The organism is Komagataeibacter nataicola (assembly GCF_003207795.1).
In the GTDB taxonomy this organism is placed as follows: Bacteria; Pseudomonadota; Alphaproteobacteria; order Acetobacterales; family Acetobacteraceae; genus Komagataeibacter; species Komagataeibacter nataicola.
Window position 1 is genome coordinate 57672 of record NZ_NIRT01000004.1, and the last position, 57671, is coordinate 115342.

Here is a 57671-nt window from a genome sequence, read left to right on the forward strand (position 1 = left end):
GGGTGCCATGTCCGGTACTGCCTCAGTCAAAGTAACCCCCGCTGACCTGCAGCGCCTCCTTGCGCGCCAGCGTGAAGCGTTTGAGCATGACGGGCCGCCAGGCCTCCGGCAGCGTCGGGCCGACCTGCGCCGCCTGAAAGCCGAAATCCTGAAGCGGCGGAGCGAGATCCTGCGCGCCCTGAATGCGGATTTTGGCCAGCGTTCGGAACGCGAAAGCGCCATTGTGGAACTGATCCCGCTCGTGCAGTCGATCAATTACATGATCGCGCATCTGGGGCAGTGGATGAAACCTGAACGTCGCCATGTATCGGCCTATTTCCAGTGCGGTCGTGCGTGGGTGATGCGCCAGCCGGTGGGTGTGGTGGGCATTATCGCGCCGTGGAACTATCCGCTCTCCCTTGCCCTCGTGCCGCTGGCCACAGCCATTGCCGCTGGCAACCGCGCCATGGTTAAACCATCGGAACTTACGCCCGCCACCGCGACGGTGATCGGGCGGATCGTGCAATCCGTCTTTCCGCCAGAACAGGTGTGCGTTGTCATGGGGGATGCTGACGTGGGGGCCGCGTTCTCCGCCCTGCCGTTCGACCATATCGTGTTTACCGGCAGTACGGCGGTGGGCAGGAAGGTTGCCACCGCGGCCGCGCAGAACCTCACCCCGGTAACGCTTGAACTCGGTGGCAAATCGCCTGTCGTGATCGAGCCCGGCTTTTCCATGCAGCGGGTGGCGGGGCGGGTGGCGTTTGGCAAGCTGACCAATGCCGGGCAGACCTGCATCGCGCCGGATTATGTGCTGGTTCATGAAAGCGATGCCGAAGCATTCGCCACCGCCTATCAGGACGCCGTGAAAAAGCTGCATCCGGGCGGTTATGCCGGCTCGCCCGATTATACGGCCATTCTCAACCCGCACCATTACGCGCGGTTGAGCGGTCTGGTTCAGGATGCTGAAAAACAGGGCGCGCGTGTCATCCGCCTTGGCCACGATGCAGGTGGCAGCCATGTCCTTGCCCCTGTTCTCCTGCTTGACGTCACACCCGCGATGGCGGTCATGCAGGCCGAAATCTTTGGCCCGGTCCTGCCGGTGCTGACCTACCGGCACCTTGATGAAGCGATTGCCTTCATCAATGCGCGCCCCCGGCCGCTGGCGCTGTATTATTTTGGAGCAAGCCGTGCCGGGCAGGACAGGGTTCTGGCGCGCACGGTGTCAGGCAATGTCACGATCAATGGCACCCTGCTGCATTATGCGCAGGACGACCTGCCCTTTGGTGGCGTGGGAGAGAGCGGCATCGGCGCCTATCATGGCAGGGAAGGCTTCCGGGCGCTGACACATCCGCGTGGCATATACAGGCAGGGCCGTTTCAACGCGGCCATGCTCCTTCGCCCGCCTTTTGGAAAACTTACTGATTTCATAACAGATTTTATTCTGCGATGAACGGGCGGCAGGCAAGGCCGGGCAAAGCAGCCCGTCTGCCGCAGTGGCTTCAAACTCTTGTGATGTCACCCCATACCCCGCAGGCCAGCTGCCCGCGTCCGTGCGCCTGATACCCGCCATTCAGGCGCATGCACGAATGCGTGAGCGCAGGGCTGCCCTGCCGGGTGCGGACATTGACACGCTACGGATGAATATAGTCACGATACAGGGAGTATTGCATCGACACGCAGGGCATGGCGCAATCTGCAACCAAAGAGCGGCAATCCGTTGGCGCGTTCACACAACACCAACACCTGCCCGGCTATAAAGCCATCCATGCCTGCACCCTTCGTAAGGATATGATGACATGAGTCCCTATCGCACCATTAATCCCGCCACCGGCCAGACGGAAAAGGTCTTTGACCTGCATGATGACAAGGAAATGCTGGCCAGGCTCGATACTGCCCATACGTTCTGGGAAAGCGACTGGCGCCGCCGCACCATTGCCCAGCGCCGTGACGTCATGCTCAAGGCTGCCGAGATCCTGCGCCGCGACAAGGAAAAGCACGCGCGCCTGATTTCCATCGAAATGGGCAAGATCCTGCCCGAAGCCATTGCCGAGATCTCGCTTTCGGCCGACATCCTGGCCTATTACGCCGAGAAGGCCGAGACCTTCCTCGCCCCGCGCGAGCTGCCGGTGTCGCAGGGCCATGCAAGTGTTACCAGCGAGCCGCTGGGCATTATCTACTGCGTGGAGCCTTGGAACTTCCCCTACTATCAGCTTGCCCGCGTGGCGGCCCCCAACCTGATGGCGGGCAATGTGGTCATGGTCAAGCACGCGCCGGGCGTGCCGCAATGCGCCGTGGCGTTCGAGGCGCTGTTCCGTGAAGCCGGTGCGCCCGCAGGGGCCTATACCAACCTGTTCATCACCAACGACCAGTCGGAAAAGCTGATCGAACGCCCCGAAATCCGTGGCGTCGCCCTGACCGGCAGCGAACGTGCTGGCAGCGCCGTGGCTGGCCAGGCTGGCCGCGCGCTCAAGAAAAGCACCATGGAACTTGGCGGGTCGGATGCCTTCATCGTGCTTGATGATGCGGATCTCGACAAGGTTGTCCCGCTTGCGGTGCAGGCGCGCATGTCCAATAACGGCCAGGTCTGCACGGCAGCCAAGCGCATGATCGTGCACAAGTCGCTTGTTGAGGCGTTTACGTCGCGCCTGAAGGTGGCGATCAATGACTTCAAATACGGCGACCCGCTCGAGCAGGGCGTGACCCATGGCCCGATGAGCAGCCAGGTGGCGATGGAACATGCCGTGGCACAGGTGGAAAAGGCCGTGGCGCACGGGGCGAGCCTTGTTGTGGGCGGCAAGCGCATCGAGCGCGAGGGCTTCTTCATGAAGGCCGCGATCCTGACCAACGTGACCAGGGATAACCCCATCTTCTACCAGGAAATCTTTGGCCCCGTCGCCATCATCCATTCGGTGGACAGCGAGGATGAAGCCGTGGCGTTGGCCAATGATTCGCCATACGGCCTTGGCGGCTCGATCCAGACCAGCGATGTGGCGCGTGGCCGCCGCGTTGCCGCCCGGATCGATACGGGCATGGTCTTCATCAACAGCGTGACCGGCACGGCGCCCGACCTGCCGTTTGGCGGTATCAAGAACTCCGGCTATGGCCGTGAACTGTCGGAATTCGGCATTGAGGAATTCCTCAACCGTAAGCTCGTTCACACGCCCTGAGCCATCAGGTACCGATCGCTCCCGTCATGTGATGGGGGCGGTCGTTCCTGCATCACCTCTGGCTGCCACGACAGAACCGGGCCATGCTGATGGCCTTGCCGCGTTGCGGGAAAAGGGCCACCCACTACCCGTATTTGCAGCCGCAGCGCGGATCAGGGGCCGGGCGCACCGCATGCCGGTCGTGACATCGCGGCCTGTCGATGGCGCAAGCGGGATGACGACCGGCTTCAGGCCCGAAGATGCCCCGGCCATAAAAACTGGCCGCAGCGCCCCGACTGATCCCGAGTATCAAAAAGCGTCGAAGAAGCGCTATCTTGAAAAAGGCAGTTACCAAACGCTTTGATCAATTCATGTATGGTCAAACATGCCCATGGCAGCGTGGCGAGGATTACGTAATTCTACGCAATGGACGTACTCCACCCGGCTGCTACGATAGCCCCGATGCTGTCAGGACGGAAATGAACGCGGGAATGACCCCACTCCAGCGCGCAAGGGGGCAGTTCGGGCTGGAAGTCAGGGCCGATGGCGCCCGCACCCGCATGGCCGACCTGGTGCAGGCAGGCTGCTGCCGCCTGCTTTTTCCACGGGTGCGGGGCAACGGGCTGGAAGCCGCCACGGTCAATATATCTGGCGGCATCGCGGCGGGCGATCAAATCCGCGGGCGGCTGGCCTGTGGCCCCGGTACGGACCTGCTGGTCACATCGCAGGCTGCCGAGCGCATCTATCGCGCCCGTCCGGAAGACAGTCCGGCGGATATGACGGTTACCTGCCATATCGGCGCCTCGGCACGGCTCGAATGGCTGCCGCACGGCACGATCTTTTTTGATGGCAGCCGCCTGCGCCGCCACATGGTGGTGGATATGGCGCACTCCGCGACCTTTCTCTTTCTCGAAAGCCGGATATTTGGCCGCCTTGGCGCGGGTGAGCACCTTTCCAGCCTGCATGTGCGCGACCGGCTGACCATAAGGCGCGAGGGTGAACCGCTGCTTGAAGATATGCTGCGGCTGGAAAGCACCAATGTAACGGCCCTGCTGGCCCAGTCCGCCGTGGCCGCAGGGCAGGGGGCGGTCGCAACCCTAGTGCTGGCCAGCCCGCAGGCGATGGACCTGCTGGGCCCGGTGCGCGAACGGCTGGCAGCGCCGCAATGCGCGGGCTTTGCCGCCTCGGCGTGGAACAGCATGCTGGTGGTGCGCGGCGTGGGCGCGGGGGGCTGGGCGCTTGAGGTGGCGCTGCGTCATATCCTGCCTGCGTTGCGGGCCGGGCGACCCATGCCCTCCACATGGCGGTCATGATACAGCACAGGCAGGCAAGGATGCGGAGCACGACATGAAGCTGACACCAAGGGAAAAGGACAAGCTGCTCATTGCCATGGCAGCCATCGTGGCCCGCCGCAGGCTGGAGCGTGGCGTGCGGCTGAACTACCCCGAGGCCGTGGCCCTGATTACCGACCATGTGGTCGAAGGCGCGCGCGACGGGCTGAGCGTGGCCGAACTGATGGCCAGTGGCGGCCATGTGCTGACCCGCGCGCAGGTCATGCCCGGCGTGGCCGAGATGATCCATGATGTTCAGGTCGAGGCGACCTTCCCCGATGGCACGAAACTGGTGACAGTCCATGATCCGATACGCTGACCCCCTGCCCGAAGGCGCCGTGCCGGGCGAGATCCTGACTGATGAGGGCGAGATTGCCCTCAACGAGGGCCAGCCCCGGCGCACCCTGCGCGTAACCAACACCGGCGACCGGCCCGTGCAGGTTGGCAGCCATTATCATTTTGCCGAGGTCAATCCCGCACTGTGCTTTGAGCGCACGCAGGCGCTGGGCTGGCGGCTTGACGTGCCATCGGGCGGGGCGGTTCGCTTCGAGCCGGGGCAGGAGCGTGACGTAACACTGGTGCCGCTGCGGGGCCTGCGGCGCGTGATCGGCTTCCGGGGCGATGTAATGGGGAGTGTGGACCAATGACGCGCCTGACCCGGCATGATTACGCTGGCCAGTTCGGCCCCACCACCGGCGACCGCGTGCGGCTGGCCGATACGAACCTGCTTGTGGCGGTGGAAAAGGATTTCACCATCTATGGCGAGGAAGTGCGCTTTGGCGGTGGCAAGACCATCCGTGATGGCATGGGGCAGTCGCAGGCCACGCGGGCGGAGGGTGCGGCGGATACCGTCATCACCAATGCGCTGATTATCGATCACTGGGGCATCGTCAAGGCGGATGTGGCACTGCGTGACGGGCGTATCGCCGCCATTGGCAAGGCGGGCAACCCCGATATCCAGCCCGGCGTGGACATCATCATCGGGCCGGGCACGGAAATCATTGCGGGCGAGGGCAGGATCCTGACTGCAGGCGGCATTGACAGCCACATCCATTTCATCTGCCCCCAGCAGATCGAGGAGGCGCTGGCATCGGGCATCACCACCATGCTCGGGGGCGGCACGGGGCCAGCCACGGGCACGGCGGCCACCACCTGCACGCCGGGGCCGTGGCACATGGCGCGCATGCTGCAGGCCGCCGATGCCTTTCCGGTCAACCTGGCCTTTGCGGGCAAGGGCAATGCCTCCCGCCCCGAGGCGCTGGAGGAAATGGTGCGCGCGGGCGCAAGCTGCCTGAAACTGCATGAGGACTGGGGCTCGACCCCGGCCGCCATTGACTGCTGTCTCAGTGTTGCCGACCGGATGGACGTGCAGGTCATGATCCATACCGACACGCTTAATGAGAGCGGCTTCGTGGAGGACACGATCGCAGCCTTTCAGGGCCGCACCATCCATGCCTTTCATACCGAGGGCGCGGGCGGCGGGCATGCGCCCGACATCATCCGGGTGGCGGGGCTGCCCAACGTGCTGCCGTCCTCCACCAACCCCACGCGGCCCTATACGCGCAACACGCTTGATGAGCATCTGGACATGCTCATGGTCTGCCATCACCTCGACCCGAAGGTGCCCGAGGATATCGCCTTTGCCGAGAGCCGCATAAGGCGCGAGACCATCGCGGCGGAGGATATTTTCCACGACATGGGCGTGCTGTCCATGATGTCATCGGACAGCCAGGCCATGGGCCGGGTGGGCGAGGTGCCGCTGCGCACATGGCAGACCGCCCACAAGATGAAGCAGCAGCGCGGCGCCCTGCCCGGTGATGGCGTGGCCGACAACAACCGCGTCAAACGCTATATCGCCAAATACACCATCAATCCCGCCATTGCCCACGGCCTGTCGCATGAGGTGGGGTCGATCGCGGTGGGCAAGCTGGCCGATCTGGTGTTGTGGGAGCCTGCGTTCTTTGGCGTCAAGCCCGATCTGGTCATCAAGGGCGGGGCCATCGCCTATGCCATGATGGGCGACCCCAATGCCTCCATCCCCACGCCGCAGCCTGTGCATGGCCGCATGATGTTCGGCGGCTATGGCGGAGCGCGGGCGCAGACCAGCCTCACCTTCGTGTCAAAGGCGGCGCTGGAGGATGATATCGGGCGCAGGCTGGGCTTGCACAAGCGCCTTTCTGCCGTGTCGGACACGCGCGGCGGCATTGGCAAGCGCAGCATGATCCATAATGACGCCATGCCGCATATAGAGGTTGACCCCGAAACCTATGAGGTCCGGGCCGATGGCGTGCTGCTGACGTGCGAGCCCGCCGATATCCTGCCCATGGCACAGAGGTATTTCCTGTTCTGATGACGCATGTAACCGCAATCCTGCCAGCGGGAAGCTGGCCCGTGGCCGAGGCCGCGGATGTGTTCGCCGCCGATTATGAAGGCCGCCACCGCAGGCGCATGATGCTTGCGCTGCGCTCGGGCGCGCGCGTGCTGCTTGAACTTGAGCACGCGCGCCTGCTGGCCGATGGCGATGGGCTTGTGCTTGATGATGGCCGCATCGTGCGGGTGGAAGCCCTGCCCGAAGACCTGATGGAAGTCACCGCCCATGACCCGCTGCACCTGTTGCGGCTGGCGTGGCATCTGGGCAACCGGCACCTGCCCGCCACCATTACGGCGCAGCGCATCCTTGTGCGCCATGACCATGTGATTGCCGACATGATCGCGGGGCTTGGCGGCCAGGTGCGCCGGGTCCAGGCGGCCTTTGACCCCGAAAGCGGGGCCTATGCGGGGCGGGGCGTATCGCATGACCACGACCATGCTCACCCGCATGCGCATGGCGGCCACGTCCATTCGCATGGCTGAGCCCGCAGGTCTGGCCGGGCAGGACTTCCTGCGGCTGCTCTCATGGGTGTCGCCCGCTTTCCCCACGGGGGGGTATGCCTACAGCCACGGGCTTGAATGGGCGGTCGAGCAAGGTGACGTGCGTGATGTGGAAACCTTATGCGCGTGGGTTGGCGCATTGCTGCGCCATGGCAGCCTTGGCAATGACCTGATCATCATGCATGCATCATGGCAGGCGGGGGAGGATGATGGCCGCCTGCGCGAAATTGCCCGCTTCGCCTGTGCATCCGCCTCATCGCGCGAGCGGTATGATGAGACGGTGTATCAGGGCGAGGCCTTCATGCGGGCGGCGGCGGTGTGGGATGTCGTGCCGCCCAAGGCGGCGCTGGCGGGCACGCGCTGGCCGCTGCCGGTGGTGCAGGGGCTGGTGTTTCGTCGTGGCGGGGTGGCCGCCACGCAGGCCGTACTGTCGGGCGGGTATGCGGCGGTGGCGGCACTGGTGTCGGCTGCCGTGCGGCTGGTGCCGCTGGGCCAGACCGACGGGCTGCACGCGCTGGCCCGGCTTGAACCCGTGCTGGCGCAGGCTGCGGCCGAGGCCCGGACCCGGACGCTCGACGATGTAGGCGGGGCGTGTTTTGCCGCCGACCTCGCCGCCATGCATCACGAAACCCAGGAAACGAGGTTGTTCAGAACATGACAAAGCCAAAGCACGGCCCGCTGCGCGTGGGCATTGGCGGCCCGGTGGGCACGGGCAAGACAGCGCTGATGGATGCGCTATGCCGCCGCTTTCGTACCGATTACAATATCGCCGCCATCACCAACGATATCTACACGCGAGAGGATGCGGAGTTCCTGACCCGCGCGGGCTCGCTCCCGCCCGAGCGCATCATGGGGATCGAGACCGGCGGCTGCCCGCACACGGCCATACGCGAGGATGCCAGCATCAACCTTGCCGGCATTGCGGAACTGACGGAGCGCTTTGCCGGGCTGGACCTCGTGCTGGTGGAAAGTGGCGGCGACAACCTTGCTGCCACCTTCAGCCCCGAACTGGCTGACCTGACCATCTATGTCATTGATGTCTCGGCAGGTGACAAGATCCCCCGCAAGGGCGGCCCCGGCATAACGCGCAGCGACCTGCTGGTCATCAACAAGATCGACCTCGCGCCCCATGTGGGGGCCGACCTTGGGGTGATGGACCGCGACAGCAGGCGCATGCGCGGGCAGCGGCCCTTTGTGTTCGCCAATATCCGCGCGGGTGAGGGGGTGGAGGAAATTGCCCGTTTCATCATCGAACAGGGCGGCCTGTAAAAAATATTTCTATAAAATAATAAAAGTTTCCGGGAGCCGCCTTTTTGAAAAAAAAGGCGGCTTTTTTGGTAGTTACGTGCTGGTGGCCACCAGCGGGTGCATGCGCATGGCTGTGCCCGGCTGGCATGAATAAGCTCATAAACGGGCGTTATAAGTAATTTCACGCATCCCGTCCTGATGGTGCAATTTCGTAATGTTTCCCTGTCGCCGGTTGGTGACCGCAGCCACAAGGGGATGTTCATGATTGCGCTTGTGTCCCGGTTCAGGATGAGCCGGAAGAAGAAACTGCTGCGTTGCGGCAGTATCCTGTCGGCCTGCGTGGCGCTTGGCGCCAGCATGCCCCATGCCCGCGCGGCCACCACGGTCAACTTTGGCAAGGACCAGTTCTTTACGCTGGGGCTGGGTGTACGGGCGCAGTACCTGAGCCATGACACCACCATGCCCGGCAACAAGGATGCGGCGAGCGCCAGCGACCTGCGTATCTACATGGGTGCGCAGTTCCACAAATACGTCAAGTCAACGCTCAACCTCGAACGCCTGCGCGATGGCAACTGGAACGTGCTGGATGGTGTGCTGCAGTTCGAGCGGTGGAAGGCGTTCAATATCTGGGGCGGGCGCATGCTTACGCCAAGTGACCGCTCGAACCTTGACGGGCCTTATTTCCTCAGCACCTATGCCTTTCCGATGGTTTCGCAGTATCCGGGCGCGTGGTCGGGGCGTGATGATGGCATCTCGGTATGGGGCAAGCTGCTCAAGGATCGTTTCCGCTACGTGGCGGGTGTCTATCGCGGGCATAACTGGGTGCGCGGCGGCTCCAATTATGGCGAGCACCCGCTCTTTGCCGCGCGCATGGAGTACAACTTCCTCGACCCCGAGCCGTCGCCTGCCTATTACACGGCCAGCACCTATTACGGCAAGGCTGACATCCTGGCCATTGGCCTTGCAGGCCAGTACGAAACTGATGGCGTGGGCACGGCGCAGGACAAGGGTGACTACAAGGCGTGGAATATTGACGGCCTGTTTGAAAAGCGTATTGGCGAGGGCGCAAAATACGGCGTCTATACGCTCGAGGGCGCGTATTACCAGTATTATACCGGCGGTGTTAAGGACATCGCGGCAGGTTACGGGCAGCATTCGGCCGATTATGGCAATGTGGGTGGCGTGAATGACGGCACGGCCTTTCTGGCCAGCACGGCGTATCTCATTCCCTACCGTCTGGGCTGGGGGCGCCTCCAGCCGCTGGTGCGCTACCAGCAGTTCCGCTTCAAAAAGGACATGTACGGTCCCGGCCACCCCAAAACCACCCAGTTGGATCTGGGGGGGAATTATGTAATGGATGGCCACAACCTGCGCTTTACTTTTGATTATGTGCGCTACAAGCCCATGGGCACGCGCGCGGTGGGGGCTTTCTTGCTGGGCATGCAGTTCCAGTATTGAAAACGGCTGGCCTGTTCATGTCATTTTATCAGGCGGCAGGGCTGACCCACCGCCGGGAGAGATCGGAATGCTGACCCTCAAGCGAAATGCCACGTATGGCTTCGCCCTGCTGGCAGGGCTCATGGGCGCGGGCCTCGCACAGGCCGCGCCCGCCCCTGAAAAACTGGATTGCCGCCATCTGCTGGCCGAGGATGTGCGCCTGTCGGACCGGCTTGCGGCCCTTAGCCACAGCGAGGTCCAGGCCGAGGCGCAGGACAAGGCTCCGGCGGAAAAGGGCTTCTTTGTCAAATTCGACCCCGTGCCGGGCTTCGGCATCATGAAAGGGGCAACGCTTACGCCTGCGGGCCACCCGATACGGGAAGACGCCACCGAGCGCAATCTGGATCAGGTGCGCCAGAAACTGGCTGTCATACGCGGCCATGAGCAGCGCAGGATGTGCCCAGAAATCGGCGCGCCCGACATGCAGCAGGACCGTCTTTCAGATGACGCGGTAAGGGCCGTGCCTTAAATCATCAAAGCAGGGAACACCGCCTTTTTGAAAAAAGGCGGTCCCCGGTAATGTTTACAGAAATCTTGCGCCTGGAGCAGATCCGGTTTGAATGCGTGCATTCAAAACAGGTGCAGATGCTTGTAAAAACAATAAACTAAAGTATTTCCACCGAACCAGTTTTCGGTGGAAATGTTCTAGAGAAATTTGTCATTAGATAGAATCAAATGAATTTCTCCAACCTGTTGCTTTCAGGGCATCTTCACGTGATCAGGTGATTCCACCCAGTCACGATCTGCTCTAGCGCTCCTGCAGCAGGCGCGATGCGGTAGCAGCCGCGGCGGCCCGCGTGCTCAGGCCGGTTTTATTGTAAATCTGCTCGATATGTTTGTCGATCGTGCGCGGGCTGACCTGCAAAATATCGGCAATGTCGCGGCTGGTCTTGCCGCGCGAGATCCACAGCAGCACCTCCGCTTCACGCGCGCTCAGGCCCAGCCGGTCCTGAAGGATGCGCTGGGGAAAGAGCGGCTGTCGGCTGATGCGCAGCAGCAGTTCATCCGGGCCGCTCACGCCCACGAGGGTCAGCACAAGCTCGTTTTCACCCACATTGTGGCGCATGAGCACGCTGCCGGGCGCGGGCAGGGGCATGGGCAGGTGCAGGGCCGTTCCCGCATCGCCCGCGCCTGACAGTTCGCGCATGACAAGCCCGGCCTGCGGTGTGGCCCACAGCACATCCCCCGCGTGGCTGGCGGCCAGCAGGAAGCGGCCCGCATGGTCAAGCGCCCCATGTGCCGCGCGGATGCGCGCGGCGGATTCCATGCGCACGCCAATGCGGGCCATGACTTCCTCCAGCCGCAGGGGCTTGGTCACGTAATCGGCGGCGCCTGCCTCAAAGGCGCGGATCACGTGCTCGGTCTCGGTCAGGCCGGTCATGAAGATGATGGGCACAAGGCTCAGGCACGGGTCATCATGCAGGGCCGCGCAGACTTCCCACCCGTTCATGCCGGGCATGAGGGCATCCACCATAATCAGGTCCGGCACGGTGCGCGCCACGACCGCAAGCGCTGCGATACCGGACTGTGCGAGCAGCACCGTATAGCCGCCTTCAGCCAGTTTTTCGTCCATCAGGCCCAGAACGGCAGGGTCATCATCAATGACAAGAACGGATTTGCGGGAGGGATCGGGCACGGTCATGGCGTGGGTCGCTCCAGGTGGTGGCGCAAGGCTTCAAGCTGGTAGGATGCGGCAAGGGTCAGCAGCGGTTCGATTGCATGGGTCAGGGCCGGATGCTGGTTGCGCAGGGTGGTCAGCCGGGTGCGCAGGTGGCGCAGGTTGCCGCCATCAAGCAGGGCGAGCAGGGCCACGCGCTCCGCCTCGGGCAGGGTGGCGGGTGTGTCTGGCGTTACCAGTGGCGCACTGTCGGCCCCGGCGGCGGGAAAGATCCATTCAAGGCCGAGCATCTGGCCCATTTTGGTCACGAGCACCGACAGGTTCACCGGCTTGCCCAGCACGGGGCAGTCCTCAAGGGAGGGGACATGGCGGTTCGCGCTTTCGACAAGGTTGCCGGTCAGGAACATGATCGGCACGTGGGCATAGGCTGACTGGCGGATGCGCAGTGCAAGGTCGCGCCCGTCCATGCCCGGCATGGACAGGTCGAGCAGGAGCAGGTCGGGCTGCACGAGGGGCAGGCGGTCGAGACATTCCGCCCCGCTTTCCGCGCCTTCAAAGGCAAAGCCGCAGCGTTCAAGGATCTCGCGCATGATCAGGCGATGCTCGGCATTGTCATCCACCACCAGCACGGTGCGGCGTCGCCCTTCATACCCGGTGGGGAAGGCGGGCAGGCGCGCGGGCAGTTCCACCTGCCGGTCAGAAAGCATGAGCCGCACCCTGAAGCGCGAGCCTTTGCCGGGCGTGCTGGTAAAGGTCAGCTCGCCACCCAGGATCTCGGTCAGCAGGCGGGTGATGGTCAGCCCCAGCCCGGTGCCCGGCACGCCTGCGCTGGTACGCCCGCGCTCAAAGGGCTCGAAAATGCGGGCATGATCTTCCTCCGCAATGCCGGGGCCGGTGTCTTCTATGATGAATTCCGCAATCTGCCCCTGCCACTTTGCCGAGAACGTGACCGTGCCCTGCCGGGTGAACTTGACCGCGTTTGACAGCAGGTTGAGCAGGATCTGGCGCAGGCGGTGCTCATCGCACGTCACGACGGCAGGCAGGTAGCCGGGCCGCCATATCAGCTCCAGCCCGCGTGCCTGCGCCTGCGGGCGGATCATCTGTGCCACGGATTCCACAAAGGCGGGCAGGGCGATGGTATCGGCATGCAGTTCGATCCGCCCGGCCTCGATGCGCGAGATGTCAAGCAGGCCGGACAGGATGCTGGTGATGTGCTCGCCACTTTCGCGCATGATGCCCAGCGCCTGGTGGCGCTCGGGCGGCAGGCGCGTATCGTGCTGCAGGAGCTGGATATAGCCCATGATGGCATTGAGCGGCGAGCGGATCTCGTGGCTGATGCCGCTGATGTAGCGGGTCTTGGCCAGGCTTGCGGCCTCCGCCTTTTCGCGCGCCAGCTTCAGCGCATGGTCAGTGCGGCGGCGGGCGCGGATCTCGTTCATGAGCTGGCGGGTCTGGTGCAGGGTCTCGCGCGTGGCGGTGCGTCGCCCCTCCTGCGCCATGACCAGCAGCCACGCACCCACCGTGCCTGCCAAAAAGACCGGCACCATGACGCCACTCCACGCATGGCCCGTTGCCCATGCCAGCAGCCCCATGCCCAGCGTCATGCCCGCAAGCATGAGTGTGAACCGCCCCGGCGGGGCCACAAGCCAGCGGCGCAGGCGGGGCGGCAGGGCGCGGAGCGGGGCGGCAAACTGGCTGCCCATGCGGGTCGAGACCGGCTTGCAGCGGTCACGGCAGCGCCCGTCGAGCGAGCAGCACAGCGAGCAGATCGTGCCGCCATAGGCGGGGCAGGGCGCCATGTCCCGCGCCTCGAAGGCATGTTCACAGATCACGCAGGTCATGGTGGGCCGGTCGTTCCAGCCAGCGGGCGGCAGGCGGGCCAGATAGGTGCGGCCGCCGGTCAGCCACGCCAGCACCGGTGCCGTGGCAAAGGCCACCACAAGCGTCAGGAAGGGCGCATAGGCGGCGGCCATCGGGCCCAGATAGCCCGCAAAGGCCGCAACGCCCATGGCCGCAGCAACGCCCCATGCCCCCAGCCCCACGATGTTGAAGTCAGGCAGCAGCGCGCGCTTGAACTCGACAAAGGGCGGGCTGAGGCCAAGTGGCTTGCACAGCGCCACATCCCCCAGTATCGCGCCAATCCACGCGCAGGCCAGCACGCCGTACAGCGTGATGCCGGTCTGGATGGTGCTGACCAGCCCGGCCTCCATCAGCAGGAGGGCGATCATGACATTGAAGATGACATAAAACACCCGGCCCGGATGGGTATGGGTCAGGCGCGAGAAAAAGTTCGACCACGCCAGCGACCCGGCATAGGCATTGGTGATGTTGACCTTGACCTGCGCCAGCGCCACCAGCGCCACCGTCAGCGCGGTTGCCACCGGGGCGGGGGTGAAGGTGCCCCAGGCAAAACGGTACATTACCCCTGGCTGAACCGCCTGCAGCGGTGAAAAGCCTGCCTGCAGCACCACCCATGCCAGAAACGACCCCGCCAGTAGCTTGAAGGCATCAAGCACCACCCAGCCCGGCCCCCCCAGCACCAGCGCCACCCACCATTGCCGCCGGTTGGACCGCGTGGGTTCGGGCAGGAAGCGCAGGAAGTCGATCTGCTCGGCGCTCTGGCACACCAGCACGATCATGAGCGAGGCGGCGGTGCCCACGGCAAGCGGGTCGATGCGCCCGGGCGGCCCGTAGGGCGCGCTGAAATGGGTCCACTGCCCCAGCAGTTCGGGGTGCAGCCCCGCCATCACCGCAAGGGGGATGAGGTTGAGGGCCAGCCAGACCGGCTGCGTCGTGATCTGGAAACGGGCGATGAACGTAATGCCCCACGTTACCAGCGGAATGATGATGACCGCGCACAGCAGGTACGCCAGCCACAGCTTCATGCCAAGCAGCCCGTACAGCGTGCCTGCCAGGATCGCCGCCTCAAGCCCGAAGAAGATGAAGGTGAAGATGGCATAGAGCAGCGAGGTGATGGTCGAACCGATATAGCCAAACCCGGTGCCGCGCGTGAGCAGGTCGATATCCAGCCCCGCGCGCGCGGCCGTTGCGCATAGCGGCAGCGTAATGGCGAAGATGACAGCCGTGACAAGTGCTATGGCCGTGGCCGTATTGGCAAAGCCGAAGGCCAGCGTGAGTGTGCCGCCCATGGCCTCGAGTGCGAGGAACGAGATGGAGCCCAACGCCGTGCGCGCCGCGCGCATCGGCGTGGCCATGCGCGCGCTGCGCGCGGTAAAGCGCAGGGCGTAGTCCTCGAATGTCTGGTCGGCGGCCCAGCGGCTGTAGGCCCGGCGGGGGCGCACGATGCGCAGGCGGCTGGTCGGGTGCGGCAAGATCAGGGCTTTCGGGCGTTACGGGTGGCAGCGTACATAATCGTAACGGAAAGCCCGTGGGGGACATACGCAGGAATGCGTATGGGAAGAGCTTTTATGTGCGCCGACAATGCAGGCAGCAGCAAAAGGACCGCTCAACATGCCCGTCACACTGCCTCACCTTTCCCGTCGTGCGTTCGGACGTCTTGCCCTTGCCTCCTCGGCGGCTGCTGTGGGGGGCATGTGGCGCGCGGCACCGGCGCGGGCGGCAGCGCCTGCGGGCGAGCCGATCAGGGTTGGCATCCTGCATTCGCTGTCCGGCACGATGGCCATCAGCGAGACCACGCTCAAGGACGCCATGCTGATGCTCATTGCCGAGCAGAACCGCAAGGGCGGGCTGCTCGGCCGCCCGCTTGAAGCGGTGGTGGTTGACCCTGCATCGAACTGGCCGCTCTTTGCCGAGAAGGCGCGCCAGCTCCTGTCGGTGGACAGGGCGTCGGCCGTGTTTGGCTGCTGGACCAGCGTTTCACGCAAGTCGGTGCTGCCGGTGTTCGAGGAACTCAACGGCATCCTGTTCTATCCCGTGCAGTATGAAGGCCAGGAGTGCAGCCGCAACATCTTCTACACGGGTGCGGCCCCCAACCAGCAGGCCATACCGGCGGTGGACTATCTGCTGAGCGAGGACGGCGGCGGGGCGAAGCGTTTTGCGCTGGTGGGCACGGATTACGTCTATCCGCGCACGACCAACCAGATCCTGGCCAATTACCTTAAGGCCAAGGGCATCGCGGAAGCCGATATCATGGTCAACTACACGCCCTTCGGGCAGTCGGACTGGCAGACCATCGTCTCGCAGATCAAGGCTTTCGGCTCGGCGGGCAAGAAGACCGCCGTGGTCTCGACCATCAATGGCGATGCCAACGTGCCGTTCTACAAGGAACTGGGCAATCAGGGCATTTCAGCCACCGACATTCCGGTCATGGCCTTCAGCGTGGGTGAGGAGGAACTGGCCGGCATGGATACCGCCCCGCTGGTGGGCCAGCTCGCCGCGTGGAACTACTTCGAGAGCATCGACACCCCGGCCAATACCGCCTTCATCAGGCAGTGGCATGACTTTACCAAAAACCCCAAACGCACCACCAATGACCCGATGGAGGCGCATTACATCGGCTTCAACATGTGGGTGCAGGCCGTAACCAGGGCAGGCACCACCGACCACGACAAGGTGATTGATGCCATGATCGGCATCCGCCAGCCCAACCTGACCGGCGGCGTGGCCGAGATGCTGCCTGACCACCACCTGACCAAGCCGGTCTATATTGGCGAGATCCAGGATGACGGGCAGTTCTCGGTCGTGTGGAAGACTCCGGCCCTCGTGCCCGGGCAGGCATGGTCGCCGTGGGTGCCGGAAACGAAAGATCTGATCGGCGACTGGAGCAAGCCCATTGCCTGCGGCAACTACAACACCGCCACCAAGACCTGCCTCGGGCACAGGCATGCATAGGCTCCGCACGACCTGCCTGCTGGCGGCGCTGTGGCTCGGGGCCATGGTGCTGCCGGGCCACGGCGCGCGGGCGGATGCATTTGCTGATCTGGCCAGCCCGCAGTTCGCGGCGGTCACGGCCGCCATCTCCACCCTTGCAGCATCAGATGACCCGCAGGCAGGGGCCACGTTGCAGGCGCTGGGCGAGCGCAGCCTGTTCGTAGCGCCTGATGGCAATATTTATATCCGCCACGGCGGGAGCGTGGTGGAGGCCCGCACGGGCCAGCCCGCGGATTCCGTGCCCGAGGGGCTGAAGCCGATCCGCCTGAACAACCGCATCCGCACCGCGCTTGCGGGCGCGCAGGCGGGCAGGGAACTGCTCGCCCCCCAGCCCGCAACGCGGCTCAGGGCAGCCGATGCGCTTTACGCCCGGCACGACCCGGCCATGCTCGCGGTGGTGGAGCACGCCCTTGCGGTGGAAAAGGATGCAACCGTGCGCACCCGGTTGACGGAGGTGCGCGCCGCCACCATTCTCGGCCAGCCCCCGGCACCCGATGCGACCGCCCTCCGGCTTGAAGCCGTGCGTGCGCTGGCCGCCGCCGGAGGCCCCGAGGCGCGCGGCATCCTGGCAACGCTGGCCTGCTCGGATGCGGAAGCGCCAGCAGTGCGCCATGAGGCGCAGCAGGCCGTATCACGCATCGACTGGCACCTGCGTGCCTGGGGTGTGGCGCAGAACGCCTTTTATGGCCTGAGCTACGGCTCGGTGCTGCTGCTCGCGGCCACGGGGCTCGCCATCACCTTTGGCGTGATGGGCGTCATCAACATGGCCCATGGCGAGATGATGATGATCGGCGCCTATGTAACGTGGATGGTGCAGCAGGCCATCCGCGCCACCGTGCCTGCGCTTGAGCCGGTGGCCATTCTCGTGGCCATTCCGGTGGCGTTTGTGGTGTGCGGGGCGCTTGGCATCGTGATCGAGCGCGGGCTGATCCGCTTCCTGTATGGTCGCCCGCTCGAAACGCTGCTGGCCACATGGGGGCTTTCGCTCATCCTGCAGCAGGCGGTGCGCTCCATTTTCGGGCCGACCAACATCGCGGTGCAGACGCCTGCATGGCTGTCGGGTTCGGTGGCGGTGGGCGGCATGGACATCACGCTCAACCGGCTGGCCATTCTTGTCTTTGCGGGGCTGGTGCTTGGCGGGCTGATGCTGGTGCTGCGCCGCACGCCGCTGGGGCTGCAGATGCGCGCGGTCACCCAGAACCGCCGCATGGCGGCCCTGATGGGCATCCGCACGCCACGGGTCGATGCGCTGGCCTTCGGGCTGGGCGCGGGGCTTGCGGGGCTTGCGGGCGTTGCGGTCAGCCAGATTGACAATGTCAGCCCCAATCTCGGCCAGTCCTACATCATCGACAGCTTCATGGTGGTGGTGTTTGGCGGGGTGGGCAACCTGTGGGGCACGCTGGCGGCAGCCCTGGCGCTTGGCATGGGCGGCAAGGTGCTGGAACCGACCATTGGCGCGGTCTCGGCCAAGATCGCCATTCTCGTACTGGTCATCCTTTACATCCAGCGCCATCCGCGCGGCATGTTTCCCGTGCGCGGGCGGGGAGTTGAATCATGAACCCGTTTTCAACCCATGCCCCGCGTTCCCTGCGTGGGGTGATCTGGATGGCGGTGGCCGTTGTGGTGGCGGCAGGCGGGCTTGCCGCAGCCAGCCTGCTGCCCGAGGGCAATCCGCTGCATGCTTCCGCCTTTGTGGTGTCGCTGGCGGGTAAATACCTCTCTTATGCCATGCTGGCGCTGGCGGTGGATCTGGTGTGGGGCTTCGCGGGCATCCTGACGCTGGGGCATGCCGCGTTCTTTGCGCTGGGGGGGTATGCCATGGGCATGTACCTCATGCGCGAGATCGGGGCGCGGGGCGTTTATGGCAACGCCAGCCTGCCGGATTTCATGATCTTCCTCTCATGGAAGAGCCTGCCGTGGTACTGGTGGGGTTCGGAGCATTTTGTATGGGCCGCCGTGCTGGTCGTGGCGGTGCCGGGGCTGCTGGCTGGCGTGTTTGGCTGGCTTGCCTTCCGCTCGCGCGTGTCGGGGGTGTACCTGTCCATCATCACGCAGGCGCTGACCTATGCGCTCATGCTGGCGTTTTTCCAGAACGGTCTGGGCTTTGGCGGCAATAACGGCCTGACCGACTTCAAGGACATTCTGGGCGCCGACCTGCACGCGCCGCTGACCCGCGCGGTGCTGCTGCTGGTGACCGGCCTGCTGCTGGCTGCAAGCCTGCTGGCCGCGCGCTTTGTGGTGGGCAGCCGTTTTGGCAACCTGCTGGTGGCCGTGCGCGATGCCGAAAGCCGCACCCGCTTCCTGGGCTACCGCCCCGAGCAAGCCAAGCTGCTGGTGTGGGTGTTTTCGGGCATGATCGCGGGGCTGGGCGGAGCGCTGTATGTCACGCAGGTTGGCATCATCAACCCTGGTGAGTTCGCGCCCGCCAACTCCATCGAGTCCGTGATCTGGGTGGCGGTGGGTGGCCGTGGCACGCTGTGCGGGGCGGTGCTGGGGGCCATACTGGTCAATCTGGGCAAGACGCTGTTCACCGCCTGGCTGCCTGAGTTCTGGCTGTACGGGCTGGGGGTGCTGTTCATCGGCACCACGCTGTTCCTGCCCAACGGGCTCATGGGGCTGTGGCGGCATGTCCGTAAAGCGCCGCCGGAGGAGGTTACCCCCGAGGTGGCGGATACGCAGGGAGAAGAGGCATGACCGGCGACCTGCTGCTCGACATGCGCGACGTGAGCGTGACGTTTGATGGCTTTCGCGCCATCAACAGCCTCAGCCTTGCGCTGCGCCCGGGCGAGATGCGCGCCATCGTAGGCCCCAATGGCGCGGGCAAGACGACGATGATGGACATCATCACCGGCAAGACCCGGCCCGATACAGGCACCGTGCGCTTTCAGGGCCGCGACCTGACCCGGCTTGATGAACCCGCCATTGCCCGGCTGGGCATTGGCCGCAAGTTCCAGAAGCCCACCGTGTTCGAGGCCCTGAGTGTGACCGAGAACCTGCTGCTGTCGCTCAAGGGCGTGCGCTCGCCCTTTGCCGTGCTCATGGCCCGACGCAGCGCAAACGAGCGCGAACGTATCGACCGCCTGCTGCACCTGACCCGGCTGGAAGCCATGGCCGACCAGCCCGCGGGCGGCATGAGCCACGGGCAGAAGCAGTGGCTCGAGATCGGCATGCTCATGGGCCAGGAGCCTGACCTGCTTCTGGTGGATGAGCCGGTGGCGGGCATGACCGATGCCGAGACCATGGCCACCGCCGACCTGCTGCGCGAGATCAACCGCACCCGCAGCGTGGTGGTGGTGGAGCATGACATGGACTTCGTGCGCGCACTGGGGGTTGGGGTGACGGTGCTGCATGAAGGCAGCGTGCTGGCTGAAGGCACGCTGGACGCGGTCAGCGCCGACCCGCGTGTGATCGAGGTCTATCTTGGGCGCTGAAGGGCGCCGCACGGGCGTAAGGGGAGGCAACGCGCATGCTCGAGGTTAACGATGTGCACCTGCATTATGGCGCGGCGATCGCCCTGCGTGGCGTCTCGCTTGCGGCGAGGGCCGGGGCGGTCACCTGCGTGCTCGGCCGCAATGGCGTGGGCAAGACCAGCCTGATTCGCGCCATAACCGGCATGCATGCCACAAGCTCTGGCACGATCATGTGGGAGGGGGAGGATATTACCAGGCTCGCCGCCTATGACCGTGCCCGGCGTGGCATTGCCACCGTGCCACAGGGGCGCGACATCTTTCCGCTGCTCAGCGTGCGCGAGAACCTTGAAACCGGCTTCGGCCTGCTGCCGCGCGGGCAGCGCCGGGTGCCTGATGAGATATTTGACCTGTTTCCCGTGCTGGCAAAAATGCTCGACCGGCGCGGCGGCGACCTGTCGGGCGGCCAGCAGCAGCAGCTTGCCATTGCGCGCGCGCTGGTCATCCGCCCGCGCCTGCTGGTGCTTGATGAACCGACCGAGGGCATCCAGCCCAGCATCATCAAGGATATCGGCACCATCATCGGCATGCTGCGCGACCGGGGCGACATGGCCATCGTGCTGGTGGAGCAGTATTTCGATTTTGCCTATGAACTGGCTGACACGATTGCCGTGCTCGACCGGGGCAAGGTGGTGCTGGCAGGCCAGGCCCGCGACCTCGTGGCGGAGGATGTGCGCGCCTACATCACCATCTGACCAGCGGGCGGGAAAAGACCGATATGTTCATCGATGCCCGGCATGGACCACGCACCACGGTATGCGCCCTGCTGCTGGCCAACCTGGCCGTATGGGCGTGGGCCGTAACCATGCTGGGGGCCTCGCCCGTTCTGCTGGGGGCCGCGGGGCTGGCATGGACCTTCGGCCTGCGGCACGGGCTTGACGCCGATCATATCGTGGCGATCGATGTGGTGACACGCAGGCTCATGCAGGCGGGGCGCGCGCCTTTGCTGGTGGGGCTGTTCTTTTCGCTTGGTCATTCCACCGTGGTCATTCTCGCCACCCTTGCGCTGGTGGCGCTGCCCGTGCAGGGCTGGCTGGAGCGGTGGCATCTGGTGGGCGAAAGCTTCGGCACGCTGGTCTCGGCGGGCTTCATGCTGGTGGCGGTCTGGACCAATGCCCGCATGGCCATGAGCCAGTGGCGGGCGTTGCGCCAGCCTGCCGCGTTGCCCGCGCGCGCGTCACCCCCCGCAGGTTTTGTGTCCGGGCGGGCGGGGCGGTGGATTGACCGGAGCTGGCAGATGTACCCGCTCGGTTTCCTGTTCGGGCTGGGGTTTGATACCGCGAGTGAAATCGGCCTGCTGGGCATGGCGGCGGTTCAGGCCCACCAGGGGCTGGGTTTTGCGGGGGTCATGGCTTTTCCGCTGCTTTTTACGGCTGGCATGGCGCTGGTTGATACGCTCGATACGCTGCTGATGTGCCGCGCCTATGGCTGGGGCATGCGCTCGGGCCGCAGGCGTGTGGCCTATGATCTGGGCATCAGCCTTGTCTCGCTGGGGGCCGCGGCTGGCATTGGCATGATTGAACTGGGGCAGAAGATGGGGGCTGCGGCGGGTGGCAGCCTGCTCATGTGGGGCCTGATGATGGCCAGCGACCATCTGGCCGCGCTGGGTGTGGGCATCGTGCTGGTTTTTCTGGCCCTGTGGGGTGGTGCCGTCGTGGTCAGCCGCATGCAGGCCAATCGCATATCCCCGACCTGACAGGAGGCCGGATCAGGCCTCCTGTGGACTTCTCCTTCACGCCATAAAGCCGTAAGGATCATCGGTCGTGCGGGCTTGGGCTGTTCGCGCATGACAGGCGTTACGCGCGGCATCTATCATGCATTTTATGCAATTAAGGTATTATTTAACGCACATCATGCATGATTTGTCTTGATCTGTGCGGAAGGAATTTTTAGGCTTGCCACAAGCTTATTGGCCCTCTCCGCCATGGCCTGAAGCCTGGCCCGGCCAGCGTAGTGTTTTAGGAACCACGATCAATGACGTTTTCTCAGCCACCCGAAATTCCCGGCGGTCTTGCAAGGCTGGAAAGCCGCGTGCGGCAGGATCTGGCATGGCTGGATCTGCCCACCCGCTCATGGGTGCCCGAACGCAGCGTGGACGGGCGGCATGTGCTTGATGTGGTCGTGATTGGCGGCGGCATGGCCGGGCTTACGGCGTCGGGTTATCTCAGGCGCTACGGGCTGCTCAATCATGTCGTGCTGGATCAGGCGCCTGCGGGCCAGGAGGGGCCATGGGTCACCTATGCCCGCATGACCACGCTGCGCTCGCCCAAAACGTTGTCCGGCCCGTGCATGGGGCTGCCGTGCCTGACCTTCCGGGCGTGGTACGAAGCGCGTTTCGGGGCCGTGGCGTGGGATGGACTGGACAAGATCCCCCGCCAGACATGGATGGCCTATCTGGAATGGCTGCGCGACGTGCTCGACCTGCCGGTGCGCAACGGTGTCACCCTGACCAACGTGGCGCGTGAAGCTGATGGCGTGCTGGCGCTGACGGTGGTGCAGGACGGCGCGGCCCGGACCCTGCTGTGCCGCCATCTGGTGCTGGCCACGGGGCGCGACGGGCTGGGCGGCAGTTATGTGCCGCCGGTCATTGCCGGCCTGCCGCGTGATTACTGGCGCCATTCAGCCGACCCCATTGATTTTGAAGCCTTGAAGAACCGCCGCGTGGTTGTGGTGGGGGCAGGGGCCTCGGCCATGGATAACGCCGCCACGGCGCTCGAGGCGGGAGCCGCGCGGGTGGACATGGTCATACGGCGCGACACGCTGCCTGCTGTCAACAAATTCACCGGCATTGGCAGCATGGGCGTGGTGCAGGGTTTTGTCGGCCTGCCAGATGCGTGGAAATGGCGCTTCATGGATACGGTGCTCGATGCCCAGACCCCGCCGCCAAGGCCAAGCGTGCTGCGGGTGTCCAGCCATCCCAATGCCTTCTTCCATCTGTCCTGTCCCATTGACCGGCTTGAAATGGCGGACAACGCCGTGCGCCTTCATACCCCGCGCGGCGAGATGGAGACCGATTTCATCATCGCTGCCACCGGTTTCTGTTCCGACCTGTCCCGGCGGCCCGAACTCGCCGCTATTGCGCCCCATATCCGGTTGTGGAAAGACCGCTTCACGCCCGCCGCGCAGGACATGCCCTCGGGCCATGTCAGCGCGGAACTGGCAGCCTCGCCCGATCTCGGGCCGGGGTTTGAGTTTCTCGAGAAAGTGCCCGGTTCGTGCCCGTGGCTGAAATACGTGCACTGCTTCTGCTTCCCTGCCACGCTGTCGCACGGCAAGGTCAGCGGCGATATTCCGGCCATAAGCGACGGGGCCGAGCGTCTTGCGCGCCATATCGCCCGCGCCCTGTTCGTGGAGGACCGCGAGACCCATTACGCCAGCCTCGTGGCGTTTGAAACGCCCGAACTCAGGGGTGATGAATGGCATGACACCCCGCTCCCTGCGATAGGGTGAGGGGAGGCCTGCCGCGTTTGCGTTTGCTGGTGTGAGGGTTCATGGCTAGCATGACGGACATGGATACCGCGCTTCCCGACCTGAGACAGCTTGAGGCCTTCTGCGCCGTCATGGCCACCGGTAGCATGACGGGGGGCGCGCGGCTTGTGGGGCGGTCGCAATCCATGGTCACGCGCATGATGCAGGACCTTGAGGCGGGGCTGGGGTTTACGCTGTTCCACCGTAACGGGCCGCGCATTACCCCCACCGAGCAGGCCCTGCGTTTCCAGCCCGAGGCGCTGGCGCTTCTGGGCGGCGTGCAGCGCCTGCGCGAGAACGTGCACGCCATTGCCCATGATGTGGAAAATTCCCTGCATCTATGCGCCATCCCCGCGCTGGCGGCGGGCCTGCTGCCGCTCGCGCTGGGGCGTCTGCCCCAGGGCACCCTCCCGCGTGAGGTGCATGTGCGCAGCATTGCGGCTGATGAGGTGGTGCGCGCCGTGGGGCGCAGGGATGCGACATTCGGGCTGGTCAGTTTTCCGTTCAACCACCCTGGCGTGACCCTGCAGTGGATCGGCATGGCGCCCTGCGTTGCGGTGATGCGGGCGGATGACCCGCTGGCCGCCCATGAGCGTGTCAACCTGCATGACCTGGCCGAGAGCAGGCTGCTCACGCTGGCCAACCCGTTCAGGATACGCAACACGATCGAACGCGCGTTTGCGCAGATGGGCTGGACGCCCGCCACCATCATGGATTCCAACATGGCCGTGGTGCTGATGGGGCTGGCGCGGGCGGGTCTTGGCGTGGGTATTGTCGATCCTGTCACGGCTGCCGCATTCAGCCAGCCAGATCTGGCCATACGCCCGCTGGATGTAAACCTGCCCTTCTTTTTTGGCGTAGTGACACCGGCAGGCCTGACCCCGTCGCCCGCGCTCGAGGCCCTGTCACGCGCGGTGGAGGATGCCGCCCGCACCCTCATGCCAGACCTCAGGCGCTATACCCATGAAAGCGCCGACCTGATTGAAAGCGCGCTCTACGGCACGGAACCTGTCGAGGACGCCTGATCGGTTTTGGAGTGCCGCCTTTTTCGAAGCCTTTTTTCAGGCAAGCACTGCCGGGCGCATCAGGTCGCGGCCAGGTATCGCCGCGAGCAGGCGCTTTGTGTAGTCATCGCGCGGGGTGGAGAATACGGTCTCGGTCGGGCCATGCTCGACCTGCTCTCCCGCATGGATGATCGAGACGGTATCGGCAATGCGCCGCACCACGGCCAGATCATGCGATACGAACACATAGGTCAGGTTAAGCTGCTGTTGCAGCGTTTCGAGCAGGGTCAGGATCTCGGCCTGCACCGATACGTCGAGCGCCGAGACCACTTCATCCAGAATCAGGATCTTCGGGTCGCACAGGAGCGCGCGCGCAATGGCCAGGCGCTGGCTCTGCCCGCCAGACATGTTGGCCGCCCTGCGCTCCAGCACGGCAGGCGGCAGTTGCACCCGCTCCAGCATGGCTCGGACCCGCGCTGCGCGCGCCGTGCGGTCACGCAGGCCAGCATTGATGAGGGGTTCGGCCAGAATATCCGCAGCCCGGCTGCGTGGATCAAATGATACATGCGGGTTCTGGTAAACAAACTGCACCGCGCGGCGCAAAGCGCGTTGCGCAGTCCCTTCAACCCGTGCCGGGTTCTGGCCCAGAATCTGCACCGACCCGCCATCAGGCGTAATCAGTCCCAGCAGGCAGCGCAGCAGCGTGGTCTTGCCCGAGCCGGATTCACCCACGATACCATGGGTCTGCCCCGCCACCACGTTAAAGGAAATATCGCGCACCGCCTTGTGCCCGGGCCTGCCACCCGCGCCCTTGTAGGCATAGGTCAGGTGCGAGACGACGATCGCATCCTCATGCGGGCCGTCCGCACGGCGGGGGGCGCGTGCTTCATGGAACAGGGGCAGGTCGGCCAGCAGGCGGCGGGTATAGGGCGTGCGCGGGTTGGCGAACAGGGCGCGGGTCTCGCCCGTTTCGCACAGCGTGCCATGTTGCAGCACCGCCACGCGGTCGGCCTGCTCGCTGGCCAGGCCCAGGTCATGGGTGATGAACAGCATGGCCGTGCCGAGTTCGTGGCGCAGTTCGGCCAGCAGCGCCATGATCTGCACCTGCACCGATACATCAAGCGCGCTGGTGGGTTCATCCGCCACGATCAGGGCAGGGCGCTGGGCAATGGCTGCGGCAATCAGCACGCGCTGGCGCATGCCACCCGAAAGTTCATGGGGGTACTGGTGCAGCCGCCGCTCCGGCTCCTTTATGCCCACGCGCTCAAGCAGGCCCACCAGCATGCGCCGCGTGTCGGCGGTGTTGCCGCGGGGTTCATGCAGGTGCACGGCCTCGACAAGCTGCGCGCCGATGGTGCGCACGGGGTCGAGAGAATGGGCCGGGTCCTGCGGAATGAGGGCCACCCGCGCCCCACGGATGCGGCGCAGCGCACGCTCGGGCAGCCCCACGATTTCGGTGCCGCCTACCCGGATCGAGCCGTGCCGGATGCGCGCGCTCTCGGGCAGCAGGCCCAGTATGGCGCGGCCCAGCGTTGACTTGCCCGAGCCGGATTCACCCACCAATGCCAGCATCTCGCCCGCGCGCACGTCCAGCGAAACACCCTTGAGCGCATGGTGCGCACTGCCCCGGCTTTCATACACCACATCAAGGTCACGGATGCTGAGCTGGAGGGAGGCAGTGTTCATGGGTCCACCCTTATGGCGCGTGAAAGCAGTGTTGCCGCCCATGCGGAGAAGATGATGGCAAGGCCGGGGAAGGTGGTCAGCCACCACGCCGTGGCAAGATAATTGCGGCCTTCGGTAATCATCAGGCCCCATTCCGGCGTGGGGGGCGATGGTCCGTACCCCAGAAAGCAGATGGTCGATATGGCCAGTATGGCCGTGCCCAGCCGTAGCGTGGCAAGCGACAGCGCCGGGGCAAGGCTGTTGGGCACGATATGACGCCACACCACCTGCCAGAAGGTGGAACCGATGCCAAAGGCGGCCTCGACATATTCGGTCGCGCGCACGCGCACCACCTCCGTGCGGATCATGCGCGTAAAGCCCGCCACCTGGCTTATGCCCACGGCAAAGGCCACATGCGTCGCCCCTGGCCCGATCAGGGTAATGATGCTGAGCGAAAGGAAAAGCTCGGGGATGGCCAGCACCATGTCAGCCCCCGCCAGGATCGCGCCCGACAGCCTGCGCCCGCCCAGCCCTGCCGCGAGCCCGAGTGGAATGGCCACCAGCAGGCTGATCGCAACCGCCAGCATGGCGGCGGAAAGGGTGGAGAAACTGCCATGCATGATGCGTGAGAACACATCACGCCCGAACTGGTCCGTGCCAAACCAGTGCGCGGCTGTGGGGGCCATGAGCCGCTCATCTGTCTGGCCTGCCAGCGGGTCAAGCCGGGTGAACAGGCCGGGGCAGAGTGCGATGATGACCAGCAGCACCACGGGCAGCACGCCAAGCAGGCGCGGCAGCGTTACGTCATGGCGCTGGCGCCACTGTGCAAGGGCGGTGCTCATGCCGCCCCTCCTGCCTGCGTGCGGCGGATGCGTGGATCAATCAGCGGATGGAGCGCATCAACGGTAAAGTTGATGACCACGAACCCCGCCACCGAAATCAGGATGATGGCCTGCAGCACCGCCACATCCTGATTGGCCACGGCCTGCTGGGCCAGTTGCCCCAGCCCGTCCAGCCCGAATACGGTCTCGGTCACCACGGCGCCCGCGAGGATCTCGCCAAACACCAGCCCGCTTATGGTCAGCGTGGGCGGCAGGGCGTTGGGCAGCACATGGGCGTAAAGAATGCGTAGCGGCGAGGCGCCACGCGCGCGCAGCACGTCAATGAAGGGCTGGGCCGTGACCCGTTCCGCTGTGGCCAGAAACACCTGCGTGAGCGGCGCCGAGATGGGAATGGCCAGCGCCAGCCCCGGCAGCAGCACCGCCGCCCAGCCCGAAACGCCCACCACCGGCACCAGATTCCAATGAAACGAGACAAGCTGGATCGCCACGATTTCAAGCCAGAAGACGGGAATGCCACTCGCCAGCCCCGGCACCAGCCGCAGGGCCGCGCGCAGGGGGCGCAGGGGCGCGAGCAGGGCCGCCGTGGCAAAAGCCGCAGCCAGCATGATCGCGCCGCCAAAGCTGACCACCGCAAGGCGCAGCGTGGTGGGGTAGGCGGCGTGCAGCATGCGGCTGACCGGCACCCCGGTTTCGATGGAATAGCCAAGCTGGCCTGCCAGCGTGCGGCCCAGAACATGGGCATATTGCACGAAGGCGGATTCATCAGCGCCATAGCTTGCGCGGATATCGCTGATCTGCTGCGGGCTGAGGCCAAGTTCGGGGTCCTGGAACTTGATCAGCACGGCATCGCCCGGCATGACCTGCAACAGCACGAACGAGAGCGTGAACGCCCCCCACAGCACCAGCAGCGCCTGGACAGCGCGGGAGAAAATATAACGTGTCATGGATGGCGCCTCATCCTACGGCCTTGCCAGCCAGGTACGGTAGAAAACGGGCCGCCCCACGGCCTCGAAATGCATGTCATGCACGCGGGTTGACCCCGCATAGACCTGCGGCTCCTCGAATATGGGAATACTGTAGCCCCTGGCCAGAATATCGGCCTGCACGCGGGCAAGGTCGGCAAGGCGGGTGGCGGGATCGGTGTCGGAGGCGACCGTGTCGAGCAGCCCGTTGAGTTCGGGGTCTACAAAGTGCTCCACATGCCGGCTCTGCCCGCCTTTTTGCAGCAACACGTTGCGGTTGGTGGGGTAGAACGCACTCTTGATTACATCGGGGTCAGCACGACCCACCTCGGCATGGAACAGCGGCGTGACAGCGGGGTTGAGGTTGTCGAGCACCGTCATGGCCGGGCTGCCTGACAGGATGGTCAGCCGCACGCCCACCCTGCGCCATTGCTGGGCCAGCAGCACCAGCATGCTCCGGCTCTGTGGCTGGGGCAGGGCCTCATGCACCGCCAGCGCAAGGGCCACGCCATTGCGCCGCCGCCAGCCATCGGGGTCCAGCGTCCATCCCGCCTCATCAAGCAGGCGGGTGGCCAGGGCCGGGTCATAGGTCAGGTCCGCGCCGTGATCGACAAAGCCCTGCGCATCGGCTGCAATGACCGAACGCGCCAGCGGGTAATGAGGGGAATACAGCGTGCGCAGGATGTCGGGCCGGTCGGTGGCGTGCAGCAGGGCCAGGCGCACGCGCGGGTCGGCCACCAGCGGGTTGTCGGGGCGGAAGACCACGCTGTTGTTCACCCCACGGGTTGAGGCGGCGTAGATCGTATCACCATGGCGGGTGATCTGCTCTTCATCATAGGCCTCGACCGCGCGGGCGAAATCGGCCTGCCCTGCGATGAAGGCGCCGATGCGGATGCTGTCCTCAGGCACTACGATGATGCGCACGCCCGCCAGCCGGCTCGGCCCCTGCGGGGCAAGCTGGTCAGGCCCCCAGGCGTAGTCGGGGCGGGTGGCCAGATCGACCGACTTGCCCGGCACCTCGTCGCGCACCACGAAGGGGCCGGAGCCGATGACATGCCGGGCGTCGCCCCATTCATCAAGCGGGCGGCGCAGGCTCGCGGGCGAGACCAGCCCCGAGCCGATGACCGACGTGCCCTGCAAAAAGCCGGGTGAGGGTCTGCTGAAGTAAAAGCGCACTGTCAGCGGGTCGATGACCTCGCTGCGTTCATAATTGTTGATGACTTCGGAGGGGGGCAGGTGCAGCGCGCGGTTGCCCTTGCCGAATGTATCGTAATTGAGCGCTACGGCCGCCGCATCAACCGGCGTGCCATCGGAGAAGGTAACGCCGGGGCGCAGCGTGAAGGTAAAGACGGTGCTGTCGGCATTCACGCTCCATGCGGTTGCGATCCACGGCTCGATTTTGAGCGTGTCGGTGTTCTGCCATGTCAGCCGGTCCGTGATCTGGGCCAGGATGCCGCCATTGGGGTAGAAGCCGCCAGCGGGAGGGTAGAGGTTTTTATGCGGCTGCTTTTCAAGGTAGAGCAGCGTGCCGCCGGGGGTGGCGGCATCGGTTGCCCGCGCGGGGGCGGGAGCGTGTAAAGCCAGGCACGCGGCCAGCGCAAGCGCTGGCCGCGATGAGGGCATGACGGCACGAAACGGATGATGCATGCGGTGCCTGCCAGTCAGAACGTGTATCCGAGGCGGGCGTAATAATAACCGCCTTCATACCCGCCGGGCGCGGTCATGGGGTAGGCGAACACGCCACTGCTCTCCTTGAGCGCCTGCCGGTTGGTGCGGGTCGGATACTTGTTGAACAGGTTGTTGGCCCCCAGCGTGATGACAAAACCATGGCCCACCCGCGCCGATGCTTCAAGGTTTGTTATCATCTGCGGGCGCACATGGGTCCAGTAAGCACCCGGGTCGCTCTGGTAGACAAGCCACGCCACCCCGGCATAGCGCTGTTCCTGCACAAAGACGCTGTAGCGGCCCTTGCTCCAGCTAAGCGAGAAGGATTCCTTGTTCTTGGGCGATGAGCGCAGCAGTTCCGTCTCGGCCGCCTTGGAGAAGTAGGTCTGCCCCAACGTGGTGAGGATGCCCGGCGTGGAGGCGTAGCGGGTCATTTCCGTATCGGCCGCATTGGCCTGCACGGAGCCGATCAGCACGCCGTAGGAGGGCTTGATGGGGAATTTGTAGCTGATCTTGGCCGTGAAGCCGTTGGTCGTGGTGTTGCCCACATTGGTCATGTAGCTGGCATAGGTGATGTTGTCGCCTACGCCATGGGCCGAGAGGTAGTTGGCCATGACCGTGCCGGAAAAGGCGCTCGTGCTCTCGATGCGGTCATTGATGTCGATGCGGTAGCCATCAACCGAGAGTTGCAGGTCGCGCACGGGCTTCCAGTCCAGTCCGATGCTGTAGCTGCGCGAGTATTCACCCTTCGGGTTATGCGCGCCGAGCAGGCGTGCGACATCATTGACCTGGGAAAGGTTGACGGTGGTATAGCCCGGCCCGGAGGTTGTTGCATCGTAATGGATTGCGCCCAGTGTGGGCGGGCGGTAGCCGGTGTTGACGTTGGCGTGGATCGAGAAGTTCTTGGTAAAGTTGTAGCGCGTGCCGATCGACCCGGTTGGCGCGGTCGTGGTGTCGGAATAGTTCACCACATGGCCGCCGAGCGTCCATTCCCATTTGCGGGTGACGAAAATGTCCAGCCCAACATGGCCATCGAAGATGTCACGCGACCAGTTGCCCGCATTGCTGGGCTGAAAACCGTTATAGCCGGTCGCCCCTGGCGAGTTGCTGCCGGTGTATTCCGGCCCCGTGGCCCAGGACTGATAGTCGCCCGCGCCGATCTGGTAGGTGTCATGCCGGTATTCCAGCCCCCAGTCGAGCACGGCGGGTTTGGGCAGCGCACGGCTGGTAAACCGCTTGGAAAACTTGGCGCCGCCAATCAGCTCGGCATTGACGATCTTGCCCTGGTTGAAGCTGGTCTGGCTCAGCGCGCCAAAGGTGGGATTGTTGTCGTCATACACGCCCTCATTGACCTGCTCGCGCCCGAACGAGGCATAGGTGTTCCACGCAACGCCCGCAGGCATCGTGCCGCGCAGGCCGCCATTGACCTGGAAATCCATTTCATCGAACGTTTCGATCGGCTCGAACCCGTTGGGGTGGAGCGATGGCACGTTGTTGATGTTGGTCGCCCCGCGGATGAAGCCGATGCGGTCGGTGCTGCGATGGGCAAGGGTGGCGGTGCCATAAGCCTCGACCGAGCGGCTGATGGGCATGTGCGCGTTGAAGCTGAACAGTTCAGCTAGCGAACGGCTGAGGCCTTCAATGCGGTTTACATCGCCCAGCGTGGGGTTGATTCCATCGCGGTGGGTGGGGAGCTGGTTCTGCACCTGCCATGCCAGGTCCATGCCGCCACCCCTGGTGCCGAGCTGGCGCTCAAGGTCGCCATAGGCGGTAATGCCCTGGCCATCGCCCTTGTAGTAGCCACTGTTCTGGATGTTGGCGGTGCCGCCATTGCGGTTGCCCGCCTTGAGCACGATGTTGATCGCGCCGCCAATGGCGTCCTGCCCGTACAGCGCGGTGGCGCCCTCGGTCACGATTTCCACATGGTCGATCGCGCTGAGCGGGATCAGGCTCAGATCGGCCGGTTCCGTGCCCTGGGCCGGGCCATAGTTCCAGTTGCCAATCGCGCTGGCATGGCGGCGCACGCCATTGACGAGCACGAGCGTTTCATCCGCGTTGAGGTTGCGCAGGATGACGGTCTGGGTCGGCGTGGTGGAATAACCGCCGCCGCCGCCGCCCGGGGGAGCGTTGATTTCGGGGGAGGACTGCTGGAGCGCCGCGATCACGTTGGTCTGCCCGGTCTTGAGCAGGTCGGCCCCCGTCACGATCGCGACACGCGTGGTGCTGTGGCGCGGGGTGGAGGTGCGGAAGGCGGGTGAAACATCGCCCACGTCCTTGGTGGTGGTGATGCGCTCGACCACCGGATCGGCCCAGGCGCAGACAGGGGTGCAGGACACGGATACCACACCCGTCAGAAGGACAATTTTCGAGAGCCGTACTGGCTTGTGGTGCGTGTTCATCCTGCGTCTTTCCTAGACTGATGCCCGGTTGCGGGTCTGGTGCAGAGTCCTGTTCCCTGTCGTGCTATATTAATTCCACGACATTTATATGTGTATAATTCGCCAAAAATAACCGGGTCAACGGGCAAATGTGGTTTTACCACGTAATTACGTTATTTATGATGCCCTGTGTGCATAATAGCCACACTCACCTTCCGCACCCATGCCGCTCCGCACCCGTGCCATACGGCTGGAATCAAAAAGCCTGTCCGCCAGAAAACGGGGAAGGGCGGCCCGACGGCCCTGCTCATTCCGGGCTATAGGGGGTATTGCAAAAGTGCATGATGTCTGTATGGCCAGGATAGCTTTCCTGACCGTCTTAGCCTGCATCCTTCTTAACGAACAAGTGGTAATTGCGTTCTCTTGTTTCGTTTTTGAATCATTTTTTTACGGATGTCATCAGCATGGACAGGCGGATGGAACAATTTTACTATTGAAATTGTTAATTATATCACAGGTGCCGGAAGCCGGGCGCGCCCCGCCGGACTGGGGGAGGCAAAAAGGTTCAGTCTCCGTCCTGTCTTTGTGTTCAGGGGGGAGTGTGCAAGGGTTAAGTGTAAGCAGGTGCTCGTACGACGTCATGCGGCGTGGCGGGTCATGCAGGAGCGGCATGCCTGCACCCGGGCTGTAGCGGGATAATGATACAGTAATGTGACAATCCGCCATTGTTTTGTCGTGGCGGGCCAGCACGATGGCAACATAAGGAGTAAGGATGATGACTCGTAAAAAATCATGGACCGTGGCCTTTGTTGCAATGGCGCTCGCACTTGCGCCCGTAGCAGGTTCATCCATTGCGCATGCCCAGCATGGTCCCGGCGGTGGCGGCCCCGGCGGTGGGGGGCATGGCGGCGGATTTGGCGGTGGGCCGGGTGGCCACGGAGGCGGCGGCCCCGGTTTTGGTGGTCCCGGTGGTGGTTTCCACGGTGGTCCGGGCGGTGGTCCACGCGGTGGTCCACGCGGTGGCGGCTGGGATCGCGGTGGCTGGGGGGGCGGTTGGGATCGTGGTCCCGGCTGGTATGGACCGCCACCCTATCCGTATGAAGGGTATGGATACGGATATGGGTATGGTTATCCCGGCTATTACTATCCTTACGGCGGTTATGTCGGGGGCTGGGGGTGGGGTGGGTGGTAAAACCGGCTGAAGCCTGCTGAAAGAAGCTTCACCCGACATCCCCTGTTTTTTTCGTCTTTTACGCTCGGTCGGGCCGCCTGCCTCTCAGGGCAAGGAGGCCGGCCGCCAGAAGGCCGCCAAACGACAGGGCGGCAAACCATGAAAGCAGCCCCACGACAGGCCCCTGCACGCCCATGGCCAGCCCAAGGGCAATAAGAGGCAGCAAAAGCCGCATCATGCGGGCGCGGCGTTGCCCGGTGGGGCCGGGAGCGGGCAGCCCGTAGCGCGCGGGCCACAGGGCGGCATGGCACATAAAGGCTGTCAGCCATAGCGCCAGAAGGAGCAGGCAGGTCATGTGTCCTGCCGCCTCAGCTTGTGGCGGGCATAAAGCGCCAGCATCGCGGCCCCCGACCCCATGCCATCCACCGCCATGTGCAGCCCCGGCAGGGTATAAAACGCGGCGGGGCTGCACAGCAGGTCCAGCACCGGCAGGCTCGCGCCCAGCAGCCCGACAAGGCCAAGCTGCGCCTGCCACGCACGGTGTGCCTGCCCCCGCAGGGCCTGAAAGAGCGCATGCAACGCACATAGCGCCCATGCCATGAAGAAAATTCCTGTTTCCCAGTCCTCACGCCCGGTCAGGCTGGCGGGCACAAGCCGATTACCCGCTAAAAACGCCAGCATGGCGGCAGGCAGCCCTGCAATGATCGCCACGTTCAGCCCGTCGGCCAGCCGGTGTGTCCATCTGTGGCCCGCCTGGCGGCGGCGCTTCATCACGAACAGGACCAGCCCGCTGGCCATGACGGCGGTGCCGCACACGCCGGACAGGAAATACAGCCACCGCAGGCCCGGCGGGGCAAAACGGGCATAATGCAACCCGTGCATGAACTGCATGGTGCGGGCAATAGGGGTGGCGGTTGTGCTGGCCGGGAGAGGGGTGCCCTCGGGCAGGGTGAAATCGGCATGGTCGCGGGTCAGGAACGCGCTACTGGCGTCACCTGCGAAGATGGACACGCGCTGAGGGGCAAAAAGGATGAAACCCGGCTCCTGCCCCGGCAGGCTGGCACGCGCCTGGGCCAGCAGGGGGGCTAACGGCAACCGCGTCAAGTCCGGCATCGGGGCAGGGGGCGGCGTATTCGCCTGCACAGGCCGCGCGGGGCGGGGCGCTGCGGGCACGAGCATGTCCGCCTTAACCAGCACGCCCGTATAGGCCATCATGACCATGAAGGGCACGAACAGCACGCCCGCCAGCAGGTGCGCATCAAGCCATGCCCGCAGCCGGGCCGCGGAAAGGCGGAACAGGATGATATCAGGCACCAGTGCATGGATATGAATGACAACACCGGACACAATGGCAACCAGCAGGGCCATTCCGGCAATATTGACAATAACCGTGCCCACCTGCGGGCCAAGAAACAGGGTGTGGTGAAAATTATAGAACAGCCCGCCTCCCGCTGTTATCCGCGCCGGTATGGCTGCGCCCGTAGCCGGGTCGAGCCGCGCGCCAACAAATTCATGGCCGTTGTAATGCACCACGTCCAGCGTGGGCGAGCGGGCCGAGGGCAGGGTGATAAAGGCTGATACGCCACGCGCCTGCTCGGCCGCGACCAGGCGGGCCGCCGCATCAAGCGCCAGGGCACCGGGGGGCACGAGGGTGGCCAGTTGCACTTCCGGCTGCATCCAGCGCGTGATTTCCATATTGAACACCGCCACGCTGCCGGTGGCGAAGATGCAGGTCAGCACCAGGGCAGCCCCATAGCCAAGCCAGCCATGTAGCCAGCCAAGGCGGGTACGCAGGGTTTCGCGCATCAGGTTACAAACAGCCTCAGGCCCGCGGCAAGGCAGCCACAGGCCCCCACGAACAGCAACCCCGCATGCTGGCGCCATGCGCCAAAACCCACCACCACCATGACCGGCAGGCAGAAAAGCGCGATCATCTGCCCCAGGTGGACGCGGTCGCTCCCGGCAGAACCTGCGGCAATGCCCCCCACCAGCATGCGGGCAACCCCATAGGCCAGCAGGCAGGAGGCCACGGCGCAGGCAATCCTGTTACGGTCAAGGCGTGCGGCGGCGCGTGCGCGTCGGTCAGGTGCCACGGTGGGCGGTGTGCGAGGGGCGGGTTCATTAATGCGACGCATTTGCATTATATACTTATGTCACATAATGCCTGCACTGCGAACCCCCGGAACGATATCATTTCACGTTGACAGGACCGCTTAAAATGACGCCACGCCATGTTTCCATACATGGCCTGAGTGTTTGTAAGTTTCCGTGGAAAAGCAGAGTATGTGCCCCGGCGTTCAGATGAAACGTGACGGCAGCCATCAGTATGGCATCTTATTAAGTATGCAGACTGTGCCGCGGCCGACCGGATGTCTGCTCCCTGCTGATCCGCCGGGGTAGGAAAGAACTGTTGTTTTTGTCAGTTCTCTCCTTTCATGCGCTTTTTTTTAATGCCCATGGCTTCAACACGCGCTTTAAAAACCTTCAGAAGCTGTTCGTCCAGACCGCCCAGTTCATCAGAACCAAACTCACCGCCGAATTCTTCCCCAAAATCAAAAGTATATTTTGTTCCCTTGTTTTCATAAAAATCGAAAAGACGACCCGAGCGTTCTTTCCGATAAAAAACAATAAATTTCCCTTTGTAATTTTTGTATTCTACTCCGGGAATTGCATCGAATAGATCATCATTGTCAGCCAAAAAGGCTAAACGGCGCTTGGCGTATTCATATACTTGCAATTCGGTATCAGTGATGACCGGGCCATCTCCCGGTTTTGTATCAGCATCCCCTTTGGATGTATCGGGAACCAGAACGGGCTTGTCTGTTTCTTTATCTTTTACTGGCAGGTCCAATCGCTGCAGAATGCGTAGATTTACAAATTCAGCAAATGCGTTCCTGGTTAATTCCGTATATTCAACAACAGCCTTGGCGCGGACATGCTTAAGTCCAATATTTTGCAAAAGAAGGCGGACAAAAGCCTCGCTGGGGGTAACTGCCAGTGCTTCAATCTGTTGAACAAGGTTTTGAAAGACTAGTTTGCGCTTGGCTTCAGCGCCAATATTTTCTGGGTCAAAGTTGGATTTCTGCAGGCTTTTCAGCCCATCAACAACTGAATCTTCGATTTTGCCTTTGGCAATCTCGCGAAGATCCAATGAAAGGAAAGCATTCGGATCCATCATGTTCGGTTCGTCTGAGTCTGCATAGAACTCATAAACCAGACCATCGGTAATGACACCCATTTTTACGGTATGGGCTGCATTGAAATATGATTTCAGTTGCCCCCTGTCATCTTTTAGCGGCGCGCCAAGCGCCTTGCATTCTATTGCAATGACAGGATGACCTTCACGGAGGACCGCATAATCAACTCTGTTTTTATATTTTTCTGAAAAGTCTGCATGATGCTCCGGGCAGACTTCATCCGGGTTCATTATATCATAGCCCAGAAACTGTAAAAACGGCAGCACAAGAAACATTTTGGTTGCTTCTTCATTGCTGCAACGTGGTGCGAGACCGACCATACGTTCTGAAAATACTTTAAACTTTTGCCGAAAATCGTCTGACATATCTGTCTCGCTTGAAAATTTTTTAAAAGTTACAAATTAAGGCGTTTTTATGAAAATCTTTTCAGAAAATTACAGATATTCGTTTTTAAATAAAATAATATTTACATATATTTATTATATGTTAATAAGTAAATTTCATATTTATACTGAATTAATTTTATTTTAAAAATATAAATATGGTCAGACAATCTTATTGTTGTCTAACCATATTTTACTGCGTGATAATGGGATGAGGGTGAAGAAAACTCTTATACCGGCTGACCTGCAGGCGGCGTGAGGCGGCCGGGATTGGCTTTCCAGTCGCGCAGGGCTTCCTCGCAATAGGGCAGCACTTCAAACACGGCCATCGCTCCGAGCGCGCCCACGGCGTAGCGGAGGCCCAGCGGCACGCGCTTGAGGCGGATGGGGTGGGAGCGGATCACCTTGCGCCCCATCAGCGCCTGAAGCTGCGGCCAGTGTAACACGGCAATCAATGCAACGGCCAGCAGCGGCACCATTTCAAGAAAGCTGTGCACATGCTGCTCCACCGGCTGCACCTCGCGCCGGGTTACGGCATAGCTTACATCCCACATCGCCGTGGCTTCATGCACGAAAAACGAGGCGATCATCAGCGACAGCACCGGCGCGTCGATTTCCAGGAACAGGCCCGCCAGCACGGGAAAAGCGGCTTCCCCCAGCATGAGCAGATGGATGCCGGTTTCCTTCAGTCCGGTCGTGTGCTCGATATCGGTGCGGCGGTGGCACCACCAGTCGGTCAGGCCGGCTGTCAGCCAAAGCGGAATGACAAAATACTGGATCATCTTGCGCGCGACCTGGCGCGTCGTGTCGGTTTCGGCGGGTTCGCGCTCATGCGGTTCGGGGTGGGCCGCGGGTGGTGCTGCGTGCGCCGTGGCCACGGGGGCATCGGCTGCGACCCTGCGCCCGCGCCACCAGGCCACGAAACCGGCCCCCAGCGTGGCAGCGCCCGCGCACAGCATGGTCGAGGCGTAATAGCGCAGAAAAGTCGGGTTCTTCATCATCTCGCGCCTCTCCCTTTACTGCGTGGCGCGGTGGGGCGCTTTGGCAAACAGGGCGATGATGGCCGGACAGAACGCCTTGAGGTCATGCGGATTGCGCGAAGTGACCAGTGTGCCATCGCTCACCACCTCGCGGTCCACCCAGTGCGCGCCTGCATTGGTCAGGTCCACGCGCAGCGAGGGCCATGAGGTGAGCGTGTGCCCGCGCACGCCCCCGGCGTTGATCAGCGTCCATGCGCCGTGGCAGATGGCGGCAATGGGCTTGCCCGCCTGCACGAATGCCCGCACGAAGCTTACGGCCTGCGCGTCCATGCGCAGGTGGTCGGGGCTGGTCGTGCCACCGGGCAGGACAAGGCCGTCAAAATCATCCGCCCTGGCCTCGTTGAGCGGCATGTCCACATGCAGCCGCCGGGTGGGGTTTACATCGGCCTTCATGGCCTGGATTTCACCGGCTTCGGGGGCGACCAGCATCGTGTGGGCTCCGGCCGCGCGCAGGGCCGCCGCCGGTTCGCTCAGTTCCACATCCTCCACGCCATTGGTGGCCAGAAAGGCGATGGTGCGCCCGGCCAGCGTGCCGTGGGCAACACGAGCCTGCGGGCTGGCAGCGTGTGTGGATGAATCTGACATCGCGCCGGATGCATGGATGGCCATGGCTGTTCTCCGTCTGCTGTAAAATAAAGTATTGCTGCGGGCCGGTGCCTGCATTGGCATGAACCGCGCCCGCAAAGAGCGGGATGGTCACGCGTTCCCGCCCCGAAAGGGTGTGGCAGGCAGATGGGTTGCCTGTCGTTTAAAAGCTTCGAAAAAAAAGCAGCGCCTTTTTAACGGGTACCGTCATCCCGAATGAGAATGACGGTTTACTTCGTATTATGCGGTTGTGAGCGCGGTCCGGTGGTGCGCCCCTGCGCGGGCGGGTCGCTGGCGGGAAAGCTCTCGTCAAGCGCTTCGTCGCGGCCCTCGTCTTCGTGTTCCTCGGCGGGGGTGGGCTGCTTTTCTTCCTTGGGGTCGGGACTGTTGTGCATGGTCATGCGTCCTTGTTCTGGAGTGGTGGCGGCGGGGGTGGCGGGTCGTCAAACGGGTCGGGGCCACCCGGCCCTGCTGGCGGCGGGTCACGCAATGGCGGGGGTGGGCCCGGCGGGGGCATGGGTGGCTGGCCACAGGGGTAGTACATGCCTGTTCTCACATAAGGCACGGAGCGGCGCGGTTTCGGGCACGGGCTCCGTGCGGCTGCGGGGCTTACTGTTCGCCGCTATCGGCTGGGGAGGGTGTCTTGTTCCCGCCTCGGCTGCTGCGCCCCTCGGAGCCGGGATGGGTATGGCTGTGGCCATGCGGGGTGGCGCTGCCTGAGGGATCATTATTGTCAGGCGGCTGCGTGCCAGGCTGTTCGCCCACGGTGCGCGGGTTGTTCCACAGCTTGTCCGACGGTTCGACACGCTGGCCGTTTGTGGAGGTGGCCGAGGGCGGATTGCGGCCCACCTGCGAGGCCGCTGAATTGGCCGTGGGGGATTCCCCGCCGCCCATGTCGGACTGGGCTACGGCCAGGGCGGGTACACTGGCCACGACGGCTGCAAGCAAGGTGGAATGCAGGATCTTTTTCATGGTTGTATTTTCTTTCATTTGGGGGATGACCCACGTATTAAAGGCATCACGCCAGGAAAAGGTTGCATTATGCGCCTGCCTGTCGTGTGAATACTTCCGCGTGGTCTGAATACGGGCATGAATACCGGGTGGATTGCCCGGTTGTGCCCTCAGGGCTTTTTGGTGGGGGTCGTGTCGTGCCGGTCTTCGGGGCGGGCGTGCTCGTTGCAGCCTTCGGCGCAGTTCTGCTGCGTGCCCTTGTGGCTGGTGGCTTCGACCCGTTCATCATTGTCGAGGCTGGATTCCGGCTCGTCCTCGCCCTTGCGGGGCTTGCCGTGCCCTTCAGCCTTCGGGGCGGCATGGCCTTCATCCACGGGGGCTGAAGGAGCTTCGCCGCCACGCGCGCGCTGATGCGTAAGGTAAGACATGATTCCTGTCCTTTATGGAAAGGCAGCAGTAAAAACCGCGTCTTTTCCTGCTGTCAGTCAGTCAACGGCACACGGGCGGGATGGTTCGGGCCTTTTGCGCGGGTGGCGGTAAATTAATAAGTGATGAAGCCGGATCTGAAACCGGCTTCATCCATCAGGCAACGGCCTGCGCTGGTGGCCCGAGTGTCACGGTTACGATATGGGTTGCGCCATCATCCACCATCCCGATCGCATCGGTGGCGGGCAGGGGCGTGCCATCAAGCACGACATGGCGCACGCCCGCGCTCACATGCTCGGGGTTGCTGACCGTTATGGCGTAGGTGGCGGTGCGCCAGCGTAGCCGCGCCGTGAATTCGGGCCACCCGGGCGGAATGCACGGATTGACAACCAGCGTCGTGCCCAGCACGCGCAGGCCAAGCAGGGTTTCCACGCCCACGCGTTGCATCCATCCGGCCGATCCGGTGTACCACGACCAGCCGCCCCTTCCCACATGCGGCGGGCGGGAATAGATGTCGGCTGCGACAACATACGGCTCCAGCCGGTACCGCCCGGCGGCCTCGGTGGTCAGGCTGTGGTTTATGGGGTTGATGATGTGCAGCAGGGCATGCGCCTGCGCCCCATCGCCCAGGGCTGCGAAGGCCATGACGGTCCACAGGGCGGCATGGGTGTACTGGCCGCCATTTTCGCGTATGCCGGGCGGGTAGCCACGGATATAGCCCGGATCAGGGCCAATGGTGTCAAAGGGCGGGGCGAGCACCAGCACCAGCCCGTCATCGGCGCGCACCAGCCGCGCGCGCACCGAGCGCATGGCATGGGCCACCCGGTCGGGCGCGCCCACGCCGGACAGCACCGACCATGACTGCGATATCGCATCGATCTGGCATTCCGCGCTGGCGTGTGAGCCCAGAGGCGTGCCGTCATCAAAATAGGCGCGCAGGTACCAGTCGCCATCCCATGTGGCCTCGAGCGCCGTGGCAAGGGCCTGCATGTGGGCCTCCCATGTCTGCGCGCGCGCGTTTTCGCCCCGCGCGCGCGCCAGCGGAATGAAGGCGGCCAGGGCCGCGTGCAGGAACCAGCCCAGCCACACGCTCTCGCCCCTGCCGTGCTCGCCCACGCGGTTCATGCCATCATTCCAGTCACCCGTGCCCATCAGCGGCAGGCCATGGGCACCCGTGGCCAGCGCATGATCGAGCGCGCGGGCGCAGTGCTCGAACAGGGGGGCGCTTTGTGATGAAACCGTCGGGACCATGAAGCGGTCATGTTCCTCCAGCGGCAAAGGCGGTCCCTCAAGGAAGGGGATGATCTCGTCAAGCACGCCCCCGTCGCCGGTTGTGCTGACATAATGCGCTACCGTATAGGCAAGCCATGCCCGGTCATCGGAGATATGGGTGCGCACGCCCGCGCCGGTCAGCGGCAGCCACCAGTGTTGCACGTCGCCTTCCACGAACTGGCGGCTGGCCGCGCGCAAAAGATGGGCGCGCACGGCCGCGGGGCGGCACAGCGCCAGCGCCATGCCATCCTGCAGCTGATCGCGAAAACCATAGGCCCCGCTGGCCTGGTAGAAGCCAGCCCGCGCCCAGACCCGGCTGGCCAGGGTCTGGTAAAGCAGCCAGCCATTGAGCATGATGTCGAGCGCGCGGTCGGGCGTGCTGACCTGTATGGACCCGGTCACCTGATCCCACTGGCTGGTTGCGGCTTCAAGCACGTGGTCAAGGTCGGCCGTGCGGTAGTGGGTGATGAGGCGGCGGGCATCCGCCTCGTTTTCCCCTTCGCCCAGCAGGAAGACAATCTCGACACGGCCACCCGGCGGCAGGGTGACCATGGTCTGCACCACGCCGCATGGGTCAAGCCCTGCGCCGGTGCGGCCCTGCACGCCGTTGGGGCGGGCGAAGGCGGCGGGGTTTTCCAGCGTGCCGTTGCGACCGATGAAGGCGGTGCGGTCACCCGAACGCGCACTCAGATAGCCGCCCATATCGGCAAACGCGACCCGCCCGGCATATTCCGCCTGCCAGCGGTTGCGCGCGAACAGGGCGCCGGTCTCGTCATCACGTTCGGTCAGGATGAAGGGGGCAGCCTTGCTGCGCGCGGGGCCAAGCACCCATTCCACATAGGCCGTAACCGACAGGGTGCGCGGCTGGGCCGACAGGTTGCGTAGCTGTATGCGCGTTATCTTGACCGCGTCAGCGGGCGGCACATACTGCAAAAGCGTGCTGGCAATGCCGTGGGCCACGCGGTCCTGGCGTGTATAGCCGCGCCCGTGGCGGGTGACGTAGGTTGCCGCCGCGTCGCGCCGTGTCGCGGCGGAAGGGCACCATAGCGTGCCGCTGTTCTCGTCGCGCAGATAGATGATCTCCCCCGCATGGTCGCTGACCGGGTCGTTCGACCACGGCGTGAGCTGGTGCTCGCGGCTGTTGCCCGACCATGTATGGCCGCTGCCTTCCGCCGTGACCTGAAAGCCGAATGTCTCGTTGGTGATGATGTTGACCCACGGCGCGGGCGTGGTCTGGCCGGGGCCAAGCACGATCACGTATTCGCGCCCGTTCTCGGCAAAGCCGCCATGTCCGTTGAAGAATTCGAGTTCTGGCACCGGTGGCGCGCCAAAGGCCGTGGCGGGCTGGCGCGGCGCGGAGGGCACGGGCGGCATGGGGCGTGCCAGCATGGATTCAGCCTGGTCAAGCTGTTCGGCCAGCCCCTGGCCCGCCACCAGCACCACGCGCGCGATCGAAAGGATCAGGTCCAGCACCACGGGTGTTACGAGATCGGCGCGCAGTACACGCACCGAACCTGCCGTGCTGGCCATGCGCGGCGTAGCATGCACCATCTGGTCGAGCGTCACCTGCAGGTCCTGCATGTAGGAGGACGGATGTTCGTTGAGGATGACAAGATCCGCCGCCACCTGCTTGAGGCGCAGATATTCCTGCGCCACGAGCACGAGGCGCACCAGAGCCGTGTCATCCGCCGCCTTTATGCGCAGCACGAGCAACGGCAGATCGCCTGAAATGCCCTGCGCCCAGATCAGCGGCTGCGGCCCGGCGCCGCGGGCAATGGTCGTGGCATCGGCACGCAGGGCCGGGCCCGCGTAAAGGATATGGGCGGCAAGGCGCTGGAACAGGTCCGCCGTGGCGGGGCTGATGTCGAGATGACGCAACTGCACCTGCGCCTGCGTCCATGCAAGCGTGCGCACGCGTTCGAAGGCCGTGGCGTCCTGATGGGTGTCGATCATGTCCAGCAGGGCGGCGCGGGTGGGGGCGGCCATGGTCCATAACGTGATGCGCGCCATGGCGCCGGGGCGGATGGAGAGCGTGGTGCGGATGGCGAAGGCGGGGTCCAGCACCGTGCCGGTCGCACCCGACAGCCGCGCGTGCGGGTTCAGGGCCACGGGGTCATGCACATCATGGCGGCGGCCGATAAAGCGGGCGCGGTCGGTTTCCACCTCGATCGCGCTGTCACATACCGCCATATGCGCTACCCATATCCCGTCTTCATCGGGCGCGCGCCTGCGGCGGGTGGCGATCAGCGCGCGGGCTTCAGGCAGGTATTCGGTCTGCACGAACAGCTTGGTGAAGGCCGGGTGCGCCAGATCGGCATCCTGCCCCAGCAGGGCCAGTTCGCTGTAGCTGGTAATCTCGAGCTCCATCGTCTCGCTGCCTGCGTTGTAGAGCGAAAGCTGGCGGGCTTCGGCGTCATCCTCGGCGGAGACGAGTATTTCCAGCGTCGTGGTCAGGTTGCCGTCACGGCGGGCGAACTCGGCGCGGTCTTCATGAAAGGCCACGCCATATTCATCCGGCCGTGCGGCGCAGGGCTGCATGGTGGCGGACCATACCCGGCCCGTGTTGCGGTCGCGCAGGTAGATGTACTGGCCGTATTCATCACGCGTCATGTCCTCGCGCCAGCGCGTTATGGCGTGGCCCAGCCAGCGGCTGTAGCCTGACCCCGCCGCCGTGAGCATGACCGTGTAGCGCCCGTTGGAAAGCAGATGGGTGACCGGCTGCACCGTGTCGGCCCGGTCAAGGTAACGGCCCGCGGGTGTCGTGACGGGTGGGGCGGGGGTCTTGCTGTCATCTTCGAGCGGCAGGGGGCGGGCCACGGCTCCCTTGCGCGGGGCGCGTTCGTGCAGCAGCAGTTCGGCCGAGGCCATGAGCGGATCAGCATGAAAGCGCGCGCGCATGATGCCCCCCATGAGCGTATCGGCCACGGCCAGGATCGACATGCCCTGATGGTGCGCCATATAGGCCCTTATGATCGCGACAGGGCTGCGGTCAGGCACGCGGCCGGGCGTGTAATCGAGTGATTCATAAAAGCCGTACCGGCCCAGCGCGCCGGTTTTTTCCAGCACGTACAGATTGGCCACCGCCTTTTGCGGGTCGACCATGGCGGCGAGCGCCGTGGCATAGGGCGCCACGACCCGGTCGAGCCCCAGCCCGCGCTTGAGCCCCAGCCCTGGCACGCCGAAGTTGGAATACTGGTAGGTATATTCCAGGTCGCGCACGTTATAGGCGGATTCCGATATGCCCCACGGCAGGCCGCGTGCCTGCCCGTAGGTGATCTGGCGCTGCACGATCAGCGTATTGGTCTGCTCGAGCAGGCTGCCCATGGGCGCGCGCATGACCAGCGAGGGCATGAGATATTCAAACATCGACCCCGACCACGAAACCAGCGCCGCCCCGTTGCCTACCGGGGTGATGGAGCGGCCAAGGCGGAACCAGTCCTGCGCGGGCATGTCGCCCTTGGCGATGGCGAAAAACACCGCCAGCCGCGCTTCGGAGGCCAGAAGGTCGTAGCAGTTGGTATCCTGCATGTCCTCCGCCACGAGGTAGCCGATCGAGAGCAGCTTGCGCGTCGGGTCGCACAGGAATTTGAAATCCATCTCCTGCGCCATGTGCCGCGCTGCCTGCGCAATGGCGGCAAGGCGCGGGCCAAGGGTTGCGTGCAGGCCGGGGTCAAGGTCGCGCTGGTGGCTCTCGAGCGCGCGCAGGGGGGCTGCAATCCAGAACAGCAGGTCGGTTGCGATGTCGGGTGCTGTATCGGGCAGGTTGCTGTACAGCACGCCAGCATGATCGACCGCCGCCGCCGCCTGGCGGCGCAGGCGGGCGAGTTCCGCCTCCGAGCGGGGGGCGGTGTCGGACAGGACCGCGTTTTTCAGCCCCGTGAGCAGGCGCAGCAGCTGCCGCTCGGGTGCGGTATGATTGCGGCGCGCGCCATTGCTGAAGGTGAGGTCGGCCATGGCGATGTTGAGCGCATCGGTCATGCCCGCGCGCCACGGGTCGGTTTCCGGCCCGCGTTCAGCCCAGCGCTGGCACGCGCTGGCCAGCGCAATGAGATGACCGGCCATGTTGCCGCTATCCACGCTCGAGACATAGGCAGGATCAAGCGGGCGCAGGTCATCGGTTGCGTACCAGTTGTAAAAATGTCCCCGGTAGCGCGCCATGCGGGCCAGCGTGGCGAAGGTCGCCTCCAGCCGGGCCACGGTATCAGCCAGTCCGGTCCAGCCAAAATCACGCGCGCTGATGGTGCACAGAAGATAGAGGCCGATATTGGTGGGCGAGGTGCGGCGTGCCAGGAACGGGGTCGGGTCTTCCTGAAAATTGTCGGGTGGCAGCATGTTGTCGGCGGGGGTGACATAGGTTTCGAAAAAGCGCCATGTGCGCCGCGCCGTCATGCGCAGGGCGCGGATATCGGTGCGCGAGGGGCGTGAGCGCGCGGCAATGACCGGCGTGCGGCTGGCCCACATGGCGATGGCGGGCGAAAGCCCCCACAGGACCGCCACCGGCACGCACACGAACAGGCTCCACGGCGCCCACAGGCTGATGCCACACGTAATGCCACCCGCCAGCACCGGCCCGGACAGCATATGCCCGTAATACCCCGCAAGGCCGGAGTTCATGCGGTCGGTCAGCTGGTCGGCTGGCACCCATTGCAGCATGTGCCGCCTTGTAACGAACACGCGCACCAGCGTGCGCCCGATCGCATCGGCCATGAGCCACGCCTGATGGGAAAGGAAGGTGATGTTGAGGAAGGTCATTATCCCGGCTTCGGCGCTGGCAGCGCCGAGCACGCTGAAATAGCTGCGCAGCGTGATCCATTCCCGCCGGGGTGCCAGATCGGCCAGCACGGGCAGGAAGGCGGGCAGCGCAAGGGCCAGCAGCATGAAGGCGGTCCACACAAGGGCCACGTGCAAAGGCAGGAACCACGCCCCCGCCAGCGCCGCAAGCGCCAGCGGCATGCTGAGCGTGCGGCGCAGGTTGTCGAGCATCTTCCACCGCGCGATGCCCGAGACATGGCTGCGTGGCGTATGGCCCGCCCCCGACAGGACCCATGGCAGAAGCTGCCAGTCGCCCCGCGTCCAGCGATGCAGGCGCTGGGCGGCGACGAGGTAGTCGGTGGGAAAATCCTCCACCACTTCAATGTCCGATACCAGCCCCGCGCGGGCAAAAATGCCCTCGAACAGGTCATGGCTGAGCAGCGTGGACTCCGGCACGCGCCGTGCAAGGGCCGCCTCGAAGGCATCAATGTCGTATATGCCCTTGCCTGCGTATGATCCCTCGCCAAACATGTCCTGGTACAGATCGGACACGGCGGCGGAATAGGCGTCTATGCCGCTGGCGCTGGCATATATGCGCTGGAACAGCGTGCTGTGGTGGCCGACCGGCAGGGCAGGCGTGACCCGGGGCTGGAGGATGGCGTAGCCTTCATGCACCCGGCCCGATACGGGGTCGAAGCGCGGGGCATTGAGCGGGTGGGCGATCTTGCCGATCAGGCGGCGCACGGTTTCAAGCGGCAGGCGCGTGTCGGCATCGAGCGTGATGACGTATTTTATGGCCTGTGGCAGGGCAGCAGCGGCTGGCATGAAGGTGGTGTCGGCCGCGCCGCGCAGCAGGCGGTTGAGTTCATGCAGCTTGCCGCGCTTGCGCTCCCAGCCCATCCACACCTGCTCGCTCTCCACCCACACCCGCCTGCGGTGCAGCACGAAAAAGCGCGTTCCACCGGGGGCAACGCCATATTTGTGGTTGAGTTTTTCCACCCCCGCCAGCGCCGCCGCCAGCAGGGGCTGGTCATCAGGCATGTCCTGGCTGGGGCTGTCGGGCCAGTCGGTCAGGAGGGCGAAGTGCACTTCATCATCACGCGTGGCAAGGTAATGCACCTCGATGCGCGCCAGCAGGGCAGCCACGGTCGCGGGCGTGGTGAGCAGGGCAGGCACCACCACCATGCTGCGTTGCGTGTGTGGAATCCCTTCCCTGAACTCCAGCCCCGGCAGGGAGGTGGCCTGTATGACCTCAAGCGCCAGGCGGTTCACGCATGCCACCGCCGCCTCGGATGCGGGCACGAAGGCAAGGGCCGCCAGCAGCCATGAAGCCCCCCCCATCGCGGCATCGCACAACCATAGCGGCAGGGCGAGGAACAGCAGCGTCAGCGCGGTGACGACAGCGCTGTAGGCCGTAATGCCGCGCGCGCAGAATGCCCTGACCAGCGTGAGTTTTACGGGGGGGCGGAAACCGATGGCGTTCTCAAGCTGCACCCTTCCCGCCATGAGCAGGTAGTAGCCGGGGTCGGCGCGGCGGGGATCATCGGGGGTGGTGACCTCGGCCTGCCGGGCCAGGGCCACCGCGCGTTCGGCTACGGCGATTTCGCTCAGCTCGCTGCCACGCGCGAGTTCCTCTATGGCCTTGCGATAGAGGTCGCGGCTGGCAAAATCGGCCCTGGTGAAGCTGTCATATGCCCCGAACACCCGGTTGACGAGGCACACCCGCTCGAAGGCTTCGGTCCAGTCAAACCCCGCGATCATGCGCAGGCTGGTAATGATGTTGCGGATGGTGGCGTTGAACGCGCCCTGCTCAAGCAGGTCATCACGCACCGCGTTATCCATGGTGGTGCCCCGGTCGGCCAGGCGCTGGGTTAGCCAGATCAGGGCCGGGTCTTTTTCCGGGTCCAGCCCGCGCGAGCGGTGGGCAAGCTGGGCGGTAAAGGCATGGGTGAGCGTGTGTGGCGCCACCGAGGCGAGCAGGGCGGACAGGGCGGCGGGCGTGTCCTGCCGGCAGGCCGCAAGCCGGTCGGCCAGGGCATCGGCTTCGCGCCTGCTGGCATTGTTGGCCATGATGGCGCTCGTAACCCGGCGCAGGTTCTCGATCAGCACGATGCGCAGCGTGATGGATACGGCCCAGAGTTCACCAATGTTCAGTGGCGTCACGCTCTGGTAGGCCAGCAGGTAGGCATAGAGCATGGCGGGCTGGATATTGCTGTCGGTGTGCGCCACGAGCGCCCACGTTACGCCAAACACGCGCGGCAGGCCCGCAAACGGCCCGTTGGCGAGCTTGGGCAGGCGCGCATAGTAACCCGGCGGCAGATCGATGTCCGTCTCGCGGATCTGCATGTCGATCAGGGCGTAGTTGTCGGCCAGCCACTGGGCGGCGGGGGTCAGTTGCCTGCCCGCCTGTATGGCCTCGGTAATACGGATATCGGCCGCACGCAGGAAGGCGCTGTTCTGCGCCAGCCTGCGTGACAGGGGCTGCCCGTATCCACGCGGGTCAGGGGTTATGGCCTGGGCCGTGGCCAGGCTCCTGGCATGGGCTTCGAGCCGTTCGGGGCCAAAAATCTCGCTTCTGATCGGCGTGATATCTTCCTGCCATGCTGGCCGGGTAGTCCATCGGGGCAGGCGCGCCAGCCAGGAGCGCAACGCACCACCGGGTTGAGAGGGGCGTGTGGTGGCGTTCATGTCATGCTCCAGCCGGGCGCGTGGAACAGAACCGCCACGCGCCGCCGTGTTTTTATTTGCGGAAAAGGCTTTTCCTTGGCTGCTGCGCCGGATTGGCGAGACGGTGCAGCAGACAGGGCCTGGCTTGCGCCGGTGGCGTTTCGGGCCGTGTGGGCGGCGGCGTGAGGAATGGGTTTTTTGCCGTGGCTCCGGGGGTATCCGGGCGGGTGCGGGATGCATCCATCGACTGTCCTCCTTTGTCTGGAGCGGGTGGGCACATGTAAAGATGATTGTCTGTGTGGTGCAGGGGCCGCGGATGAAAAGGGCGGCCTGCATGACATGAACGGGCGGCACGCGGCGCCGTTTCATGGTGGTGGTGGTATTTTATTTCATTCATGCCGTCATGATTGGTTGGCTGGTGTGGCACGACACCAAAAAGACATGAATTATTTCCGTTCATGGCCATGAATATTTTGTCAGATACCGATGGCATCGCTTGTGCGTTAAGGGGGCAGGCCCGGCTGAGACAGGTATGATGTTCATGTCCAATGTAGCGCGCTTTGAGTATATCCTCATGCTGATCGTGCTCATCGTCGGGCTGGAACTTGCCGCGCGCAAGATGCGCCTGCCACCTGCCGCCGCTCTCGTGCTGGGTGGCATTGCCATTGCGCTCGCCCCCGGCCTGCCGGTGCTTGAAATCGATCCTGATCTCGTGCTGATCGTGTTCCTGCCGCCGCTTTTGCTGGCGGGGGCGTATTTTTCCGTCTGGCATGCGTTTCGCCTGCACCTGTTTGGTATTCTGCAGCTTGCGGTGGGGGGCGTGGCCTTTACCACCTTTGCCGTGGGGCTGGCCGCGCACTGGCTTATTCCCTCCATGCCGTGGGCGGGGTGTTTCGTGCTGGGCGCCATTGTCGCCCCGCCCGATGCGGTGGCGGCCAAGGCCGTGCTCAAGCACGTGGTGCTGCCCGAGCGGATCACGACGCTGCTGGAAGGCGAAAGCCTGCTGGATGACGCGGCGAGCCTCGTCATCTACCGCTTTGCCACCGTTGCGGTGCTGACCGGCTCGTTCAGCCTTGTTCATGCCACCATCACCTTCGCATGGCTGGCCATGGGCGGTCTGGTGCTGGGCGGCGGTCTGGGCTGGTTGTGGATCAGGCTGCTGCGCCGGGTGCGCGACCGGATCCTGAGCATTACCATGACGCTGCTGCTGCCGTGGGTGGCTTATATCGGGGGGGAGTGGCTGGGGGCGTCGGGGGTGATTACCACGGTCGTGGCCGGTCTGGTGCTGGGGTGGCGGCAGCATGACGTGTTCAGCGCCGATGAACGCCTGCGCTGGGCGGCAGTGTGGGAGGTGCTGGTGTTCCTGCTCGAATCCCTCGTTTTCGTGCTGATCGGCATGGCGCTGCACGCCATTGTGCTGCGCCACAGGGGCACGGGCTGGGTGGCGCAGGATGTGTTTGGCCCGGTCATGGGCATTGTGCTGGCGGTCATGATATCGCGCTTTGTGTGGATGGCCCTGACCGAGGGGCTGCGCATCGCCTGCGTGCCGCCATCACGGCGGCCGGGCGTACGGGGGTTCATGACCTATGTTGTGGTCATGGGGTGGTGCGGCATGCGTGGGGTGGTCAGCCTGGCCATCGTGCTGGCGCTGCCCGCGGGCATGCCTGAGCGTGACATCATGCAGATCGCGACCTTTGTGGTCATTCTGGCAACCGTGCTGGGGCAGGGCACCACCATTGGCTGGCTGATCCGCATGACGGAGGGCGCGCGCGGACAGGCGCAGGGGCAGCGGCATTACCTGTCGGTATCGCAGGCGCGTGCCCTGATCGCCCGCGTGCAGGAGCGCGTCATGCAACATCTGGCCTATGATGCGCAGGGGCAGCTTGTACATGACCGCCTGCTTGAGCAATATGCCTACCGCGCGGAGCTGGCCGAGCGTTTCAGCCATGAGCAGCAGGCCCTGCAGGGGCGGCAGGATGCCCATTACCGCGCCCTGCTGGCTACCATAAAAGCGGGCCGTGCCGAACTGCTGCGCCTGCACCGCAGTGGCGAGATCCATGACGCCGTGCTGCACCAGCTTGAACATGAACTCGACCTGCAGCAGATGACGGCGGAAGGAGCCCTGATCTGAGCCAGATTTTTCACCCGGCTCCTACGGTTTTCGAGGTGTTTTGACAACAGGCTTCACCAAAAACTTTTGCATGCTGGTCCGTCTGTTCCGTGGTTACGCCTCTGGCTGCATGCCCTTGCGGCAGGGCAACTTATTGCAACGCGGCGGCATTCGGGTGCAATGACAGCGCGATGACTGTTCCGACCGCTTTCCTGCTCCCGCGCCTACGGGCTTTCTGGCGTTCGCCCTCAGGGGGTGCCTGCGTGTTGCTGCTGGCATCCGTGCTGGGGTTCGGGCTGGCCAACTCGCCTTGGGCCGGGGCCTATGGGGCGGTGGCGCAATGGCCGCTTGGCGTTTCCATTCTGGGCGCGCAGGGGCCACGCACTTTGACCGCCTGGGTGTCCGATGGGCTGATGGCGCTGTTTTTCATGACCATCATCCTCGAAATCAGGCAGGAAATCAGCGATGGCCATCTTTCATCATCCCGCAAGGTCGCCCTGCCGCTGATTGGCGCGCTGGGCGGCATGGTGGTGCCCGCTCTTGCTTACATTCTCATAACCCGTGGCGCGGCGGATGCGGCGCAGGGGTGGGCCATACCGATTGCAACCGATGCCGCCTTTACCCTACCCATCATCCTGCTGCTTGGCGCGCGCGTGGCCCCTGCGGCACGGGTGTGGCTGATGGCGCTGGCCGTGTTTGATGATCTGCTCGGCATCGTGGTGATCGCGGTTTTTTACGGTTCCGCACCCTGCTGGCCCGCGCTGGCAGGGGCCAGCATGGTGCTGGTCGGGCTGATTGCCGCCCGGCGTTGCGGGGTGGGCTATACCGGCGTTTATGGGCTGGGTGGCGTGCTGTTATGGGGTCTGTGCGTGCGCGCGGGCGTGCAGCCAACGCTTGCAGGTGTGGCGATCGGGGCGTGCCTGCCCGCCCCGTTGGTACGACCGGGCCTGAATGCGGTTGTGACATGGGTGGTGCTGCCGCTGTTTGGGTTCCTTAATGTCGGGGTCTCGCTTGCGGGGGCGCATATGGGCCTGCTGCTGGCTCCTGTGCCGCTCGGGGTCATGCTGGGGCTGGTGGTGGGCAAGCCCGTGGGCGTTTTTGGCGCAAGCGTGCTGGCGCGCAGGCTGGGGGTAGCAAGCCTGCCGGAGGCGACCTCGCTTTACATGCTGTTCGGGCTTTCGCTCTTATGTGGCATTGGCTTTACCATCAGCCTGTTCATTGTCGGCCTTGCCTTTACGGACCCTGCCCTGGTGGAGACAGCGAAGCTGGGTATATTCGCAGGCTCCCTTATCGCTGCGCTGTCGGGCTGGCTGTGGCTGCGTTTTGCGGGTCGGTCCAGGCAACGGGCAGAAGGTGGCTAGGTTGGTTTTGACAAAGGATATGATCCAAACTCTTGCGGCATGTAGGAGGATCAGGGAGCATGTGCCCTTGCCCCAGAAAGTCGATGACGTTTCTGGCTTTGAGAGTGCTATGGCAAGTGGAATATCGTGCATGTCCACTTTCGCCGCCGCAAGGCTTTGAATCCAGATCCTTTGTCAACACAACCTGGTCATAGAAGGTTCTGGTAAAGTCTTTACCTTATCAATCCGCCTCATCAGGCTGATTGGTCATTGCCGCCGCAAGTCGTGTTGCAAGCCAGTCGGCAAACACCTGCACCCGGCGTGACAGATGGCGGCGGTGCGGGTAGAGCAGCGCCATAGGCATGGGTTCGGGTCGCCACCGGGGCAGCACCTCAATCAGTTCGCCCGCTTCAATATGATGGCGCACGTCATAGGCGGGCACCTGTATCAGCCCCAGCCCGGCCAGGCCGCAGGCCACGAGGGCTTCGGCGCTGTTGACCGTAACCCGGCCCGACATGTGCAGGCTGTGCACCGTGCCGTCCGCCCTCCATTCCCATGCCTCCACCCGGCCGGTGGCGGGCGAGGCATAGCGCACGGCCTCGTGCTGCGGCAGGTCGGCGGGCGTGCGGGGCATGCCCCTGCGCGCCAGATAGGCGGGGCTGGCCACGTTGATGAGCGGCAGTTCACCCAGTTGCCGCGCAATCAGTGCGGAGTCCGCCAGCGGGCCGACGCGCAGCACGCAGTCGATCCCGTCCTCGATCAGGTTCACGGTGCGGTCGCTTACGCCAAGCTCGATGTCGATATCGGGGTAGTCGCGCAGGAAGGCGGGCAGGGCAGGGGCCACGATCAGCCGCCCGATGCGCCCGGGCAGGTTTACGCGCAGCCGGCCACGTGGCGCGGTGCGGTCCTTGCGGAACAGGGTTTCGGCTTCCTCCACATCCATGACCAGCCTCACGCAGTGTTCATAGAACGCGGTGCCATCAGGCGTGGGGGTGACGGAGCGGGTGGTGCGGGCCAGCAGCCTTGTGCCCAGCCGGTTCTCCAGTTCCTGTATGGCGGCTGATACCGAGGAGCGCGGCATGTTGAGCGTATCGGCCGCCCGGGTGAAGCTTGTGGTTTCCACCACACGGGTGAAAATACGGAACAGGTCGATACGATCCACGGCAACCCCGGCATGTATTGGGTGTTTGTTCGTTATTTCTGACAGGTGTTGTCAGAAAAGGGAACTTTATATCGCGATCCTGGCTGATACTGTGCACGAAGCAAAAGCGCCACGCGCGCTTGCCACGCATGAACGGAGGCTCGATATGGTAGATCACACGATCAAGGGTAAGACGGTTCTCATTGCAGGCGGGGCCAAGAACCTTGGTGCGCTTGTGGCGCATGATCTTGCAGCCCATGGCGCAAAGGCCATTGCCATTCACTACCACAGCGCGGCCACGAAACCCGAGGCCGAGAAAACACTGGCGGCGCTGCAGGCGGCAGGCGTAAAGGCCGTGGCCTTTCAGGCCGACCTGACCGCAAATGGCGCGGTGGCCAAGCTGTTTGCCGATACGGTAGCCGCCATCGGCCGCCCCGACATTGCCATCAACACCGTGGGCCAGGTGCTCAAGAAGCCGATTGCCGAGACCACCGAGGCCGAGTTCGATGCCATGTTCGCGGTCAATACGCGGGTTGCGTATTTCTTCATCAAGGAAGCGGGCATCCACCTGAACGACAACGGCAGGCTGCTGACCCTCGTGACTTCGCTGCTTGGCGCGTATACGCCGTTCTATTCCACCTATGCGGGCTCAAAGGCGGCAGTAGAGCACTTTACCCGCGCGGCCTCGAAGGAATATGGCGCGCGTGGCATTTCGGTCAACGCGATCGGGCCGGGCCCGATGGATACGCCTTTCTTTTATGGGCAGGAAGCGCCCGAGGCCGTGGCATACCATAAGTCGGCCGCAGCGCTTTCCCCCTTCAGCCGGACCGGCCTGACCGAGATCGAGGATATAGCCCCCTATATCCGTTTCATCGTATCGGAAGGGTGGTGGATGACCGGCCAGACCATTCTGGTCAATGGCGGTTACACCACCAAGTAGGCCGCGGGCGGCGGGTGCTACTGGTAGCCCGCCGCCTGTAATTCAAACAGTTCCGCATAGCGCCCGCCGTGTGCCAGGAGCTGTTCATGCGTGCCCGCTTCGAGCACGCGCCCGTGCTCGAGCACCACGATGCGGTCTGCCGTGCGTACGGTGGAGAAACGGTGCGAAATGACCAGCGCCGCCTTGCCCTGGCGCAGCGCGCGCAGGCGCTCGAACACATCCGTCTCGGCCCGGGCATCAAGGGCGGAGGTCGGCTCATCAAGGATCAGCAGGTCGGCATCGCGCATATAGGCGCGGGATATGGCGATTTTCTGCCACTCGCCACCTGACAGTTCGCGCCCCTTGGCCACCCGCTTGCCCAAAGGCTGGTCAAGCCCCATGGGCAGCTTGGCCATCACGCCATCGGCCAGCCCCTCATGGGCGGCAGCGGTAATGCGCGCGGTGTCATCAAGCGCTTCGATCCGGCCGACGGCAATGTTTTCCGATGCGGTCAGGCTGTAGCGGATGAAATCCTGAAAAATGACACCGATATGGGCGCGCAGGTCGGCAAGGTCCATGTCGCGCAGGCTCACGCCATCAACCGTGATCTGCCCTTCATCGGGCTCATAAAGCCGGGTGAGTAATTTTACGATGGTGGTCTTGCCTGCTCCGTTCTCACCGACCAGCGCCACCGTCTCGCCCGCGCCGATATGCAGGTCGAGGCCACGGATGGCCCACCTGTCCGTGCCGGGATAGCGAAAGCCCACATTCTCGAAGCGGATGCCCTGCCGGATGGGCGAGGGGAAGGGGCAGGAGACAGGTGGCGAGAGAATGGCCGGGCGCAGGTCAAGAAACGCAAAGAAATCATCAAGATACTGCGCCTGGCTGGCTGTTTGCGTGACCCCCAGCAGCAGGCTTGACAGCAGCCCGTGCAGCCGCAGGAACGACCCTGACAGAAAGGTCAGGTCACCCACCGAGAAGCGCCCGTTCACCGTATCCCACACGATTACGATATAGACGCCATAATACGCCACCGAGCCGATGGCGGCGAACGCTCCGCTCCAGGCAAACCGGCGCAGCGCCAGCCTGCGGTTCTGTTCCAGCACGGCTGCCGCAGCCTTGCTGAAGCGCCCGACCAGAAAGCCGCCAAGGCCAAACAGCTTGAGTTCCTTGGCATGTTCCGCGCTGGAGCCGACATGGCGCAGATATTCCATCTCGCGGCGCTCGGCTGTCTTGGCGCGGATCAGGCGGTAGCCCTCGGCATTGAAATGCGCTTCCCCCGCAGCAGCGGGCAGCAGGGCTACGATCAGCACCATCACCAGCCATGGCGCGAACGTCAGCACGCCTGCCGCCAGCATCAGCGCCGTGACCGTGGTCTGGGCAATGTTGAACAGCTGCACCAGCAGGTTGTTGCGCCCTGAGGCCTGGCGGCGAGCGCGCTCGAGCAGGTCCTGCAACGCGCTTGATTCGAACTGCTGCAGGTCGAGCGTTGCGGAATGTTCCATCAGCGCAAGGCTGACGGCATTGATGTAGCGTTCATTGAGCAGCCCATCGACCAGCGAGATGGCGCGTGATGTCAGGTCGGACAGGATGATGAGCGCGAATTCCAGCGCGATCCAGATTTCCAGCCGCGTGGCCGGGCCATGCAGCGCCCAGTGAGCCAGTGAACCCGTGGGCATGGCATGGCCGCCAAGGCGGATGACCTCATCAACAATCAGCTTGCCCAGATATAGCGCCAGCGGCGGCTGGATGGCCTGCACCAGCCGCAGGCAGATGCTGGACACCGTCAGCGCCGGGCTGCACCGCCAGATCTGGCGGAACATGCGCGGCACATGGGCGTACACGCCAAAGCGCCGCCTGAGCCGCGCGGACCATGGCTGGTGCATTCGGGGCCGGGGAGAAGAGGGGCGTGAGGGTTCGGTCTCAGCGTTCAACCAGTCTGTGCTCCCGATAAAAAGCTGTTTAAAACCAACTTATTGTATAAAAAGTTTTCGCACATTGTCTGTTTTTTTAAAGCAGCGTGCCTTACGGCCTTCGTGAAAAAGGCTTTACCACACACAACCATTCTCATGACAGGATGATCAGGTGCCCCGCAAAACACCAGCCCGGTGAACGCCATGCGATGCGGGACATGGATATGCAATTTACGCGCAGATGCCCAATAGTTTGTATTTTTCATCCACGTATCTTGTTTAGTATCTGTCCGATAATATTCCAGAAAACATCAATATCTTCTACGTATAAATTATCGATCTCATCCTTTCCGCTCAGGAATGGGGGTATTTTATAGGAAACGCATTCATTGTATTTCAATGATAAACCAGTTGCTGCCTGCCATTCTGCGAAGAAATTTTCTGCCAGGGCAGTATCGCCATATCTGACCAGCTCGTCATTGTGGAATGAAAAAATATCGCCTTCAATGTTGAATACATCGCCCGTTTCTGATTCAAACAATAATATATGATCGCCTTTTTCCGGATTTTTGGTCGCAAATACCCTGCCGAGCCAATCATATCCAAAGCATATCATTGTTTTTTTCGTAATCGGGGAATGCCTGGCAAACACGTTTTGACCATGTCTTGGTGTCTTCCGGCTTTACACTTCTGTACAAACCACCGTTAAACGAGTCTCCACCATAATTTTTAAAGAGATGGCATAAACTTTCTGTCATATCAGCAGAGTTATGGATAAGAATGATTTTCTTTATTGCGGGGCTGAGAATCTTTTTTAAATTTATCATCAAAATATTTAAATATGATCTTTTCTCTATTTTTCCTGTCTGTATTAACTTGCCTTCTGTCCTGTTCGGAGAAAAAGAAAATTCAGGTTGTGGTGTGTTTTTGATTCTGGAGAGGGTATTTGAAAAGACAGGGTCAATAATACCCTTAAATCATAAAGATTTTTGGTGAAGCTTTTTTCAAACAGCTTCGGAAGATGCCACCTTTTAAAAAATAGGCGACATCCCGAAACTGTTCTTGTTTTCAAATAATCTCTTGAAAATGTTGCGCACCTCCTGCGCATTGGCCTGTATGGCGGGCCATTATTTTGAAACGACCTTCTGCTTCCGTGCAGATGGAGCTACTTCTTCTGGCGCTTCTGCGCCATCAGTTGCGCCAACCGGCAGGGGCAGACCCATGTGGTGCGCGCCGCGGCTTCTGGCCAGCAGGATCTGGCGTTCGCGCTCGGCATAGCGCTGGCGCTGGGCCTCGGTGCGGTCCGTGCTGCAATGCGGGCAACGCACGCCTTCCTCGTAATCGGGGGACTGGCGGTCGGCCGTGCTGAGCGGCGTGCGGCAGGCGTGGCAGATGTCGAACGTGCCCGGCGCCAGTCCGTGGCCTACGCTGACGCGCTGGTCAAACACAAAGCATTCGCCCTCCCACAGGCTCTGGGGCTCGGGCACGGTTTCAAGGTATTTCAGGATGCCGCCCTGCAGGTGGAACACGTCCTCCACCCCTTCGGCGCGCACAAAGGCGGTGGCTTTCTCGCAGCGGATGCCGCCAGTGCAGAACATGGCGATCTTTGGCGTGCGGCCTTCGTGCTCTAGCGCGGCCCGGTGCTCACGGAACCATTGCGGAAATTCACGGAAGGTTTTCGTGCGCGGATCAATTGCGCCGCGAAAGGTGCCAATCGCCACTTCATAATCATTGCGGGTGTCGATCACGATGGTGTCGGGGTCTGAAATCAGGGCGTTCCAGTCCTCGGGCGGCACGTAGTGGCCCACGTCG

General features: G+C 63.5%; 46 protein-coding genes (1 of these 46 only partly in view). 24 read left to right on the forward strand and 22 right to left on the reverse strand.

Features of this window, described 5'->3' with window-relative positions; all coding sequences use genetic code 11:
* The first annotated feature begins 7 nt into the window (after nt 1-7).
* From CDI09_RS03520 to CDI09_RS03570, 12 genes are all read left to right on the forward strand, one after another.
* Entirely contained in the window at nt 8-1429 is a 1422-nt protein-coding gene (locus CDI09_RS03520) for a coniferyl aldehyde dehydrogenase (protein ID WP_078527477.1), read from the forward strand.
* A gap of 346 nt (nt 1430-1775) precedes the next feature.
* Nucleotides 1776-3146 carry an NAD-dependent succinate-semialdehyde dehydrogenase gene (locus CDI09_RS03525; protein ID WP_078527478.1) on the forward strand — a complete coding sequence of 457 codons (1371 nt, stop codon included), beginning with the start codon at nt 1776-1778 and terminating at the stop codon, nt 3144-3146.
* Nucleotides 3147-3318: 172 nt separating this feature from the next.
* Nucleotides 3319-3489 (forward strand): hypothetical protein, encoded by a 171-nt coding sequence (locus CDI09_RS18040; RefSeq protein ID WP_167370240.1) that lies wholly within the window; start codon nt 3319-3321, stop codon nt 3487-3489.
* A 127-nt stretch (nt 3490-3616) separates the two neighbouring features.
* Nucleotides 3617-4438 (forward strand): urease accessory protein UreD, encoded by an 822-nt coding sequence (locus CDI09_RS03530; RefSeq protein ID WP_078527480.1) that lies wholly within the window; start codon nt 3617-3619, stop codon nt 4436-4438.
* Nucleotides 4439-4472: 34 nt separating this feature from the next.
* Entirely contained in the window at nt 4473-4775 is a 303-nt protein-coding gene (locus CDI09_RS03535) for an urease subunit gamma (protein ID WP_078527481.1), read from the forward strand.
* On the forward strand, nt 4759-5103 hold the full coding sequence (locus tag CDI09_RS03540) for an urease subunit beta (protein WP_078527483.1): 345 nt from the start codon (nt 4759-4761) through the stop codon (nt 5101-5103). Before CDI09_RS03535 ends, CDI09_RS03540 begins: the two co-directional genes overlap by 17 nt.
* A complete protein-coding gene (gene ureC, locus CDI09_RS03545) occupies nt 5100-6806 on the forward strand; it encodes an urease subunit alpha (RefSeq protein WP_078527484.1) in 1707 nt (568 codons plus the stop codon). Before CDI09_RS03540 ends, ureC begins: the two co-directional genes overlap by 4 nt.
* Nucleotides 6806-7309, forward strand: a complete 504-nt coding sequence (locus tag CDI09_RS03550) for an urease accessory protein UreE (protein WP_078527486.1) — start codon at nt 6806-6808, stop codon at nt 7307-7309. Before ureC ends, CDI09_RS03550 begins: the two co-directional genes overlap by 1 nt.
* Nucleotides 7310-7319: 10 nt before the next feature.
* Complete coding sequence (locus CDI09_RS03555) at nt 7320-7985, forward strand: urease accessory protein UreF (protein WP_236944691.1); 666 nt, start codon at nt 7320-7322, stop codon at nt 7983-7985.
* Nucleotides 7982-8596 carry an urease accessory protein UreG gene (gene ureG / locus CDI09_RS03560; protein ID WP_110571185.1) on the forward strand — a complete coding sequence of 205 codons (615 nt, stop codon included), beginning with the start codon at nt 7982-7984 and terminating at the stop codon, nt 8594-8596. The genes CDI09_RS03555 and ureG overlap by 4 nt, the downstream gene beginning before the upstream one ends.
* Nucleotides 8597-8836: 240 nt before the next feature.
* Nucleotides 8837-10033 (forward strand): porin, encoded by a 1197-nt coding sequence (locus tag CDI09_RS03565; protein ID WP_236944534.1) that lies wholly within the window; start codon nt 8837-8839, stop codon nt 10031-10033.
* A 67-nt stretch (nt 10034-10100) separates the two neighbouring features.
* Nucleotides 10101-10541: a hypothetical protein gene (locus tag CDI09_RS03570; RefSeq protein ID WP_078527490.1), complete on the forward strand. Its 441-nt coding sequence runs from the start codon at nt 10101-10103 to the stop codon at nt 10539-10541.
* A gap of 279 nt (nt 10542-10820) precedes the next feature.
* Here the strand turns inward: CDI09_RS03570 and CDI09_RS03575 are convergent, their stop codons facing one another.
* Nucleotides 10821-11714: a response regulator transcription factor gene (locus CDI09_RS03575; RefSeq protein ID WP_078527492.1), complete on the reverse strand. Its 894-nt coding sequence runs from the start codon at nt 11712-11714 to the stop codon at nt 10821-10823.
* Nucleotides 11711-15022 carry a hybrid sensor histidine kinase/response regulator gene (locus CDI09_RS03580; protein WP_078527493.1) on the reverse strand — a complete coding sequence of 1104 codons (3312 nt, stop codon included), beginning with the start codon at nt 15020-15022 and terminating at the stop codon, nt 11711-11713. The genes CDI09_RS03575 and CDI09_RS03580 overlap by 4 nt, the downstream gene beginning before the upstream one ends.
* Before the next feature lie 139 nt (nt 15023-15161).
* Here CDI09_RS03580 and urtA point away from each other — a divergent pair, with 139 nt between their 5' ends.
* From urtA to CDI09_RS03620, 8 genes are all read left to right on the forward strand, one after another.
* Nucleotides 15162-16502 carry an urea ABC transporter substrate-binding protein gene (gene urtA / locus CDI09_RS03585; RefSeq protein ID WP_078528245.1) on the forward strand — a complete coding sequence of 447 codons (1341 nt, stop codon included), beginning with the start codon at nt 15162-15164 and terminating at the stop codon, nt 16500-16502.
* Nucleotides 16495-18099, forward strand: coding sequence for an urea ABC transporter permease subunit UrtB (urtB, locus tag CDI09_RS03590; RefSeq protein WP_078527495.1), 1605 nt, complete (start codon nt 16495-16497; stop codon nt 18097-18099). Before urtA ends, urtB begins: the two co-directional genes overlap by 8 nt.
* Nucleotides 18096-19235, forward strand: a complete 1140-nt coding sequence (gene urtC, locus CDI09_RS03595) for an urea ABC transporter permease subunit UrtC (RefSeq protein ID WP_078527497.1) — start codon at nt 18096-18098, stop codon at nt 19233-19235. Before urtB ends, urtC begins: the two co-directional genes overlap by 4 nt.
* On the forward strand, nt 19232-19972 hold the full coding sequence (gene urtD, locus CDI09_RS03600; protein ID WP_078527498.1) for an urea ABC transporter ATP-binding protein UrtD: 741 nt from the start codon (nt 19232-19234) through the stop codon (nt 19970-19972). The genes urtC and urtD overlap by 4 nt, the downstream gene beginning before the upstream one ends.
* Before the next feature lie 35 nt (nt 19973-20007).
* Nucleotides 20008-20703: an urea ABC transporter ATP-binding subunit UrtE gene (urtE, locus tag CDI09_RS03605; RefSeq protein WP_078527500.1), complete on the forward strand. Its 696-nt coding sequence runs from the start codon at nt 20008-20010 to the stop codon at nt 20701-20703.
* 23 nt (nt 20704-20726) lie between these two features.
* Nucleotides 20727-21704 (forward strand): HoxN/HupN/NixA family nickel/cobalt transporter, encoded by a 978-nt coding sequence (locus tag CDI09_RS03610; protein ID WP_078527502.1) that lies wholly within the window; start codon nt 20727-20729, stop codon nt 21702-21704.
* A gap of 278 nt (nt 21705-21982) precedes the next feature.
* The gene (locus CDI09_RS03615; RefSeq protein ID WP_078527504.1) at nt 21983-23458 is read left to right on the forward strand and encodes an NAD(P)-binding domain-containing protein; all 1476 of its coding nucleotides are present in this window, start codon (nt 21983-21985) and stop codon (nt 23456-23458) included.
* 41 nt (nt 23459-23499) lie between these two features.
* On the forward strand, nt 23500-24501 hold the full coding sequence (locus CDI09_RS03620; protein ID WP_078527506.1) for a LysR family transcriptional regulator: 1002 nt from the start codon (nt 23500-23502) through the stop codon (nt 24499-24501).
* A gap of 36 nt (nt 24502-24537) precedes the next feature.
* On the opposite strand, the gene CDI09_RS03625 is transcribed toward CDI09_RS03620, so the two are convergent.
* The 5 genes from CDI09_RS03625 to CDI09_RS03645 are packed head-to-tail and all read right to left on the reverse strand — an operon-like array spanning nt 24538 to nt 32013.
* A complete protein-coding gene (locus tag CDI09_RS03625) occupies nt 24538-26166 on the reverse strand; it encodes a dipeptide ABC transporter ATP-binding protein (RefSeq protein WP_078527508.1) in 1629 nt (542 codons plus the stop codon).
* Nucleotides 26163-26987 carry an ABC transporter permease gene (locus CDI09_RS03630; protein ID WP_078527510.1) on the reverse strand — a complete coding sequence of 275 codons (825 nt, stop codon included), beginning with the start codon at nt 26985-26987 and terminating at the stop codon, nt 26163-26165. The genes CDI09_RS03625 and CDI09_RS03630 overlap by 4 nt, the downstream gene beginning before the upstream one ends.
* Nucleotides 26984-27931 (reverse strand): ABC transporter permease, encoded by a 948-nt coding sequence (locus CDI09_RS03635; RefSeq protein WP_078523548.1) that lies wholly within the window; start codon nt 27929-27931, stop codon nt 26984-26986. Before CDI09_RS03635 ends, CDI09_RS03630 begins: the two co-directional genes overlap by 4 nt.
* 15 nt (nt 27932-27946) lie before the next feature.
* On the reverse strand, nt 27947-29596 hold the full coding sequence (locus CDI09_RS03640) for a TIGR04028 family ABC transporter substrate-binding protein (protein ID WP_078523549.1): 1650 nt from the start codon (nt 29594-29596) through the stop codon (nt 27947-27949).
* 14 nt (nt 29597-29610) lie between these two features.
* Entirely contained in the window at nt 29611-32013 is a 2403-nt protein-coding gene (locus CDI09_RS03645) for a TonB-dependent receptor plug domain-containing protein (RefSeq protein WP_078523550.1), read from the reverse strand.
* Nucleotides 32014-32764: 751 nt separating this feature from the next.
* Between CDI09_RS03645 and CDI09_RS03650 the strand changes: the two genes are divergently transcribed.
* Nucleotides 32765-33184, forward strand: coding sequence for a hypothetical protein (locus tag CDI09_RS03650; protein WP_205836641.1), 420 nt, complete (start codon nt 32765-32767; stop codon nt 33182-33184).
* A 58-nt stretch (nt 33185-33242) separates the two neighbouring features.
* Here the strand turns inward: CDI09_RS03650 and CDI09_RS03655 are convergent, their stop codons facing one another.
* The 10 genes from CDI09_RS03655 to CDI09_RS03695 form a co-directional block, all read right to left on the reverse strand.
* A complete protein-coding gene (locus CDI09_RS03655) occupies nt 33243-33518 on the reverse strand; it encodes a hypothetical protein (protein ID WP_078523551.1) in 276 nt (91 codons plus the stop codon).
* On the reverse strand, nt 33515-34969 hold the full coding sequence (locus CDI09_RS03660; protein ID WP_078523552.1) for a PepSY-associated TM helix domain-containing protein: 1455 nt from the start codon (nt 34967-34969) through the stop codon (nt 33515-33517). Before CDI09_RS03660 ends, CDI09_RS03655 begins: the two co-directional genes overlap by 4 nt.
* A complete protein-coding gene (locus tag CDI09_RS18510; RefSeq protein WP_236944537.1) occupies nt 34969-35298 on the reverse strand; it encodes a hypothetical protein in 330 nt (109 codons plus the stop codon). Before CDI09_RS18510 ends, CDI09_RS03660 begins: the two co-directional genes overlap by 1 nt.
* Nucleotides 35299-35582: 284 nt before the next feature.
* Entirely contained in the window at nt 35583-36725 is a 1143-nt protein-coding gene (locus tag CDI09_RS03670; protein ID WP_078523553.1) for a type I restriction endonuclease, read from the reverse strand.
* 248 nt (nt 36726-36973) lie between these two features.
* Nucleotides 36974-37744 carry a hypothetical protein gene (locus tag CDI09_RS03675; protein ID WP_078523554.1) on the reverse strand — a complete coding sequence of 257 codons (771 nt, stop codon included), beginning with the start codon at nt 37742-37744 and terminating at the stop codon, nt 36974-36976.
* A gap of 15 nt (nt 37745-37759) precedes the next feature.
* A complete protein-coding gene (locus CDI09_RS03680) occupies nt 37760-38392 on the reverse strand; it encodes a type 1 glutamine amidotransferase domain-containing protein (RefSeq protein WP_078523555.1) in 633 nt (210 codons plus the stop codon).
* Nucleotides 38393-38598: 206 nt separating this feature from the next.
* The gene (locus CDI09_RS18045; RefSeq protein WP_167370134.1) at nt 38599-38763 is read right to left on the reverse strand and encodes a hypothetical protein; all 165 of its coding nucleotides are present in this window, start codon (nt 38761-38763) and stop codon (nt 38599-38601) included.
* Between the two features lie 214 nt (nt 38764-38977).
* Nucleotides 38978-39340, reverse strand: a complete 363-nt coding sequence (locus CDI09_RS03685) for a hypothetical protein (protein WP_236944538.1) — start codon at nt 39338-39340, stop codon at nt 38978-38980.
* Between the two features lie 149 nt (nt 39341-39489).
* A complete protein-coding gene (locus CDI09_RS03690) occupies nt 39490-39747 on the reverse strand; it encodes a hypothetical protein (protein ID WP_078523557.1) in 258 nt (85 codons plus the stop codon).
* Between the two features lie 154 nt (nt 39748-39901).
* Nucleotides 39902-48457 (reverse strand): GH36-type glycosyl hydrolase domain-containing protein, encoded by an 8556-nt coding sequence (locus CDI09_RS03695; RefSeq protein ID WP_078523558.1) that lies wholly within the window; start codon nt 48455-48457, stop codon nt 39902-39904.
* 520 nt (nt 48458-48977) lie between these two features.
* Here CDI09_RS03695 and CDI09_RS03700 point away from each other — a divergent pair.
* The gene (locus CDI09_RS03700; protein WP_078527516.1) at nt 48978-50567 is read left to right on the forward strand and encodes a cation:proton antiporter; all 1590 of its coding nucleotides are present in this window, start codon (nt 48978-48980) and stop codon (nt 50565-50567) included.
* A 170-nt stretch (nt 50568-50737) separates the two neighbouring features.
* The gene (nhaA, locus tag CDI09_RS03705; protein ID WP_078523559.1) at nt 50738-51907 is read left to right on the forward strand and encodes a Na+/H+ antiporter NhaA; all 1170 of its coding nucleotides are present in this window, start codon (nt 50738-50740) and stop codon (nt 51905-51907) included.
* Between the two features lie 220 nt (nt 51908-52127).
* Here the strand turns inward: nhaA and CDI09_RS03710 are convergent, their stop codons facing one another.
* A complete protein-coding gene (locus CDI09_RS03710) occupies nt 52128-53048 on the reverse strand; it encodes a LysR family transcriptional regulator (RefSeq protein ID WP_078523560.1) in 921 nt (306 codons plus the stop codon).
* A 145-nt stretch (nt 53049-53193) separates the two neighbouring features.
* Here CDI09_RS03710 and CDI09_RS03715 point away from each other — a divergent pair, with 145 nt between their 5' ends.
* Nucleotides 53194-53967, forward strand: a complete 774-nt coding sequence (locus tag CDI09_RS03715) for an SDR family oxidoreductase (RefSeq protein WP_078523561.1) — start codon at nt 53194-53196, stop codon at nt 53965-53967.
* 17 nt (nt 53968-53984) lie between these two features.
* Here the strand turns inward: CDI09_RS03715 and CDI09_RS03720 are convergent, their stop codons facing one another.
* The 4 genes from CDI09_RS03720 to trhO form a co-directional block, all read right to left on the reverse strand.
* A complete protein-coding gene (locus CDI09_RS03720) occupies nt 53985-55880 on the reverse strand; it encodes an ABC transporter ATP-binding protein (protein ID WP_249025080.1) in 1896 nt (631 codons plus the stop codon).
* Nucleotides 55877-56125: a hypothetical protein gene (locus CDI09_RS17515; protein WP_146220796.1), complete on the reverse strand. Its 249-nt coding sequence runs from the start codon at nt 56123-56125 to the stop codon at nt 55877-55879. The genes CDI09_RS03720 and CDI09_RS17515 overlap by 4 nt, the downstream gene beginning before the upstream one ends.
* Nucleotides 56122-56511 carry a T6SS immunity protein Tdi1 domain-containing protein gene (locus tag CDI09_RS03725; RefSeq protein ID WP_146220797.1) on the reverse strand — a complete coding sequence of 130 codons (390 nt, stop codon included), beginning with the start codon at nt 56509-56511 and terminating at the stop codon, nt 56122-56124. Before CDI09_RS03725 ends, CDI09_RS17515 begins: the two co-directional genes overlap by 4 nt.
* Before the next feature lie 475 nt (nt 56512-56986).
* Nucleotides 56987-57671 carry the 3' portion of an oxygen-dependent tRNA uridine(34) hydroxylase TrhO gene (gene trhO / locus CDI09_RS03730; protein WP_078523564.1) on the reverse strand. Its footprint extends 398 nt past the window's final position, so the window shows 685 of its 1083 coding nt (coding positions 399-1083); the start codon falls outside the window, past its right edge; it ends in the stop codon at nt 56987-56989.

Coding starts and splice junctions, on each gene's coding strand:
- CDI09_RS03520 (WP_078527477.1), top strand. CDS start 8: ATGTCCGGTACTGCCTCAGTCAAAGTAACCCCCGCTGACCTGCAGCGC.
- CDI09_RS03525 (WP_078527478.1), top strand. CDS start 1,776: ATGAGTCCCTATCGCACCATTAATCCCGCCACCGGCCAGACGGAAAAG.
- CDI09_RS18040 (WP_167370240.1), top strand. CDS start 3,319: ATGCCGGTCGTGACATCGCGGCCTGTCGATGGCGCAAGCGGGATGACG.
- CDI09_RS03530 (WP_078527480.1), top strand. CDS start 3,617: ATGACCCCACTCCAGCGCGCAAGGGGGCAGTTCGGGCTGGAAGTCAGG.
- CDI09_RS03535 (WP_078527481.1), top strand. CDS start 4,473: ATGAAGCTGACACCAAGGGAAAAGGACAAGCTGCTCATTGCCATGGCA.
- CDI09_RS03540 (WP_078527483.1), top strand. CDS start 4,759: ATGATCCGATACGCTGACCCCCTGCCCGAAGGCGCCGTGCCGGGCGAG.
- ureC (WP_078527484.1), top strand. CDS start 5,100: ATGACGCGCCTGACCCGGCATGATTACGCTGGCCAGTTCGGCCCCACC.
- CDI09_RS03550 (WP_078527486.1), top strand. CDS start 6,806: ATGACGCATGTAACCGCAATCCTGCCAGCGGGAAGCTGGCCCGTGGCC.
- ureG (WP_110571185.1), top strand. CDS start 7,982: ATGACAAAGCCAAAGCACGGCCCGCTGCGCGTGGGCATTGGCGGCCCG.
- CDI09_RS03565 (WP_236944534.1), top strand. CDS start 8,837: ATGATTGCGCTTGTGTCCCGGTTCAGGATGAGCCGGAAGAAGAAACTG.
- CDI09_RS03570 (WP_078527490.1), top strand. CDS start 10,101: ATGCTGACCCTCAAGCGAAATGCCACGTATGGCTTCGCCCTGCTGGCA.
- CDI09_RS03575 (WP_078527492.1), bottom strand. CDS start 11,714: ATGACCGTGCCCGATCCCTCCCGCAAATCCGTTCTTGTCATTGATGAT.
- urtA (WP_078528245.1), top strand. CDS start 15,162: ATGCCCGTCACACTGCCTCACCTTTCCCGTCGTGCGTTCGGACGTCTT.
- urtB (WP_078527495.1), top strand. CDS start 16,495: ATGCATAGGCTCCGCACGACCTGCCTGCTGGCGGCGCTGTGGCTCGGG.
- urtC (WP_078527497.1), top strand. CDS start 18,096: ATGAACCCGTTTTCAACCCATGCCCCGCGTTCCCTGCGTGGGGTGATC.
- urtD (WP_078527498.1), top strand. CDS start 19,232: ATGACCGGCGACCTGCTGCTCGACATGCGCGACGTGAGCGTGACGTTT.
- urtE (WP_078527500.1), top strand. CDS start 20,008: ATGCTCGAGGTTAACGATGTGCACCTGCATTATGGCGCGGCGATCGCC.
- CDI09_RS03610 (WP_078527502.1), top strand. CDS start 20,727: ATGTTCATCGATGCCCGGCATGGACCACGCACCACGGTATGCGCCCTG.
- CDI09_RS03615 (WP_078527504.1), top strand. CDS start 21,983: ATGACGTTTTCTCAGCCACCCGAAATTCCCGGCGGTCTTGCAAGGCTG.
- CDI09_RS03620 (WP_078527506.1), top strand. CDS start 23,500: ATGGCTAGCATGACGGACATGGATACCGCGCTTCCCGACCTGAGACAG.
- CDI09_RS03625 (WP_078527508.1), bottom strand. CDS start 26,166: ATGAACACTGCCTCCCTCCAGCTCAGCATCCGTGACCTTGATGTGGTG.
- CDI09_RS03630 (WP_078527510.1), bottom strand. CDS start 26,987: ATGAGCACCGCCCTTGCACAGTGGCGCCAGCGCCATGACGTAACGCTG.
- CDI09_RS03635 (WP_078523548.1), bottom strand. CDS start 27,931: ATGACACGTTATATTTTCTCCCGCGCTGTCCAGGCGCTGCTGGTGCTG.
- CDI09_RS03640 (WP_078523549.1), bottom strand. CDS start 29,596: ATGCATCATCCGTTTCGTGCCGTCATGCCCTCATCGCGGCCAGCGCTT.
- CDI09_RS03645 (WP_078523550.1), bottom strand. CDS start 32,013: ATGAACACGCACCACAAGCCAGTACGGCTCTCGAAAATTGTCCTTCTG.
- CDI09_RS03650 (WP_205836641.1), top strand. CDS start 32,765: ATGATGACTCGTAAAAAATCATGGACCGTGGCCTTTGTTGCAATGGCG.
- CDI09_RS03655 (WP_078523551.1), bottom strand. CDS start 33,518: ATGACCTGCCTGCTCCTTCTGGCGCTATGGCTGACAGCCTTTATGTGC.
- CDI09_RS03660 (WP_078523552.1), bottom strand. CDS start 34,969: ATGCGCGAAACCCTGCGTACCCGCCTTGGCTGGCTACATGGCTGGCTT.
- CDI09_RS18510 (WP_236944537.1), bottom strand. CDS start 35,298: ATGCGTCGCATTAATGAACCCGCCCCTCGCACACCGCCCACCGTGGCA.
- CDI09_RS03670 (WP_078523553.1), bottom strand. CDS start 36,725: ATGTCAGACGATTTTCGGCAAAAGTTTAAAGTATTTTCAGAACGTATG.
- CDI09_RS03675 (WP_078523554.1), bottom strand. CDS start 37,744: ATGATGAAGAACCCGACTTTTCTGCGCTATTACGCCTCGACCATGCTG.
- CDI09_RS03680 (WP_078523555.1), bottom strand. CDS start 38,392: ATGGCCATCCATGCATCCGGCGCGATGTCAGATTCATCCACACACGCT.
- CDI09_RS18045 (WP_167370134.1), bottom strand. CDS start 38,763: ATGCACAACAGTCCCGACCCCAAGGAAGAAAAGCAGCCCACCCCCGCC.
- CDI09_RS03685 (WP_236944538.1), bottom strand. CDS start 39,340: ATGAAAAAGATCCTGCATTCCACCTTGCTTGCAGCCGTCGTGGCCAGT.
- CDI09_RS03690 (WP_078523557.1), bottom strand. CDS start 39,747: ATGTCTTACCTTACGCATCAGCGCGCGCGTGGCGGCGAAGCTCCTTCA.
- CDI09_RS03695 (WP_078523558.1), bottom strand. CDS start 48,457: ATGAACGCCACCACACGCCCCTCTCAACCCGGTGGTGCGTTGCGCTCC.
- CDI09_RS03700 (WP_078527516.1), top strand. CDS start 48,978: ATGTCCAATGTAGCGCGCTTTGAGTATATCCTCATGCTGATCGTGCTC.
- nhaA (WP_078523559.1), top strand. CDS start 50,738: ATGACTGTTCCGACCGCTTTCCTGCTCCCGCGCCTACGGGCTTTCTGG.
- CDI09_RS03715 (WP_078523561.1), top strand. CDS start 53,194: ATGGTAGATCACACGATCAAGGGTAAGACGGTTCTCATTGCAGGCGGG.
- CDI09_RS17515 (WP_146220796.1), bottom strand. CDS start 56,125: ATGAAAAATACAAACTATTGGGCATCTGCGCGTAAATTGCATATCCAT.